This is a genomic window from Ruegeria sp. BI11 (assembly GCF_056538005.1).
In genome coordinates, this window is the sequence record NZ_JBQFSM010000009.1 from 114,033 (window position 1) to 168,672 (window position 54,640).

General features: G+C 58.4%; 59 protein-coding genes (2 of these 59 only partly in view). 25 read left to right on the forward strand and 34 right to left on the reverse strand.

Translation table 11 applies throughout. The annotated features are described in order from the left end of the window. A protein-coding gene (locus tag ACR0DT_RS18195) for an FAD-dependent monooxygenase (RefSeq protein ID WP_480712107.1) crosses the window boundary here: on the forward strand, positions 1 to 661 show its 3' portion. 602 nt of this gene lie to the left of the window's left edge; only the last 661 of its 1,263 coding nucleotides appear in the window; its start codon lies beyond the left edge, outside the window; it ends in the stop codon at positions 659 to 661. Here the strand turns inward: ACR0DT_RS18195 and ACR0DT_RS18200 are convergent. The 4 genes from ACR0DT_RS18200 to ACR0DT_RS18215 form a co-directional block, all read right to left on the reverse strand. Continuing rightward, positions 658 to 843, reverse strand: coding sequence for a Trm112 family protein (locus ACR0DT_RS18200; RefSeq protein WP_480712108.1), 186 nt, complete (start codon positions 841 to 843; stop codon positions 658 to 660). The two genes, ACR0DT_RS18195 and ACR0DT_RS18200, sit on opposite strands and share 4 nt — an antisense overlap. Continuing rightward, positions 840 to 1,481, reverse strand: a complete 642-nt coding sequence (locus ACR0DT_RS18205) for an LON peptidase substrate-binding domain-containing protein (protein ID WP_480712109.1) — start codon at positions 1,479 to 1,481, stop codon at positions 840 to 842. Before ACR0DT_RS18205 ends, ACR0DT_RS18200 begins: the two co-directional genes overlap by 4 nt. Positions 1,482 to 1,508: 27 nt before the next feature. Next, positions 1,509 to 2,426, reverse strand: a complete 918-nt coding sequence (locus ACR0DT_RS18210) for a tetratricopeptide repeat protein (protein WP_480712110.1) — start codon at positions 2,424 to 2,426, stop codon at positions 1,509 to 1,511. Between the two features lie 76 nt (positions 2,427 to 2,502). Continuing rightward, positions 2,503 to 3,291: an exodeoxyribonuclease III gene (locus ACR0DT_RS18215; protein WP_480712111.1), complete on the reverse strand. Its 789-nt coding sequence runs from the start codon at positions 3,289 to 3,291 to the stop codon at positions 2,503 to 2,505. A 217-nt stretch (positions 3,292 to 3,508) separates the two neighbouring features. Here ACR0DT_RS18215 and ACR0DT_RS18220 point away from each other — a divergent pair, with 217 nt between their 5' ends. Next, entirely contained in the window at positions 3,509 to 3,964 is a 456-nt protein-coding gene (locus ACR0DT_RS18220) for a hypothetical protein (RefSeq protein WP_480712112.1), read from the forward strand. Between the two features lie 190 nt (positions 3,965 to 4,154). Here ACR0DT_RS18220 and ACR0DT_RS18225 read toward each other — a convergent pair whose 3' ends face one another. Next, positions 4,155 to 4,841, reverse strand: a complete 687-nt coding sequence (locus ACR0DT_RS18225; protein ID WP_058283107.1) for a response regulator transcription factor — start codon at positions 4,839 to 4,841, stop codon at positions 4,155 to 4,157. Between the two features lie 161 nt (positions 4,842 to 5,002). On the opposite strand from ACR0DT_RS18225, the gene ribA reads away from it, so the two are divergent. Together ribA and ACR0DT_RS18235 are read left to right on the forward strand one after the other, a co-directional pair. Continuing rightward, positions 5,003 to 6,097 carry a GTP cyclohydrolase II gene (gene ribA / locus ACR0DT_RS18230; protein ID WP_480712113.1) on the forward strand — a complete coding sequence of 365 codons (1,095 nt, stop codon included), beginning with the start codon at positions 5,003 to 5,005 and terminating at the stop codon, positions 6,095 to 6,097. Beyond that, the gene (locus tag ACR0DT_RS18235) at positions 6,094 to 6,594 is read left to right on the forward strand and encodes a L,D-transpeptidase family protein (protein ID WP_480712114.1); all 501 of its coding nucleotides are present in this window, start codon (positions 6,094 to 6,096) and stop codon (positions 6,592 to 6,594) included. The genes ribA and ACR0DT_RS18235 overlap by 4 nt, the downstream gene beginning before the upstream one ends. On the opposite strand, the gene ACR0DT_RS18240 is transcribed toward ACR0DT_RS18235, so the two are convergent. Together ACR0DT_RS18240 and ACR0DT_RS18245 are read right to left on the reverse strand one after the other, a co-directional pair. Further along, entirely contained in the window at positions 6,578 to 7,237 is a 660-nt protein-coding gene (locus ACR0DT_RS18240; protein ID WP_480712115.1) for a YggS family pyridoxal phosphate-dependent enzyme, read from the reverse strand. The genes ACR0DT_RS18235 and ACR0DT_RS18240 overlap by 17 nt on opposite strands. A gap of 102 nt (positions 7,238 to 7,339) precedes the next feature. Continuing rightward, positions 7,340 to 8,401 (reverse strand): porin, encoded by a 1,062-nt coding sequence (locus ACR0DT_RS18245; RefSeq protein WP_480712116.1) that lies wholly within the window; start codon positions 8,399 to 8,401, stop codon positions 7,340 to 7,342. 283 nt (positions 8,402 to 8,684) lie between these two features. Here ACR0DT_RS18245 and ACR0DT_RS18250 point away from each other — a divergent pair, with 283 nt between their 5' ends. The 4 genes from ACR0DT_RS18250 to holA all read left to right on the forward strand — a co-directional run bounded on the left by ACR0DT_RS18250 (position 8,685) and on the right by holA (position 13,280). Then, positions 8,685 to 9,170, forward strand: a complete 486-nt coding sequence (locus tag ACR0DT_RS18250) for a DUF3576 domain-containing protein (protein ID WP_480712117.1) — start codon at positions 8,685 to 8,687, stop codon at positions 9,168 to 9,170. A 72-nt stretch (positions 9,171 to 9,242) separates the two neighbouring features. Next, a complete protein-coding gene (gene leuS, locus ACR0DT_RS18255; RefSeq protein ID WP_480712118.1) occupies positions 9,243 to 11,777 on the forward strand; it encodes a leucine--tRNA ligase in 2,535 nt (844 codons plus the stop codon). Continuing rightward, entirely contained in the window at positions 11,764 to 12,255 is a 492-nt protein-coding gene (lptE, locus tag ACR0DT_RS18260) for an LPS assembly lipoprotein LptE (RefSeq protein ID WP_480712119.1), read from the forward strand. The genes leuS and lptE overlap by 14 nt, the downstream gene beginning before the upstream one ends. Next, complete coding sequence (gene holA, locus ACR0DT_RS18265; protein WP_480712120.1) at positions 12,252 to 13,280, forward strand: DNA polymerase III subunit delta; 1,029 nt, start codon at positions 12,252 to 12,254, stop codon at positions 13,278 to 13,280. Before lptE ends, holA begins: the two co-directional genes overlap by 4 nt. Here holA and ACR0DT_RS18270 read toward each other — a convergent pair. Further along, positions 13,277 to 14,458, reverse strand: coding sequence for a TIGR03862 family flavoprotein (locus ACR0DT_RS18270; RefSeq protein WP_480712121.1), 1,182 nt, complete (start codon positions 14,456 to 14,458; stop codon positions 13,277 to 13,279). The genes holA and ACR0DT_RS18270 overlap by 4 nt on opposite strands. Positions 14,459 to 14,506: 48 nt before the next feature. Here ACR0DT_RS18270 and ACR0DT_RS18275 point away from each other — a divergent pair, with 48 nt between their 5' ends. Beyond that, positions 14,507 to 14,803 carry an HNH endonuclease gene (locus tag ACR0DT_RS18275; RefSeq protein ID WP_480712122.1) on the forward strand — a complete coding sequence of 99 codons (297 nt, stop codon included), beginning with the start codon at positions 14,507 to 14,509 and terminating at the stop codon, positions 14,801 to 14,803. Here the strand turns inward: ACR0DT_RS18275 and ACR0DT_RS18280 are convergent, their stop codons facing one another. Genes ACR0DT_RS18280 through ACR0DT_RS18290 form a run of 3 tightly spaced genes read right to left on the reverse strand, consistent with a single transcriptional unit; the run spans position 14,804 to position 16,886 of the window. Beyond that, positions 14,804 to 15,541, reverse strand: coding sequence for a VOC family protein (locus ACR0DT_RS18280; protein ID WP_480712123.1), 738 nt, complete (start codon positions 15,539 to 15,541; stop codon positions 14,804 to 14,806). Continuing rightward, positions 15,538 to 16,146, reverse strand: a complete 609-nt coding sequence (locus ACR0DT_RS18285; protein WP_480712124.1) for an enoyl-CoA hydratase/isomerase family protein — start codon at positions 16,144 to 16,146, stop codon at positions 15,538 to 15,540. Before ACR0DT_RS18285 ends, ACR0DT_RS18280 begins: the two co-directional genes overlap by 4 nt. After that, positions 16,143 to 16,886 carry an SDR family oxidoreductase gene (locus tag ACR0DT_RS18290; protein WP_480712125.1) on the reverse strand — a complete coding sequence of 248 codons (744 nt, stop codon included), beginning with the start codon at positions 16,884 to 16,886 and terminating at the stop codon, positions 16,143 to 16,145. Before ACR0DT_RS18290 ends, ACR0DT_RS18285 begins: the two co-directional genes overlap by 4 nt. A 139-nt stretch (positions 16,887 to 17,025) precedes the next feature. On the opposite strand from ACR0DT_RS18290, the gene ACR0DT_RS18295 reads away from it, so the two are divergent. Beyond that, a complete protein-coding gene (locus ACR0DT_RS18295) occupies positions 17,026 to 18,549 on the forward strand; it encodes a DUF2125 domain-containing protein (protein WP_480712126.1) in 1,524 nt (507 codons plus the stop codon). A gap of 50 nt (positions 18,550 to 18,599) precedes the next feature. Here ACR0DT_RS18295 and ACR0DT_RS18300 read toward each other — a convergent pair whose 3' ends face one another. Further along, entirely contained in the window at positions 18,600 to 19,526 is a 927-nt protein-coding gene (locus ACR0DT_RS18300; RefSeq protein WP_480712127.1) for a hypothetical protein, read from the reverse strand. A 241-nt stretch (positions 19,527 to 19,767) separates the two neighbouring features. On the opposite strand from ACR0DT_RS18300, the gene ACR0DT_RS18305 reads away from it, so the two are divergent. The 4 genes from ACR0DT_RS18305 to lpxK are packed head-to-tail and all read left to right on the forward strand — an operon-like array spanning position 19,768 to position 24,119. Further along, entirely contained in the window at positions 19,768 to 21,114 is a 1,347-nt protein-coding gene (locus tag ACR0DT_RS18305; protein WP_480712128.1) for a TldD/PmbA family protein, read from the forward strand. Next, complete coding sequence (locus ACR0DT_RS18310; protein WP_480712129.1) at positions 21,101 to 21,901, forward strand: inositol monophosphatase family protein; 801 nt, start codon at positions 21,101 to 21,103, stop codon at positions 21,899 to 21,901. The genes ACR0DT_RS18305 and ACR0DT_RS18310 overlap by 14 nt, the downstream gene beginning before the upstream one ends. Next, on the forward strand, positions 21,898 to 23,121 hold the full coding sequence (locus ACR0DT_RS18315; RefSeq protein WP_480712130.1) for a 3-deoxy-D-manno-octulosonic acid transferase: 1,224 nt from the start codon (positions 21,898 to 21,900) through the stop codon (positions 23,119 to 23,121). The genes ACR0DT_RS18310 and ACR0DT_RS18315 overlap by 4 nt, the downstream gene beginning before the upstream one ends. Continuing rightward, a complete protein-coding gene (gene lpxK / locus ACR0DT_RS18320; RefSeq protein ID WP_480712131.1) occupies positions 23,121 to 24,119 on the forward strand; it encodes a tetraacyldisaccharide 4'-kinase in 999 nt (332 codons plus the stop codon). Before ACR0DT_RS18315 ends, lpxK begins: the two co-directional genes overlap by 1 nt. A gap of 39 nt (positions 24,120 to 24,158) precedes the next feature. Here the strand turns inward: lpxK and ACR0DT_RS18325 are convergent, their stop codons facing one another. Together ACR0DT_RS18325 and ACR0DT_RS18330 are read right to left on the reverse strand one after the other, a co-directional pair. After that, entirely contained in the window at positions 24,159 to 24,815 is a 657-nt protein-coding gene (locus ACR0DT_RS18325; RefSeq protein ID WP_480712132.1) for a DsbA family protein, read from the reverse strand. Between the two features lie 14 nt (positions 24,816 to 24,829). After that, a complete protein-coding gene (locus ACR0DT_RS18330; RefSeq protein WP_480712133.1) occupies positions 24,830 to 25,336 on the reverse strand; it encodes a DUF721 domain-containing protein in 507 nt (168 codons plus the stop codon). Positions 25,337 to 25,417: 81 nt separating this feature from the next. Between ACR0DT_RS18330 and mutY the strand changes: the two genes are divergently transcribed. Both mutY and ACR0DT_RS18340 read left to right on the forward strand, forming a co-directional pair. After that, the gene (gene mutY / locus ACR0DT_RS18335; protein ID WP_480712134.1) at positions 25,418 to 26,473 is read left to right on the forward strand and encodes an A/G-specific adenine glycosylase; all 1,056 of its coding nucleotides are present in this window, start codon (positions 25,418 to 25,420) and stop codon (positions 26,471 to 26,473) included. Positions 26,474 to 26,532: 59 nt separating this feature from the next. Continuing rightward, positions 26,533 to 27,669: an alkane 1-monooxygenase gene (locus ACR0DT_RS18340; RefSeq protein ID WP_480712135.1), complete on the forward strand. Its 1,137-nt coding sequence runs from the start codon at positions 26,533 to 26,535 to the stop codon at positions 27,667 to 27,669. A gap of 78 nt (positions 27,670 to 27,747) precedes the next feature. Here ACR0DT_RS18340 and ACR0DT_RS18345 read toward each other — a convergent pair whose 3' ends face one another. The 4 genes from ACR0DT_RS18345 to ACR0DT_RS18360 all read right to left on the reverse strand — a co-directional run bounded on the left by ACR0DT_RS18345 (position 27,748) and on the right by ACR0DT_RS18360 (position 31,708). Further along, positions 27,748 to 29,136: an adenylate/guanylate cyclase domain-containing protein gene (locus tag ACR0DT_RS18345; RefSeq protein ID WP_480712136.1), complete on the reverse strand. Its 1,389-nt coding sequence runs from the start codon at positions 29,134 to 29,136 to the stop codon at positions 27,748 to 27,750. A 145-nt stretch (positions 29,137 to 29,281) separates the two neighbouring features. Then, positions 29,282 to 30,382 carry a site-specific DNA-methyltransferase gene (locus tag ACR0DT_RS18350; protein WP_366552691.1) on the reverse strand — a complete coding sequence of 367 codons (1,101 nt, stop codon included), beginning with the start codon at positions 30,380 to 30,382 and terminating at the stop codon, positions 29,282 to 29,284. A gap of 108 nt (positions 30,383 to 30,490) precedes the next feature. Next, entirely contained in the window at positions 30,491 to 31,108 is a 618-nt protein-coding gene (locus ACR0DT_RS18355; RefSeq protein WP_480712137.1) for a ribonuclease HII, read from the reverse strand. 111 nt (positions 31,109 to 31,219) lie between these two features. Further along, entirely contained in the window at positions 31,220 to 31,708 is a 489-nt protein-coding gene (locus ACR0DT_RS18360; RefSeq protein WP_480712138.1) for a hypothetical protein, read from the reverse strand. Positions 31,709 to 31,885: 177 nt separating this feature from the next. On the opposite strand from ACR0DT_RS18360, the gene ACR0DT_RS18365 reads away from it, so the two are divergent. The 3 genes from ACR0DT_RS18365 to ACR0DT_RS18375 all read left to right on the forward strand — a co-directional run bounded on the left by ACR0DT_RS18365 (position 31,886) and on the right by ACR0DT_RS18375 (position 34,523). Continuing rightward, entirely contained in the window at positions 31,886 to 32,173 is a 288-nt protein-coding gene (locus ACR0DT_RS18365) for a hypothetical protein (RefSeq protein WP_480712139.1), read from the forward strand. Continuing rightward, a complete protein-coding gene (locus ACR0DT_RS18370) occupies positions 32,145 to 32,846 on the forward strand; it encodes a winged helix-turn-helix domain-containing protein (RefSeq protein WP_480712140.1) in 702 nt (233 codons plus the stop codon). Before ACR0DT_RS18365 ends, ACR0DT_RS18370 begins: the two co-directional genes overlap by 29 nt. A 105-nt stretch (positions 32,847 to 32,951) precedes the next feature. Beyond that, on the forward strand, positions 32,952 to 34,523 hold the full coding sequence (locus ACR0DT_RS18375) for a DUF427 domain-containing protein (protein WP_480712141.1): 1,572 nt from the start codon (positions 32,952 to 32,954) through the stop codon (positions 34,521 to 34,523). A 19-nt stretch (positions 34,524 to 34,542) separates the two neighbouring features. On the opposite strand, the gene ACR0DT_RS18380 is transcribed toward ACR0DT_RS18375, so the two are convergent. From ACR0DT_RS18380 to ACR0DT_RS18405, 6 genes are all read right to left on the reverse strand, one after another. Continuing rightward, positions 34,543 to 35,334: a DUF1217 domain-containing protein gene (locus ACR0DT_RS18380; protein WP_480712142.1), complete on the reverse strand. Its 792-nt coding sequence runs from the start codon at positions 35,332 to 35,334 to the stop codon at positions 34,543 to 34,545. Beyond that, complete coding sequence (gene flbT / locus ACR0DT_RS18385; RefSeq protein ID WP_170362374.1) at positions 35,331 to 35,732, reverse strand: flagellar biosynthesis repressor FlbT; 402 nt, start codon at positions 35,730 to 35,732, stop codon at positions 35,331 to 35,333. The genes ACR0DT_RS18380 and flbT overlap by 4 nt, the downstream gene beginning before the upstream one ends. Next, on the reverse strand, positions 35,732 to 36,106 hold the full coding sequence (gene flaF, locus ACR0DT_RS18390) for a flagellar biosynthesis regulator FlaF (RefSeq protein ID WP_480712143.1): 375 nt from the start codon (positions 36,104 to 36,106) through the stop codon (positions 35,732 to 35,734). Before flaF ends, flbT begins: the two co-directional genes overlap by 1 nt. Before the next feature lie 77 nt (positions 36,107 to 36,183). Continuing rightward, on the reverse strand, positions 36,184 to 37,425 hold the full coding sequence (locus tag ACR0DT_RS18395; protein ID WP_480712144.1) for a flagellin N-terminal helical domain-containing protein: 1,242 nt from the start codon (positions 37,423 to 37,425) through the stop codon (positions 36,184 to 36,186). 209 nt (positions 37,426 to 37,634) lie between these two features. Next, complete coding sequence (locus ACR0DT_RS18400) at positions 37,635 to 37,994, reverse strand: flagellar biosynthesis protein FlgN (RefSeq protein WP_480712145.1); 360 nt, start codon at positions 37,992 to 37,994, stop codon at positions 37,635 to 37,637. Then, the gene (locus ACR0DT_RS18405; RefSeq protein ID WP_480712146.1) at positions 37,978 to 38,259 is read right to left on the reverse strand and encodes a rod-binding protein; all 282 of its coding nucleotides are present in this window, start codon (positions 38,257 to 38,259) and stop codon (positions 37,978 to 37,980) included. Before ACR0DT_RS18405 ends, ACR0DT_RS18400 begins: the two co-directional genes overlap by 17 nt. Positions 38,260 to 38,370: 111 nt before the next feature. Here ACR0DT_RS18405 and ACR0DT_RS18410 point away from each other — a divergent pair, with 111 nt between their 5' ends. The 3 genes from ACR0DT_RS18410 to ACR0DT_RS18420 all read left to right on the forward strand — a co-directional run bounded on the left by ACR0DT_RS18410 (position 38,371) and on the right by ACR0DT_RS18420 (position 41,199). Continuing rightward, positions 38,371 to 39,591 (forward strand): flagellar hook-length control protein FliK, encoded by a 1,221-nt coding sequence (locus tag ACR0DT_RS18410; protein ID WP_480712147.1) that lies wholly within the window; start codon positions 38,371 to 38,373, stop codon positions 39,589 to 39,591. 2 nt (positions 39,592 to 39,593) lie between these two features. After that, positions 39,594 to 40,259, forward strand: a complete 666-nt coding sequence (locus tag ACR0DT_RS18415; protein WP_480712148.1) for a flagellar hook capping FlgD N-terminal domain-containing protein — start codon at positions 39,594 to 39,596, stop codon at positions 40,257 to 40,259. A gap of 88 nt (positions 40,260 to 40,347) precedes the next feature. Continuing rightward, positions 40,348 to 41,199 carry a phosphotransferase family protein gene (locus tag ACR0DT_RS18420; RefSeq protein WP_480712149.1) on the forward strand — a complete coding sequence of 284 codons (852 nt, stop codon included), beginning with the start codon at positions 40,348 to 40,350 and terminating at the stop codon, positions 41,197 to 41,199. On the opposite strand, the gene ACR0DT_RS18425 is transcribed toward ACR0DT_RS18420, so the two are convergent. The 5 genes from ACR0DT_RS18425 to ACR0DT_RS18445 all read right to left on the reverse strand — a co-directional run bounded on the left by ACR0DT_RS18425 (position 41,185) and on the right by ACR0DT_RS18445 (position 46,471). After that, positions 41,185 to 42,486, reverse strand: a complete 1,302-nt coding sequence (locus ACR0DT_RS18425) for an NAD(P)/FAD-dependent oxidoreductase (protein ID WP_480712150.1) — start codon at positions 42,484 to 42,486, stop codon at positions 41,185 to 41,187. The genes ACR0DT_RS18420 and ACR0DT_RS18425 overlap by 15 nt on opposite strands. Beyond that, positions 42,483 to 43,301: an ABC transporter permease gene (locus ACR0DT_RS18430; RefSeq protein ID WP_480712151.1), complete on the reverse strand. Its 819-nt coding sequence runs from the start codon at positions 43,299 to 43,301 to the stop codon at positions 42,483 to 42,485. The genes ACR0DT_RS18425 and ACR0DT_RS18430 overlap by 4 nt, the downstream gene beginning before the upstream one ends. Then, a complete protein-coding gene (locus tag ACR0DT_RS18435; RefSeq protein ID WP_480712152.1) occupies positions 43,298 to 44,188 on the reverse strand; it encodes an ABC transporter permease subunit in 891 nt (296 codons plus the stop codon). Before ACR0DT_RS18435 ends, ACR0DT_RS18430 begins: the two co-directional genes overlap by 4 nt. Next, complete coding sequence (locus ACR0DT_RS18440) at positions 44,188 to 45,315, reverse strand: ABC transporter ATP-binding protein (protein ID WP_480712153.1); 1,128 nt, start codon at positions 45,313 to 45,315, stop codon at positions 44,188 to 44,190. The genes ACR0DT_RS18435 and ACR0DT_RS18440 overlap by 1 nt, the downstream gene beginning before the upstream one ends. 70 nt (positions 45,316 to 45,385) lie before the next feature. Next, entirely contained in the window at positions 45,386 to 46,471 is a 1,086-nt protein-coding gene (locus ACR0DT_RS18445) for a polyamine ABC transporter substrate-binding protein (RefSeq protein WP_480712154.1), read from the reverse strand. Positions 46,472 to 46,611: 140 nt separating this feature from the next. Between ACR0DT_RS18445 and ACR0DT_RS18450 the strand changes: the two genes are divergently transcribed. After that, the gene (locus ACR0DT_RS18450; RefSeq protein WP_480712155.1) at positions 46,612 to 47,295 is read left to right on the forward strand and encodes a GntR family transcriptional regulator; all 684 of its coding nucleotides are present in this window, start codon (positions 46,612 to 46,614) and stop codon (positions 47,293 to 47,295) included. Between the two features lie 75 nt (positions 47,296 to 47,370). Continuing rightward, on the forward strand, positions 47,371 to 48,768 hold the full coding sequence (locus ACR0DT_RS18455) for an aspartate aminotransferase family protein (protein WP_480712156.1): 1,398 nt from the start codon (positions 47,371 to 47,373) through the stop codon (positions 48,766 to 48,768). 109 nt (positions 48,769 to 48,877) lie between these two features. On the opposite strand, the gene ACR0DT_RS18460 is transcribed toward ACR0DT_RS18455, so the two are convergent. After that, complete coding sequence (locus tag ACR0DT_RS18460; RefSeq protein WP_480712157.1) at positions 48,878 to 49,141, reverse strand: hypothetical protein; 264 nt, start codon at positions 49,139 to 49,141, stop codon at positions 48,878 to 48,880. A 575-nt stretch (positions 49,142 to 49,716) separates the two neighbouring features. Then, complete coding sequence (locus ACR0DT_RS18465) at positions 49,717 to 51,015, reverse strand: lytic murein transglycosylase (RefSeq protein ID WP_480712158.1); 1,299 nt, start codon at positions 51,013 to 51,015, stop codon at positions 49,717 to 49,719. A 111-nt stretch (positions 51,016 to 51,126) separates the two neighbouring features. Between ACR0DT_RS18465 and ACR0DT_RS18470 the strand changes: the two genes are divergently transcribed. Continuing rightward, positions 51,127 to 51,513, forward strand: coding sequence for a DUF1801 domain-containing protein (locus tag ACR0DT_RS18470; RefSeq protein ID WP_480712159.1), 387 nt, complete (start codon positions 51,127 to 51,129; stop codon positions 51,511 to 51,513). Here ACR0DT_RS18470 and rnr read toward each other — a convergent pair. The 3 genes in view from rnr to dapE are tightly spaced (at most 47 nt apart) and all read right to left on the reverse strand, a layout consistent with a single transcriptional unit that may run on beyond the window. Continuing rightward, positions 51,504 to 53,762, reverse strand: a complete 2,259-nt coding sequence (gene rnr, locus ACR0DT_RS18475) for a ribonuclease R (protein WP_480712160.1) — start codon at positions 53,760 to 53,762, stop codon at positions 51,504 to 51,506. The two genes, ACR0DT_RS18470 and rnr, sit on opposite strands and share 10 nt — an antisense overlap. Positions 53,763 to 53,809: 47 nt before the next feature. Further along, positions 53,810 to 54,385 carry a TIGR04282 family arsenosugar biosynthesis glycosyltransferase gene (locus ACR0DT_RS18480; RefSeq protein ID WP_480712161.1) on the reverse strand — a complete coding sequence of 192 codons (576 nt, stop codon included), beginning with the start codon at positions 54,383 to 54,385 and terminating at the stop codon, positions 53,810 to 53,812. Positions 54,386 to 54,388: 3 nt separating this feature from the next. Continuing rightward, on the reverse strand, positions 54,389 to 54,640 hold the 3' end of the coding sequence (dapE, locus tag ACR0DT_RS18485) for a succinyl-diaminopimelate desuccinylase (protein WP_480712162.1). It continues 888 nt past the right edge of the window; only the last 252 of its 1,140 coding nucleotides appear in the window; the start codon falls outside the window, past its right edge — the gene reads right to left on this strand; it ends in the stop codon at positions 54,389 to 54,391.

Sequence of the window (54,640 nt, forward strand, 5' to 3'; positions counted from 1 at the left end):
GACCGCGCTTGTCTGCGCTATCGAGCATGATTTGCCGCACCACGGCGTTGCCCATCAGTTCTTTATGCCACCCGGCCCGCTGGCCATTCTGCCCCTGACCGGCAACCGCAGCTCCATCGTCTGGAGCGAGCGGACAGAGACGGCGCAGCACATCAACGCCCTGCCCGAAGACGAATACCTGCAGGTTCTGCGCCCCCGTTTTGGTGATTTTCTGGGCGAAATCCGCCTGCAAGGCGACCGGTTCACCTATCCGCTGAATCTGACCATCGCCAATTCCTTCATTGGCGACCGCATGGCCCTGGTCGGAGACGCCGCCCACGGCATGCACCCAATCGCCGGGCAAGGCCTGAACGCGGGTCTGCGCGATGTGGGTGCCCTGGCCGAAGTGCTGACGCTGGCTGGACGGCGCGGCGAGGATATCGGCTCCGTTCTGGTTCTGGAACGCTATCAGGAGTGGCGGCGGTTCGACACGGCGGCGCTGGCCATGGCGACCGATGTATTCAACAAGCTGTTTTCCAACGACAATCCGCTGCTGCGGATCGGGCGCGATATCGGGATGGGGATCGTCGGCTCGCTTCCCGGCCTGCGTCGCGGCTTTGTACGCGAAGCCGCCGGGCTGACCGGAGACCTGCCGAAACTGCTGCAAGGTCGCGCGATCTAGTCCAGTTCGCGCGCCTCATCGACCAACATCACCGGAATCCCATTACGGATCGGAAAGGCCAAATTGGCCGCCTTGGACACCAATTCCTGCTTTTCGGCATCGTAGTGCAAGGTCGAATGCGTCTGCGGACAGATCAACGCCTCCAGCATATGCCGGTCAAAAGGGTGTTGGGGCTCGGTCATTGCAGTTTTTCCTCATTCGTTCCGCCGCGCATGGCGAATTCTATCAGTGTCACCAGCGTCTCGCGCCGGGTGCGCAAGCAGGGGGCCTCAAGCAAAGCCTGTTTTTCTTCGGGGTCGAAATCCAACAACATCGACAGTGAATTCACCAACAACTCATCATCAGCATCTTTCAAGGTTTCCCAATCGGTCGACAACTGGCGCGAGGTGAAAAACCGCTCCAGCAACCCCATAAATGAGGCGCGATTAAAGCTGTCATCTATCTCGGCCCGGCCGAGATCGCGATCAAACCCGCCCCACGACACAGAGCAGCGCCGATACGGAGTAAAGGCGTCCAGCTCAGACTGGACGCGAAACCGGGAAATACCCGTCAGGGTGATCAGATAACGACCATCTTCGGTTTCCGAAAACTGCGTCACCCGTCCGGCGCAACCGATTTGGTGCAGCTTGTCTTCGTTGCTCTGACACGGGTTCGGTTGGACCATGCCAATCAACCGCTCCTGCGTTTTCAGGGCGTCGTCCAGCATCTGCAAATAGCGCGGCTCGAATATATGCAGCGGCAGGCGCGAGCGGGGCAACAACAGCGCCCCAGGCAATGGAAAAACGGATACCGTTTCCGGCAGGTCAGCGGGATGCATCATGTATCCGAGTGTAGCTCTGATCCCGAATTAGGCAAATATCATCGAGCTGAGCTTGCGCCGTCCATTCAGAACAATCGGATCATTGGGCTTGAGCGCGTCGAAGATGGTGAACAGCTGCGCCTTGGCGGCACCGTCATTCCATTCGCGATCGCGACGGAACAGTTCAAGCAGCTGTGCAACCGCCTCTTCCACTTCGCCATTGGCATGCAGCGCCTGTGCCAAATCGAAGCGCGCCTGATGATTGTCGGCGTCGGCGTCTACCGCAGCTTTCAGTTCTCCCACCGGACCTGCATCGGCAGCCTGTTTCGCCAATTCCAGCTGGGCATGAGCGGCCTCAACCTCAGCCGAGGTGGAAATCTCGGCAGGTGCGCCGTTCAGGATGGCTTCGGCCTGTTCCAGATCGCCTGATGCGATGTGCGCACGAACCAGCCCGCCATAAGCCGCGGCATGGTTCGGATCTTCACCCAGAATCGCAGCAAAGGTCTGGGCCGCGTCGACAGCGGCACCATCGGCCAGCATCTCTTCGGCCGCTTCAACCGCATCGTCCAGTTGGCCACCGGGGCTTTCGCCGCCTGCTGCTTCGATTACGCGGTCGATAAAGGCCTTGATCTCGGACCCAGGCAGCGCGCCCTGAAACCCATCCACGGGCTGACCTTTATAAAAGGCATAAACCGTCGGAACCGACTGAACGCGCATTTGCGAGGCAATCATCTGCGCCTCATCCACGTTGATCTTGACCATCTTCACCGCGCCTTTTGCGGCGGTCACGGCCTCTTCCAACAGGGGTATGAGGGTCTTGCAAGGGCCACACCAGGGTGCCCAGAAATCTACGATGATGGGCGTTTCCTGAGAAGCCTCGACCACATCGGCCATAAAGGTCGCCTCGGACCCGTCCTTGATCAGATCGGTGGCCTCGGGGCTGGCTGCGGCGTTCAGAAGATCCATGGTTTTCACTCTCCGGTTCGAACTTGCGCCCTATATGCAACCGCTGGCAGCGGAAACCAAGGGCAGAGTTACACAATCACAGGTCGAATGTCGCAAAAACCGGCGCATGGTCGCTGGGCTTCTCCCACCCGCGCGCATCGCGCAGGACGCGGCTGGAATGACCCGCGTTCGAGATATCGGGGGTCGCCCAGACGTGATCCAGCCGCCGGCCCTTGTCCGCCGCATCCCAATCGCGCGCTCGGTAAGACCACCAGCTATACAACTGCCCCTCGGGGATATCCTGCCGAGTGACATCGACCCAACCGCCAGCATCCTGGGTTTCAGCCAGCGCCTCAACCTCGATCGGGGTGTGCGAAACGACCTTGAGCAGTTGCTTGTGCGACCAGACGTCATCCTCACGCGGGGCGATGTTCAGATCTCCGACCAAAATGGATTTTTCCGGCTTTTCTGCATGGAACCAGTCGCGCATGTCCGAGAGGTAATCGAGCTTTTGCCCAAACTTCTCATTCTTCTCTCGATCCGGAATATCGCCACCGGCGGGGACATAGAAATTGTGGATCGTCACCCCGTTTTCCAACCGCCCGGCGATGTGACGGGCGTGGCCGAGGCCCGCGAAATCCTTGTCGCCGACCTCTTCCATCGGCAGACGAGACAGGATGGCGACGCCGTTATAGCCCTTTTGCCCTCGTGCGATCATGTGAGTGTAGCCCAGTTCGGCGAACCCTTCGGTCGGAATCTTTTCGACCGGCGACTTGCATTCCTGCAGACACAGGACATCGGGGGCTTCTTCCTGCAGCAATTTCAACACGATAGGCTCACGCAGGCGGACCGAGTTGATGTTCCAGGTGGCAAGGGTAAAGGGCATGGGGGATTCCTCTGTCGCGGTTGAGCGGAGGTTAGCGTGGCGTTTCATCCGGTGCCATGAGAAAAAGAGTTTGAGCCAGTTTTCGGTTTAGAGCAGACGCTATCTACCCTTCATGGCCCTTTATAAAGCGCAGATTAAATCCAATTTATGTTATGTTTACAACATAGAAATCGGATCATCGGTTCCCAACATTTGTGACTAGAAAACGGAGGAGACGATGACCAGATTTAAGACACTTGGCGCCGCAGCGCTGGCCAGCACCCTTGCCTTTGCAACCCATGCAGTCGCGGAAAACACCCCCGACCTGCGCGGAGTATGGAGCGGCACTCACACCGTTGCGGCCCTGCCCAACGAACACAGCGACGGAGCCCCACGCTTCAACCAATCCGAGTGGGTTCTTGAGATCAAGGAACAACAAGACAATGCGTTCTGGGGAACCAGCAAGTGGAGCCGTACCGACTCGGACCGGTGGAACGAAGCCCAGGTTACCGGAACGATCAGCCAAGATGGCTCTGGCTCAATCGCTATGGTCGAAACCCGGGTTGGGGAAGACCGGCAGGTTAACGGCTTGATCGATGCAACCTTTGAAGATGGCAAGATTTATGCTGACTTCCGCAGCTTGCGCAGTGGCATAACGTACGGCACCGTTTTGGAGAACGACGGCACCAGCTAGATTGTGATTGGAAAGCAATTCCAGCTATCGGATTTGCATCTCAGACCTTGCCTATTTGCAAAAAAAGCCGGGCCATCAGGCCCGGCAGTCCAACAGGGAGGTGCATGTCAAAACCCGGACATGCGCGGGTTGCAATCAAACTAATTGCACATCCAGAGTATCACTTTGATCCACGTCAATCCACAACGAGTTAGGAGACCAAGCGATATCCACCCGATTCTGTGACCAAAAGGCGCGCATTCGACGGATCGGGCTCGATTTTCTGACGCAGACGATAAATGTGGGTTTCCAGCGTATGGGTAGTAACACCGGCGTTATAGCCCCAGACCTCGTGCAGCAGCACGTCGCGGGCAACCACTCCATCGGTCGAACGGTACAAGAACTTGAGAATATTGGTTTCTTTCTCGGTCAGCCTGATTTTGCGATCCTCTTCGGTGATCAGCATCTTCATCGCAGGCTTGAACGTATACGGCCCCAAAACGAACACCGCGTCCTCGGATTGTTCGTGCTGGCGCAGCTGAGCACGGATACGGGCCAGCAACACCGGGAATTTGAATGGTTTCGAGACATAATCGTTCGCACCGGCATCCAGGCCCAGAATTGTATCTGCGTCGCTGTCATGGCCGGTCAGCATCAGAATCGGGCTTTTGACACCTTGCTTGCGCATCAGGCGGCACAGCTCGCGCCCGTCAGTATCCGGCAGGCCAACATCCAGAATGACCAGATCGTAAATCGCTTCGCGCGCCCGCTCCATCGCGGACTGACCGTCATGGGCTTCGAACACGTCGAAATCCTCGGTCATCACGAGTTGTTCGCTAAGCGCCTCGCGCAGGTCTTCATCGTCATCCACCAGCAGGATTTTCTTGAGCTGAGCCATGTCCGGTCCTCCTAAGCCTTTTCCACCACTTGCGTGCGGAAGATGCAATCAACAAGGTTTGCTGCAATCGTCTCACGCCCTCGTGTCCGAAGCAGAGGAAATGTTTCACATTTCCCTCCTATCAGGCTACAGGAAGGCCGGAACGTTACAGGGTAACACGGATGAGTCTGATCCCGGATATTTCAGAATTGCTGGCACGGGCCCGCGCCGATCTGCGCATGGGGGTTCCCGTTGCGCTGACCGACGACAGCGGATTCAGCGTGCTGGCCATCGCGGCAGAAACGCTGGGCGCCCAGCGGCTTGCGGATTTACGCGGGCTTGGGGGGGAGCTGGTGGTTGCCGTCACCGTACGGCGGGCGGAAACGCTAAAGGCACGGGCCTATGACGGCGATCTGGCACGGGTAATTATCCCAGCCGATGCGGATATCACCTGGGTTCAGGCAGTGGCCGATCCTTCAGATGATTTGAACGCGCCTATGAAAGGCCCCCTGATGACTGAACGTCAGGGCAACGCCAACCTTCACCGCATCGCCATCGCCTTGACCAAATCGGCGCGGTTGCTGCCTGCCGCCGTCGTCATGCCTATCGAGGACGGGCGCAGTTTTGCTGCAACACATGGCCTGACATGCATCGACCACACCCGCGCCGCGCCACATCTGGCCGATCGCAGCGAACTGCATGCCGTCGTAGCCGCCCGCCTGCCGATGGAAGTGTCCGAGGCCGGTCGGTTGCACGTATTCCGCCCGGAAGATGGCGGTGAAGAGCATTATGCCGTCGAGATCGGCCGCCCGGATCGAGATAAGCCGGTTCTGGCCCGGTTGCATTCGGCCTGTTTCACCGGAGACCTGATGGGCAGTCTGAAATGCGACTGTGGTCCGCAATTGCGGGGCGCGCTGGCGCAAATGGGCTCGGAAGGGGCTGGGGTGCTGCTGTATCTCAATCAGGAAGGACGAGGCATTGGCCTTGCCAACAAAATGCGCGCTTACTTCCTGCAGGATCAGGGGTTCGATACGGTTGAAGCCAATCACCGGCTGGGATTTGAAGATGATGAGAGGGATTTCCGGCTGGGTTCGGACATTCTGAAATCTCTGGGATTCAACTCGGTCCGGCTGCTAACGAACAACCCGGCAAAGATCGCGATGATGGAGAAAACCGGTATCGCCGTGACCGAGCGTGTGCCACTGAAGGTTGGTGAAACCGCCCATAACCGAGGGTATCTTGCGACCAAGGCGGCCAAATCCGGGCATTTGCTGTGACACCGAGTGATTTGGTTCTGACCCCGCGCGGAGTTCGGTTTGCCGGGCGTGTCTTTCCCTGCTCAATCGGCAAAGGCGGGTTGAGTACCGCAAAACGCGAAGGGGATGGGGCCACTCCCACTGGCGTGCACCACATTGTCGGAATGCTTTACCGGCCAGACCGCATTGCCAAACCGACCTCATGGGCAATTCCCATCGGCCCGCGCGATTTGTGGTCAGATGACGGGCGGGACGGCCAGTACAACAATCTGGTCAACGCGCCTTATGCCTTTAGTCACGAAAAGCTGCGCCGAGCTGATCCTCTGTATGACCTTGTGTTGATCACCGATTGGAACTGGCCCAATGCTGTTCCGGGTCACGGATCAGCAATATTTGCTCACCAATGGCGCCGTCCAGGATATCCAACCGAGGGCTGTGTTGCCTTCCGACGGGACCACTTGCACTGGATTGCAGGCCAGATTTCGCCGGGTACGCGGCTGATTATTCCTGCGGCTTGACCCGTTCGCCAAAGATGGCCGAGCCCACACGCACATGGGTCGCCCCCAGCGCGATGGCTTGCTCGAAATCGCCACTCATGCCCATCGACAGGCCGGTCAGACCATTACGCTCGGCTATTTTGGCCAGCAAGGCAAAATGCAACGAGGGTTCTTCATCAACCGGCGGGATGCACATCAAACCCTGGATTGGCAGGTCCAGCCCACGGCATTCCGCTATGAAGGCGTCAGCATCGGCGGGCAGGATACCGGCCTTTTGATCCTCGTCCCCGGTATTGACCTGAATGAACAGATCCGGACAGGTGCCAACCTCTTGCGCCAACCGTGCCAGTGTTTTGGCCAGTTTGGGTCGGTCGACCGAATGGATAGAGTTGACCAGCTCAATCGCCTGACGGGCTTTGTTGGTCTGCAGTGGACCGATCAAGTGCAGATCAATATCAGCGAACTGCTCCATAAAGCCCGGCCATTTACCTGCGGCCTCCTGAACCCTGTTTTCGCCAAAACAGCGATGACCCCGTTCCAGAACAGCCTGCACGCGTTCATTCGGCTGCACCTTTGAAACGGCGATCAATTTGACAGACCCGGCAGGCCGTCCGGCGGCAGTTTCAGCTTTGGTAATACGGGCCGTGATATCTTGCAGCGACATAAGGTTCCTCAATCTGCTTTCAGCGCAGGAAAACACCATGTCGGCCAAAAAGAAAAGGGCAGGCCCGAAGACCTGCCCTTAAACTTTACGGTTCAGATCAACTTAGAAGTTGAAGTATGCACCGAAGTCAGCTTGGGTCTGCGAGTCGCAGGTGTCGCAATCGTTGACACCAATACCACCGCGCAGCGATGCACCGCCGCCCAGGTCGTAGATTGCACCAATTGCGACCTGCTGAGTGTCAGCAGAGGCGTTACCGTCACCATAGGTGAACAGCAGGGTGGTTGCAGCGCCTAGGTTGTAGGCGGCCGACAGACCCCAAGCGGTACCATCAGTTGAAGAAACTTCGGTGGCATCGTCTGCAACAAACAGAGTACCGTTGAAGTCGCCCCATTCACCGCCCAGAGTCAGAACGGTCAGGCTCGGATCGCTGCCACCGGAACCGGCGTCAGTTTGACCATAAGCAACAGCTGCGGTGATGTTGTTGAAGGTGTAGGATGCGCTGACGTCCCAACGGTCACCATCCTGGAAGGAAATCACACCGCCGGTGCTGGTCGCTACGCGCGCCTGGTCATACGATGCGCCGAAGGCGAAGTCGCCAACTGCGTACTGGAAGAACACAGCGTTCGAGCCCGGGTTGTCACCCGAAACGTAGCTCAGGAAGCTATAGTCAACGCCCGAGTACTGACCTGCGAACAGTTCCAGACCAACTTCGTTACCGTAGTAGTTCGGCAGGTTGTCGAACGAACCGGCAACGTTGCCGGCGTCAACACGCAGACCACCGTAGATAACCGAGAAACGCGCGCCGTTCAGCCGAGCGTTGTTGGCTTCGCCGTTAGAGTTTTCGTCAGCTTGCAGACGAACACGGGCTTCAAAGCGAACACCACCGTCGGTTTCGGTGAAACCGTCAATGTTCAGACGGAAACGCGAGACCAGGATGGTGTCGTCCGGGTCAGGGTCGGTCACGTTTGCAGTGGCAGTCACGGTAACGATTGCACCGCTTGCGGTAGTCACCGTGGTCGTAGCCGTAACCGGACGGCTGGCGGAGCGATCTTCCAGATAGCCAATACCAAAACGGCCATAACCGCTGAGGTTAATGCCAGAATCGGCCGCTGCAACACCTGCGGTTGCGATCAGAGCGGTCGATGCGAAGAGAACTTTTTTCATCTTGTTTCCCTCGGTTTCAAAAGTTTTTCTACTCGACACATGCCTCAGCACATGTCTCAGCACGGGAACCGTTTCGCTCTTTTTGCCCCCAACACGCAAGCTTGGCATAAATGACTCGGCTGCATTGGACCGAAATTGGTGCAAGGATGCCACAGTCTGTTTTCGGGTCCTAACCGGCCCCACGGCCACTGATATGTGACAATAATAGGGTTGTTGCGGAACGGGACCTTGTCTAGGAGTAACAACAGACAACGTTGACCAAAGTAAACAGGACCCGTCGATAATGCGCCTGCAGACGATTTTCGGTTTGATCATAATGACTGCTGCCGTCTCGGCGTGTGGCGAGAATCGGGGCGCCACGCCAAATCCGAATTCACTGGCGACCGGCGGCGACTCTGACGAACAAGAGCTTAACGATCCGAATCGCTCGACGATCTGGGATGTGTTCAACAGGGGCAATGCGGAACAAGTCACAAATGTGAATCGGTATCTGTGGACAGCGTCTCTGGATGTATTGAATTTCCTGCCCGTTCAGGAAGTTGATCCGTTTACCGGTGTTATCGTAACCGGATACGGCACACCTCCGGGCGGGGGCCGACAGTATCGCGCGACAGTTCACATCAGCGATCCGGCGCTGGCGGCGCGGTCCCTTTCGGTCGCGCTGCAGACCAGCGGTGGTGCCCCTGTCAGTGCAGCGACAACCCGCGCAGTCGAGGATGCGATCCTGTCCCGCGCCCGTCAGTTGCGCATTGCGGACAACAAGTTCTAGCAACTCGTCGAAAATCACACTAATACCACGCCGGGTTCCTACCCGGCGTTTTCATTCACGAAGGACCGCACGATGTCTCGCTACTCGGCCAACGAAATCGAAGCAAAATGGCAAGAGGCCTGGGACAAGGCCGGAATCTTCACCGCCGACCACAAGGCGGATAAGCCGAAATACTATGTGCTTGAGATGTTCCCGTATCCGTCTGGCCGAATCCATATGGGGCATGTGCGCAACTATACGATGGGCGACGTGATCGCGCGGCACAAACTGGCCACCGGTCACAACGTATTGCACCCGATGGGCTGGGATGCGTTCGGGATGCCCGCCGAAAATGCCGCGATGGCCATTGGGGGCCACCCCAAGGATTGGACTTATGGCAACATCGCCGACATGCGCGGTCAGATGAAGCCTCTGGGCCTGTCGATCGACTGGTCGCGTGAGTTCGCTACCTGTGATCCTGAATATTACGGCCAGCAGCAGGCGTTGTTCCTGGATATGCTCGAGGCCGGGCTGGTTTACCGCAAGAATGCCGTGGTGAACTGGGACCCAGTCGACATGACCGTTCTGGCCAATGAACAGGTCGAAAACGGTCGCGGTTGGCGCTCGGGCGCGTTAGTTGAGCGCCGCGAGCTGACCCAGTGGTTCTTCAAGATCTCGGATTATTCCGAAGAACTGCTGGACGCGCTAGATACGCTAGACAACTGGCCCGCCAAGGTCCGCCTGATGCAGGAAAACTGGATCGGCAAGTCTCGCGGTCTGCAATTCGGGTTCGAACGCACCGATGGTGGAGAGCCAATCACAGTATATACGACCCGGCCCGACACGCTGCTGGGCGCGTCTTTTGTCGGCATTTCCCCGGATCACCCGATTGCCAAACAGCTTGAGACCGAAAACCCCCAAGTCGCCAAATTCGTGGCCGAATGCCGCAAGGGCGGCACCACCGAAGAGGCTATCGAGACGGCCGAAAAGCTGGGTTATGACACCGGCATCCGCGTCAAACACCCGCTGGACCCGAATTGGGAACTGCCGGTCTGGATCGCAAACTTCATCCTGATGGACTATGGCACCGGCGCGATCTTTGCCTGCCCCGCGCACGACCAACGCGATCTCGATTTCTGCCGCAAATACGGCCTGCCCGTGGTCGACACGTTCTTTGCGCTGGATGATGACACTCCGGTCGACAAGATCGCGTTCGTCCCGCCGAAAACCGAGAAGGTCCGCTGGATTAACCATTTCGCAGGTCTGACCGAAGCCACAGGCGACGAAGCGATCAATACCACCGTTGATTTCGCTGAAAAGGCTGGATGGGGCGAAGGCGTCACCAAATACCGCCTGCGCGATTGGGGCCTTTCTCGCCAGCGCTATTGGGGCTGCCCAATTCCTGTGGTGCATTGCGAATCTTGCGGTGTGGTGCCCGAGAAGAAAGAAAACCTACCCGTCCGCCTGCCCGACGATGTGACTTTTGACAAACCCGGCAACCCACTGGACCGTCACCCGACCTGGCGCGATTGCGAATGCCCGTCCTGCGGAGCCCCGGCCAAGCGCGAAACTGATACAATGGACACGTTCGTCGATTCGTCGTGGTATTTCGCACGTTTCACCGCCCCACGCGCCGAAACACCCACCGATTTGGCCGAGGCCGAATACTGGATGAATGTCGATCAGTATATCGGCGGTATCGAGCATGCGATTCTTCACCTGCTCTATTCGCGTTTCTTTGCCCGGGCGATGAACATCACCGGCCACTTGCCAAAGAAAGCCATCGAACCTTTCGATGCACTGTTCACCCAAGGCATGGTGACGCATGAAATCTACCAGACCCGCGACACAAACGGTCGTCCGGTCTATCACCTGCCCGAGGACGTAACCGACGGCAAACTGGCCGACGGCACCGAGGTCGAGATCATCCCCTCGGCCAAAATGTCCAAATCCAAGAAAAACGTGGTCGACCCGGTCAGCATCATCTCGGCTTTCGGCGCTGATACCGCACGCTGGTTTGTGCTGTCCGATTCGCCACCCGAGCGTGATGTGGAATGGACCGCATCGGGCGCGGAGGCCGCGTTTAAGCACCTCAGCCGCGTGCATCGGATCGCTACGGACATCGCCGAGTCCGACATCCCGGCCAACGCCGAAGACGAAACCCTGCTGCGTGAGATGCACAAAGCCATCCATGATGTTACCGGCGGCGTCGATTCCTTTGGTTTCAACGCCTCGATCGCCAAGCTTTATGCCTTTACCAACACGCTGGCCAAATCCAAGGCAGGCACGGCCGCCAAACGCGAAGCTGCCAAAACGCTGGCGCAGTTGATGTCACCCATGACGCCACACCTGTCCGAAGAGCTGTGGCAACTTCTGGGCGGCGAAGGATTGGTTGCCACCGCCGCCTGGCCCGTCGCGGATCAGGCGATGCTGGTCGACGACACGGTTACTTTGCCGATCCAAATCAACGGCAAGCGCCGCGCGGAAATCAGCGTGGCCAAGGATATGGCGAAGGACGAGGTTGAAAAAATCGCGCTCAGCACCGAAGCTGTGCAAAAGGCGCTGGATGGCAATGCGCCGAAGAAGGTTATCGTTGTCCCGGGCCGGATCGTAAATGTCGTTGTTTGATCGCAGAACTCTGTTGATGATGCCGCTGGCGCTGGCTGCCTGCGGCTTTGAACCAGTCTACGCACCGGGTGGTTCAGGCGCAGCTCTTGACGGCAAGGTCGCTGTATCTGCCCCAAATACGGTCAACAGTTACATGCTGGTGCAGAATCTGGAGCAGCGGTTAGGTCGCAGCGCTACTTCGGGCAACGAGTACAATCTGAATGTGAGCGTCTCGACTACTTTCCGGCGGTCCGCGATCACCTCGACAAACGAAACCAACCGCTATTCCATAGAAGGCAGATCGAACTACTCGCTGAGGTCAAACGAGACTGGCCAGGTCGTTGCGTCTGGCAGGGTCGAGAATTTCGTCAGCTATTCAGCGGCTGGATCGACGGTGTCCACACTGGCGGACGAACGCGACGCCCGCGAAAGGTTGATGGTAATTCTGTCAGATCAGATCGTAAACGAACTTTACGCCACGCCGGGCCTTGGTTCATGAAGCTCAGCCCACGCGAGGCTGAGGGGTATTTCACCCGCCCCGACACTGAAAAGGCCGGGCTTTTGATCTACGGCGCGGATGCGATGCGCGTGGCGCTAAAACGACAGCAGGTTCTGGCAGCGCTGCTGGGGGCTAATGCAGAAGAAGAAATGCGCCTGACCCGCATTCCGGGTTCGGATTTGCGCGGCGATCCCGCCCTATTGCTGGATGCGGTCAAATCTGTAGGGTTCTTCCCCGGACCTCGCGCCGTTTTTGTCGAAGACACCACCGACACCGCAGCCCCCGCAATAATCGCCGCATTCGAAGACTGGGCCCCTGGTGATGCCCAGATCATCGTCACCGCCGGGCAGTTAAAACCCAGCTCGAAAATCCGCAAAGCGTTCGAGGCGCACCCCGCTGCCTATGCGGTCGGCATTTATGACGATCCGCCCTCGCGTGCCGAGATTGAACGAATTCTGACCCAGGCCGGGTTGCAGAACATCCCTCGCGATTCGATGTCAGCCCTTGCCGAGCTGGCCACTGGGATCAGTCCCGGAGATTTCACGCAAACCATTGAAAAACTGTCGCTCTATAAACGCGGTGACAGCTCCGAACTGACCATTGAGGATATCGAGGCCTGCGCACCCCGCTCGACCGAGGCCGCCTTGGACGATGTTCTGAACGTGGTCGCCGAAGGCCGCGCCGGAGAAATCGGGCCGCTGATCCGGCGGCTGCAATCGCAAGGCACCAATGCGGTCAGCCTGTGCATCGGCGCGACCCGGCATTTTCGGACTCTGTATGCCTGCGCTTCGCACCCCGGCGGGGCCGCGCAGGGAATCGGCAAGCTGCGGCCACCGGTTTACGGCAAACGCCGCGACCGGATTTTACGACAGGCCCAAGGATGGGGAGCACCGAAGTTGCAAACAGCTTTAACGGTGCTGACTGATACCGACCTTTCACTGCGCTCGGCAGGACAGACCGCACCCGCCATGGCACTGGTTGAACGAGCGATGATCCGGCTGGCGATGCTGGCCCGATCCCGCTAACCGGAGCGCAACCAATCCGCGGCAGAACGACCGGCCCATTTCCCTGTGGCCATACACGCGGTCAGCAGGTACCCCCCGGTCGGGGCCTCCCAATCCAACATCTCTCCAGCACAAAACACTCCGGGCATCGCGTTCAGCATCAACCCTTGGTTCAACGCAGATCGCTTTACACCGCCTGCCGTGGAAATGGCTTCATCCATCGGGCGTAGGCCAGCGTGCCGGATTGGCAGGCCCTTGATCGCGCCGGGCCACTGCGCCTGTGGCAAAGCGTTGCTTTTAACCATCTCATGAAACAGCGCGACTTTCTGCGCTGGCAGGCGAAGGGACTTTTTCAGCCATTGCGACAGCGTGGTCTTGGGTTTCTTCGCAGCCAACCGCGATTGCAGCTTCGCGTGGTCCAGATCGGGCACCAGATCCACATAAAGAGGTTCTCCGGCACGTAAGGCAGGGGTCAGCGAGTACAGCCCGCCACCCTCAAGCCCGGTCGCTGATATCGTGGCTTCTCCGCGACTATCTATGTCTCCGGCCATCCAGCGCACCGATTTCAACGCCGCACCGAAATACGAAGCCATATGAAGGCTCCAGTCAACGGATATGGCAGAATTCGCCGGAGCAAAGGACGCAAGCGCGACACCTTTTTGCTGCAAAGTATCTGCCCATTGGCCATCTGAGCCCAGTCGCGCCCAACTGGCCCCACCCAACGCCAGCACGGTCACATCTGGTATCACGCTCTGCCGACCATCAAACGTATCGAAAAGCAGCGCGTCGCCGTTCCACCCCAACCAACGCCAGCGGGTTCTGATCTGAACGCCCGCACCTTCAAGCCGCCCCAGCCAGGCGCGTAACAGCGGCGAGGCTTTCATCACCGTCGGAAACACCCGCCCGGTCGACCCAGTAAACAGCTCTTGCCCTAATTCCCGCGCCCAGTCCTGCACCCCGGCGGCGTCAAATTCCGCAATCATCGGACGCAGCCAGTCCGCCGCCTCGCCATAGGATTGCAGCAAGGTTTCGAACGGTTCATCTTTGGTCAGGTTCAAACCCGACTTGCCCGCCATCAGAAATTTACGCGCGACCGAGGGTTTGGCCTCGGCCACTAACACTTCATGGCCCGCTGCGGCCAGTTCCTCTGCCGCCATAAGGCCTGCGGGTCCGGCCCCGATCACCACTGCCTGCGCCATCTCTGTCCCCTTGCCTTTCACGCCATCCAGCGCAAGTTTGTATCTGCCATGTCAGCCAGCGATCCGATTTGCCCGCTCTGTGACCGCCCCATTCCGGATGGGGGCGGCAGCCTGCACCATCTGATCCCAAAACTCAAAGGGGGCAAGGGCGGACCCACGGTTTTGCTGCATGTGATCTGTCACAAAGAGATTCACGCCACCCTGACCGAGGGCGAATTGGCGCGCACGTTCAATACGGTCGAGGCTCTGCGCGCCCACCCGCGTTTGGAGAAGTTCCTGATCTGGGTGCGCAAACGCCCGCCGGAATTTCGGTCGAAAGTTCCGGGCAAGCGGCGTAGGCGTTGATCAGTCCGGCCGCACCGGGTCACCAAAGGCATCCCGCAGAGACGTCGACAGCCCCTGAACCTCTAACCCCCGATAATCCGGGGCCGGCGCAAACTGCGCGCCTTGAAGGTGCTGGAATTCCAGCGTGGTATAGGGGCGTTTCCACAGCCATTCACGGTTTTCAACGGACCAAAGATCCGGATTGGGCGGTTGATCACCGGTGAAGGCATAGAAATGCAGGTCGAACCCGTATTGGGCGACATCCTGCACTGACAGCAGTCGCATGCCCTGCGCACGGCAGAACGCATCCTCGGCGGCTATGTCCCCTGTGCGTAAGGTGATCTGACCGATGCAGGCATTGGCGAAAGGCGCGGCAGGATCAGCTGCATTTTCTGGACGGTTGCCCTGAAAATCATGTTGCAGCAGCTCAATCACAAACCCTTCCGGGTCTTTCAGGTGGCACATATAACCGATGTCGAGGAACTGTTTCGGATCCGAGACGTCGCCCCCTTTCGCGCGCAAGTGCGACACAGCCAGATCAACATCCGGCACGGTGATGCCGATCTTCCAATATCGTTGGCCACCATCATGGGTGTATCCGCCCCCACCCGGCATCAGCAGAAGGTCCGCATCCTGCCCACCATAGCCAACGCGGCAGTTCGACCCTTGCGCGCGCGCCGTCATGCCCAGAGCATCCGTATAAAACCCGCTTAACCGCTCAGGGTCTGCAACGCGTAACAGCACGGCGGATAATCTCATCGGCACATCCTTGCGATTCCAGCGGCAATTTGAGGATCGGCGTCTAGGCTGTCCGCCACCAGTTCATGCGCCGTTGGCATCAGTTGATCGGAGTCGACAACACGGTCGACCAAACCGAATCCATACGCTTCCTCTGCCGTGATCTTTTGCCCGGCCATCAAAATCATCTTGGTGCGCGAGGGTCCGATCAGGGCGGCCATGCGCACTGGATCCGAGGGCTGCGGCAAAAACCCCAGCTTCATCACCGGATAAAAGAACTTGGCGTGCGGCACCGCAATACGGATATCACAGGCCAGCACCATCCCGTTGGCGCCCCCTGCCAGTGTTCCGTTCAAAGCAGCCACTGTCAGACACGGCAATGCCGCAATGGCACCCGACAACTTCTCCCACAGGTCCGAGGTCGCCAGACCTGCGCGGACCTCATCCAGATCGGCCCCGGCGCTGAACACTTTGCCTGCACTGGTTAGGATCAGGGCCCGCGCCTCGGTAGCGGCCTCGGCGATTTCACAAAGTTCGCTCAGCATTGCTCCGGTCAGCGCGTTGGCCTTTTGTGGGTTGTTGAGAGTGACTGTCCACAACCCATCCGCCTTGGTAAGTTCGATCAAATCAGCCCCACCCTTTGGCGAATATCTTCGCGCCGCAGTGAAATCTCAGTGCCCATAAACTCATCCGCATCCGGCGAGCACATCCACAACAACGCCCGCGCGGGCCAGTCGGCGGGGATGTGATCATCCCAATCCAGCTGGCTGACGGCATTGATGCCGCTTGCCTTGATTACCCTCTGCATGTCCGTGGCCACTGTGCCCGGCGACAGATTCATGGCGCGGATGCCGTGGATCGACTCCTCAAGATGCAGACATTCGGTCAGCATCTTCGCCCCAGCCTTTGAGGCGCAGTAATGGCTCCACGCCTCAATCGGGTTTGTTGCCGCTCCCGAAGAGACGGTGATCACCGTGCCCCCGCCCGCCGCGCGCATGATGGGCAACACGGCGCGCATTCCGTAGAAGACGCCTTTGAGGTTTATGTCGATTGCCTGGCTCCATGAGGCGACATCGGCATTGGATAAGTGAAAGATCGGATCAATAACGCCCGCGTTGCCAATCAGAACATCCAACCCACCAAAGCGGTCGACGCAATCCGCGACGGCTTGTTCGACCTGCGCGAAATCGCTGACATCGCATTGCAGCGAGATGGCGTTGTCGCCCAGCGCGGCGGCCAGCGCATCAATCTGATCACGGTTGCGTGCCACCAGCACGACATTTGCCCCGGCTGCGGCAAATACGCGCCCCGCCTCGGCCCCGATGCCACGACTGGCCCCTGTTATCAGTACGGTTTTGCCCTGCATATGGACCCTGTACCTCCGTTGTTTTTAGATTGTGTGAATCTTTACCGCGCCAATGGGGAAAGGGTCCAGCCCTTGCCCCTTGACGCCCGGGGCCTCAGGCACGACGATGCCGCCAAATTTGATCAAGAAGGGTTCTCAAATGTCCGCTTTCCTCCGCCGCAGCAGTGGCGCAGTTCTGGCCTATGCCGTAGTCACCCAGGGCGCGTTCGCCGATGTCACCGCTCAGCAGGTCTGGGACGACTGGCAGGCCTATTTGTCCCAGATGGGCTATACGGTTACGGCAGAGCAATCCATCTCGGGCGGCGTGACCACGATCACCGATATGAACGTCGCCGCCACCGTGCCGGACACCGACGGGTCGTTCAAGATGACCCTTCCGCAGATGACTCTGACCGAAAATGGCGATGGCACCGTCAGCATCGGTTTGCCCGAAAGCTTTCCCATGACCCTGTCCGGCGAGGAACAGGGTGAGGCGTTCTCGGTCGATATCGAGTATTATCACACCGGGCTCGAGATGGTCGTTTCGGGCCAGTCAGACGATATGACCTATGACTATACCGCGCCTACGCTTGGCCTGAAACTGGGCGGCGTGCAGGTCGAGGGCGAAGACCTGCCCGACGACATTCTGGGTATGGATTTCAAACTGACTGACCTGACTGGCAGCTCGCGGATGAAGATTGGCGAAACCCGCACTGTGGATCAGAAAATGACTGCCGCCGGGCTTACATACGATCTGGTATTCACCGACCCCGAAAGTCCGGACAAGGGTAGTGTCGACGGGTCAATGGACCAACTGACATTTGAGGGCACCAGCGTGATCCCGGCGGAATTTGATGGTACCGATCCGCAGACTTTCTTCGAGGGCGGCTTCTCGTTCTCTGGCCTGTTCACCTATGCTTCGGGCAAAGCCGCAATTGAAGGGACCAGTGAAGGGCAGCCGTTTTCGATGGGCACCGAATCCGAGGGTGGCCGGTTCGGTGCCAGCCTGGACGATCAACGCCTGGCCTATGATATCGAACAGAACAGCGCGAAACTGGCCGTGACCACGGCAGACCTGCCGTTCCCGATCGAAATCGCGATGGCCAAGACAGGGCTGGGATTCGAGTTCCCCGTACAGCAATCCGAAGAAGAGCAGCCCTTTGGGTTTTCGATCAACGTGACGGATTTCACTATGTCGGACGTGTTGTGGAGCATCTTCGACCCGGCAGGTGCTCTGCCGCGCGACCCCGCAACTATTGCTTTGGATACCACGGGAACCGCAAAAATCCTGACGAATTTCTTCGATCCGGCATCTATCGAAGCTCTGGAAACATCTGGTGAAGCCCCAGGTGAGCTGAACTCCTTGAAAATAAACGAATTACTGGTGTCGATGGTCGGAGCAAAACTGACGGGTGACGCAGATTTCACCTTCGACAATTCGAACACCGAAGAGTTCGATGGACTGCCGGCGCCTGCGGGCGTGGCAAACCTTCAGCTGGCAGGCGCCAACGCATTGATCGACACGCTGATCACAATGGGCGTGATCGGGGAAAGCGACGCGATGGGTGCACGCATGATGATGGGCCTGATGGCCGTTCCGGGCGACGAACCGGACACTCTAAACTCGAAAATCGAGTTTACCGAAGACGGCCAGATTCTTGCCAACGGTCAGCGCATCAAATGATACTGGCCAGGCGAAGCTCAACCTAACCAGAGCTTCGCCCGCTACCTGATTCAGGTCTGCAAATCCAACTCGCTGACCAAAGCGCGGGCGATGCGCCGCCCGGCGGTACGACCGTTAAAATACGAAGGTGTCGGCAGATCCTTGGCAATGCTCTTCATGTGGAACCGGTACATCCCCTCATAAAACTTGAAGTTAGTTTCACACAGGAAAAACCGCCCGGTTTCCGCGCACGGAAGAATGTCATGCGCATAGAGCCCCACGCCCAGAGCATTCTTGACGCCCTTCGCAATGTCGCGGATTTGGTCAACATTGGGTTTGATCAGCAGGTCGTGAAAATATGTCAGCATTTCAGCATCAACCGGCGTACCCCGGGTTCGGACATTGAGTCCTTCTCCGGCCCTTACCCATGAAAACAGGACCTGTTCACCTACGGCCATGGCACGAATGGATATATGCCAAGGCTCACCTTTGTATTCGTATCTGCAATTGATGTAATCGGTATTGTACCGTGTGGAATCCAGTTCCCTGTTTTCTCTCACGAGTTGGACCGGAACATGCGCGTTTGACACTTCGTTTGAAAAAACAGTGTCGAAACTGTCACCCTTCTCAATCAACCTGGGCATGGGAACGCCGGCGGCGGTCAGAACCTTGTTCTGGCGGACTTTGTGGCCAATGACGCGCCCATGTTCAACGGAATGCAGGACCTTATGCCCCAGAGCCGCAAGCTCTGTCTCACGCGCGCGCAGCCAGTCTACTTTTTGATGCTGAACAACGAAAAGCTCGTTGTAATGCAGCAAAACATAGCTTTTTGGATCGGTTGACGGGCCGCGCTCAAGCAGTTCCCGGAAAGACAATACTTCAGTAGGGACTTGCAGCTTGGTCAGAACCCTTGTGAAATGGTTGATGATATTGCTCGACCCTTTGCCCGCGGCAACGACATGAGGTTCATCAAAGTCGACAACAAAAAACTGAGCCAAACCAAACTCTCCCGCTTGCCTTAACCTGCCCGGGCGAACGTTTCAATCTGTTGTTATTGCAGCCCTGCAAATCGGTAACGCGCCCCAACTAATGGAAATCTATGTGGAAATGTAAACCCTTTGGCTGCCCCATTTGAATTAAGGTCAAACTAACGAGGTCTGACCTGTGATCTATCTGCCCAGAGGTCTTGCGAGACGGGCGGTCCAAGGCTAGGTCCAATGCAATACAACCGGAGGCCGCATGACCCGTACACCAGAAGACATCAGCCAATCCCTGCTGGACGCGGCCCGCAATGCCGGGGCTGACGCAGCGGATGCTATTGTAATCGACGGCTCGTCGGTCTCGGTCGAAGTGCGGGGCGGGGCGCTGGAAACTGCTGAAAGGTCCGAAGGCACCGATCTTGGCCTGCGGGTGTTTCTGGGCCAGCGACAGGCGATTGTCTCAAGTTCCGACAACCGACCGGAAACGCTGACCGCGATGGCCGAACGCGCGGTGGCCATGGCCCGTGAAGCCCCCGAGGACCCGTTCACCGGGCTAGCCGACGCGGCGCAGCTGGCTAGGGATTGGGACCTGACTGCGCTGGAATTGTTCGACCCGACCCCGGAACCTGCCGCCGAGGATTTGCTGCGTGACGCGCTGGCAGCCGAAGCCGCTGGGCAGGCGGTTCAGGGGGTCTCGCAAGTGTCTGACGCGGCGGCGGCCTATGGCACGCACCGCGTGCATCTGGCAGCGACCAACGGCTTTTCCGGTGGGTATTCCCGCAGCAGCCGCTCGACCTCATGCGTGGCAATCTCGGGCGAAGGCACCGGGATGGAGCGCGACTATGACGGCGACAGCCGCACCTTCCAAAGCGACCTGCGCAGCCCCGAGGAAATCGGACGTACCGCAGGCGAACGCGCCGTGGCGCTGGTCGGGGCTCAGAAACCCGCCACCGGTACTTTTCCGGTATTGTTTGACGAACGGATTTCATCCTCGCTGATCGGCCACCTGCTGGGCGCCAGCAACGGTGCGGCCATCGCGCGGGGGGCCTCCTGGCTGAAGGATTGTCTGGGCGAACAGGTGCTGCCCGAGCATCTGTCGCTGATCGAAGACCCGCACCGCCCGCGCATCTCGGGTTCGCGCCCGTTCGATGCCGAAGGGCTGGCAACGCAGCGGCGTGCCATTGTCGATAACGGCGTTCTGACCGGCTGGACACTGGACTTGTCCAGTGCGCGCAAGCTGGACATGACCTCAACCGGCAACGCCGCGCGCGGTGTGTCTGGGCCACCCTCGCCCAGCAACTGGAACCTGAGCCTGACACAAGGCATACAAAGCCGCGAAGACCTGTTACGCGACATGGGCACCGGGCTGTTGGTGACGTCTATGATCGGCTCGACCATCAATCCGAACACGGGCGACTATTCGCGCGGGGCCTCGGGGTTCTGGGTTGAGAACGGAGAGATCACCCATCCAGTCAACGAATGTACCATCGCGGGCAATCTGCGCGATATGCTGAAACGGATCATCCCGGCCAACGATGCGCGCCCCTACCTGTCGCGGGTGGTTCCGTCGGTGCTGATCGAAGGAATGACACTTGCCGGCAGCTGACCTGCAACTTCTGATCGACGCCGCATTAGAGGCCGGAAAGATCGCCACCCGATACTCGGGCACAACGGCGCAACGCTGGGATAAACCCGACGGCGCCGGACCGGTGACCGAGGCCGATCTGGCCGTCAATACGATGCTGGAACAGCGCTTGCGTGCCGCCCGGTCAGGCTATGGCTGGCTGAGCGAAGAGACCGAGGATTCCAGCGACCGGCTGACACGGGACCGGGTGTTTATCATCGACCCGATCGACGGCACCCGGAGCTTTGCCGAAGGGTCGCGTACCTGGGCGCATTCGCTGGCCATCGCAGACCGGGGAGAGGTGATCTCGGCGGTGATTTACCTGCCCCTGCGCGATCTGCTTTATACCGCAGCAAAAGGGCAAGGCGCGACACTGAACGGGGCCGCGATCAGGGTCTCAGACGTTACAGCGCTAGAAAGGGCCGAAATTCTGGCCGCCAAACCCAATATGAACCCACGCCATTGGCGGCGGGGACAGGTGCCTGACTTTGAACGGGTCTACCGCCCGTCGCTGGCCTATCGCATGGCTTTGGTCGGGCAAGGACGGTTCGACGGGATGCTGACATTGCGGCCCAGCTGGGAGTGGGACATCGCCGCCGGCGACCTGCTGATCCGCGAGGCCGGCGGCAGCTGCTCTGACCGTCTGGGGCACCCTTTACGGTTCAACAACGCCCATCCACGCCTGAACGGCGTGATTGCGGCAGGCACGCACATCCATGACACCCTGCACGCCCGGCTTGACCCGGACAGCACCGGTATCAGGCCATGAGCAAACCGCGATCCCTCAGCCTGGCGGCCTATCGGGTTCTGTCCTGGGGTGTGCCCAACGCGGCCAATCAGCCCGAGATTCAGCGCCCTGAGGGCGAACTGATATGGATCCATATCAACGCGCAGGACCGCCAGCGCGCCGTTGTCGATTTCTGCCACAGACTGCAACAGATCCGACCCACTTTAAATGTGTTGCTGACTGCACCCCCCGAGGCCGACCTGAGCCGCTGGGACCAGGGCGACTATCCGCTGGTGAACCTACCTTTGGAACAAACCGGAGCAGCGCGGGCGTTTTTGGACCATTGGCACCCTGATATCGGCCTTTGGGTCGGGGGTGGGCTGATGCCCAACGTGATCACCCGCGCCGAAGAGCGCAACATCCCGCTAATCCTGATCGAAGCACAGATCGACATCAAGATCGCGCGCGGCGCGCGATGGCTGCCGGACATCACCCGCTATACCCTAGATTGTTTCAAATCCATCCTGGCCACGAAATCCGAAACAACACGGACGATCCGCCGCCTTGGTATCGCGTCGGGTAAAGTCACCGACTCGCCGCCGTTGTATGTCAGTCCGAACCCAAGACCCTGGCCCGAGGACGAACTGATCGAAACCAATCACGCGCTGGCGGGCCGTCCGGTTTGGTTGGCGGCCTGTGTGCTCGACAAGGAGTTTATCTCGGTTCTCAGCGCCCATCGTCAGGCGCTGCGAATGCTGCCCCGCCTGACGCTGGTGCTGCACGTAGCGGACACAGCCGAGGCCGAACCGCTGCACCGCCGTCTTGAGACGATGGACCTGCGCTGTACCAACTGGGACACCGGAGGTCAGATCGAGGATACCACGCAAGTCATCCTGTCAGCCGAACCCGAGGATCTGGGCCTGTGGCACCGGGTTTCACCGGTCACCTTTATGGGCAGTTCACTGGAGCGCGGCGCAGGTGGGCACGATCCTCTTGTCGCTGTGGCCCTGGGATCGTCCGTCATCCACGGCCCGTTTGTGCACCGTCATCAGCAGATATACGATCAACTGGATCGGGCCGGTGCCGCCCGCATGATCAGAACCGCAATCGAACTGGGTGATGCGGTGGTCGAACTGCTGTCGCCGGACCGGGCCGCGGATATGGCGCTAGCCGGGTGGCAGATTGTGTCCGAGGGCGCACCTCAGGCAGATCAACTGATCGACATGGTGCAGGATTGTCTGGATGAGCGGAGTGCGGAGTAATGCGAGCACCTGATTTCTGGAACACCTCGCCTGACCAGCTGGATTTGCGAGCCAGATTGCTGGCACCGCTGGGTCGTGTCTATGCCGCTGCAACCGCCCGCCGGGTGGCGTCAGAACCCGGGATCAAACCGGGTGTCCCGGTCATATGCATCGGCAACTTGAACGCGGGCGGCACCGGCAAAACCCCCACCGTGATCTGGATGATCGAACAATTGCGTGACGCCTGGCACGAAACCCACGTGGTGACGCGTGGCCATGGCGGCTCGTTAGAGGGGCCGGTGCAGGTTGACCCATCCAAACACACCGCTGCGCAAGTCGGGGATGAACCCCTGTTGCTGGCCGCCTTTGCCGAGGTCTGGGTGGCCAAGGATCGCGCGGCGGGCGCACGCGCGGCCGCCGAAGCCGGGGCCACGGCGATTCTGCTGGATGACGGGTTTCAGAATCCCTCGGTTGCCAAGGATTTTTCTGTCATCGTGGTCGATGCGGCGCGTGGGTTCGGCAATGGGCTGTGCCTGCCTGCCGGTCCATTGCGTGAACCTGTCGATACCGGACTACAGCGCGCTGATCTGGTGCTGTCGCTGGGTGATGCCGACGCGCAATCCCAATTTGTCGATAGCTGGGAGGCAAAACTGACCGTGCCCCACGCAACCGGTGCTGTCGAACCGCTGCAAACCGGGATGGATTGGGCCGACACTCCGGTTCTGGCCTTTGCGGGCATTGGCCACCCCGAAAAGTTCTTTGCCACTCTGCGCCAACAAGGCGCGACGCTGCTACGGGCCGAAGCACTGGACGATCACCAACCGCTGAACCCTGCCTTGATGATTCGACTGGAAAACGAGGCCCGCCTGCTGGGGGCACAAATGGTCACGACGGAAAAAGATGCCGTGCGCCTGCCGCCAGCGTTTCGCAGCAAGGTCATCACGCTGCCCGTACGTCTGAAAGTGAATGAGGCCGAAAAGGTCCAGCAGATGCTGCTGCAAATCGCCCCGTCGCCATAAGGTGCGACCGGTCCGTACAGAACCGGTCGCAATAGGCTATCAGCTGCCCAGTTCTTCTTCGATCAGTTTCTTGAAATCAGCATAGGACTGATTTTCGACCTTCTTGCCGTTCACAACAAAGGAAGGCGTGGCCTGAACGCCGTCACGCTCGGCGTTTTCCTGATACCAGGCCACCAGCGTCTGCGCGCGGGTGCCATCCTGGAGGCAGGCCTCAAGCTTGTCATTGTCGATCCCGGCCAGACGTCCGATCTTGCGCAGCTCGTCCACGATCTCGGATGGTCCACCGGCGCGGGTCCATTCGGACTGACCTTCATAGATCAGATCGGAAATGCCGAAGAACTTGTCGGGGCCGTCACAGCGCGCGACCATCGAAGCCCACAGGCCATATTTGTCGAAATACACCTCGCGATAGATGAACTTAACCTTTCCGGTGTCGATGAAATCCTTCTTCAGCTGCTTGTACGCTCCTGTGTGGAAGTTCGCACAGTGCGGGCAGGTATAGGATGCATATTCGATGATCTCGACAGGCGCGTCCTCGGCTCCCTGCACCATCTCAACGATGGTCGAGGTGTCAATATCGGCCTCTTGCGCCTCGGCGCTGCTGATCAGCGGATACGAAGTAGAGGAATTCGACAGCCAATAGCCGCCTGCGGCGATAGCGACGGCCGCGCAGATTCCGGTTGCAATACGGCTCATTTCTCAGCCCTTTCTCAGCGTTTTTGCTTGGATAATACGTTGCGACCCAGACGTTCAAGGGCCGCGCGCAGATCGCCATCATTGACGTCGCGCGCGGTTCGGTTCGCCTCGGCCACGATTTCCGGGTCAATCTTGGGTTTCGCCGCTTTCGGTTTGTGATCGAAACTGGCCTGCCCCTCGGCAAATCCTGTCGGCGCGGTCTGGGTGATGCGCACTCGGCTGATGGCGTTATAGCCATAAACCGCATTCACTTTGTCGCGCAGCTGCTCCTTCTGCATTTCCAGCATCGGGGCCTGCGGACCTGTGGTCAGCACCGTCAGTGTCGCGCCGATCCCGCCCTTGCCATAGCCCACATTTACCGGTCGCGCGATGGCGGCCATATCCTGGCCCACAATTTCAGCCCAATGGGTTAAAAGGCGCGATACAGCAAAGCCCCGGCTTTCACCGGCGCGCCTGATCTGGCCGTTCAGCAATGTCGCGGTGCGTTTGAACCCGCGGGTCGAAGAACGTCTGCGCTGCATCTGGTTTCCAACTCCTGCGCCGCTATTGTAAAGGGCGTGACACCGGGCGCCAGCGAAACCCGACAGGGAGATAGATAAAACTTGCGTGACAGCATTCAATATGACCTGAGCGGCGCGTTATTGGCCTGGTATGACAGCCACGCCCGCAAAATGCCTTGGCGCGTGGGGCCAGCCGATCGGGCGGCTGGCGTGATACCCGATCCATACCGGGTCTGGCTGTCCGAAGTGATGTTGCAACAAACCACCGTGGCCGCAGTTCGAGACTATTTCACGCGTTTCACTGCGCGCTGGCCGACAGTTCAGGCGCTGGCGGCAGCACCAGACGATCAGGTCATGGGAGAATGGGCGGGGCTGGGCTATTACGCCCGCGCCCGCAACCTGCTGAAATGCGCGCGGGCGGTGACCAATGAACATGGTGGCGTTTTTCCCGACACATATGACGCCCTGCTGAAACTGCCAGGCATCGGCCCCTATACCGCCGCCGCCATCTCGGCCATCGCCTTCGACTGCCCCGAGACGGTGCTGGATGGCAATGTCGAACGGGTCATGGCGCGTCTGTATGACATCCACGACCCTCTGCCCGGTTCAAAACCGCTGCTGAAAGAGAAGGCCGCTGCGCTGACGCCGAATTTGCGACCCGGAGACTATGCGCAGGCAGTGATGGATCTAGGGGCCACGATCTGCACTCCGAAATCTCCGACCTGTGGCATTTGCCCTCTGCGTGATCCTTGTCAGGCGCGCGCGGTCGGAACCCAATCCGACTTACCACGCAAGACGCCGAAGAAACCAAAACCCACGCGGTATGGCCATGTTTATATCGCCCAGCGCGAAGACGGCGCGCTGCTTCTAGAACGCCGCCCCGACGAAGGGCTGCTCGGCGGTATGCTGGGTTGGCCGGGATCAGATTGGTCAGAAGCTCCGGAGGAATCAGCACCCTTTGAGTCTGACTGGCAAGCATTGTCGGGCGAGGTGCGCCACACCTTCACCCATTTCCACCTGATCCTGCGCATATGGACGGCTCAATTGCCGTCAGAAACCAACTTGGACGGCCTAATCGTGATGGAAAAGCACGCGTTCCGACCTAGCGACCTACCAACCGTGATGCGCAAAGCGCACGACCTCTGGCGCAACCGTTAAGCCATTGTGTGTCCTGCCGGACTAGGACTAGTCTGCGCTCAGTCATCCGGAGCCACCTCATGACCACATCACACACCTTGCCCCGTTGGCAATCGGCCTTGCCCTTCTGGGTCTCATTTCTGTTGATCCCGCTGATCTGGATTACCGCGATGGCCGGTGGCGGGTGGGTTCTGCTGGTGCCGCTTTCAACATGGTGGGCCTTTGCGGTGCTCGACCGTCTGACCGGGATCGAGCTAACCAATGCCGATCCAGATACCCCGGAGTCCATGCTGCGCTGGCACATCCTGCTGACCAAGGCTTGGGCTCCGGTGCAATTCCTGACCCTTTACGGGTTGATCTGGTACGCCACACAAACCGATCACTTGTCGACCCCGGCCAAGATTGGGCTGTTCTTCGGCATGGGAGTAATCTCGGGCACAATCGGTATCAACTACAGCCACGAGTTGATGCACCAGAAAGGCCGGTTCGAGCGCTGGCTGGGCGATGTTCTGCTGGCGATGGTGTTGTATTCGCATTTCCGATCCGAGCATCTGCTGGTGCATCACCGCTATGTCGGCACGCCCCGCGACCCGGTGACTGCCCGCTATAACGAAGGATTTCACCGATTTTACCCGCGCGTGCTGAAACAGTGTCTGATCTCGGCCTTCAAGGCCGAACGTGACAAACTGGCCCGCAAAGACCGACCCTGGACCGACCTTTCCAACCCATTCTGGCGCTATTGGGCGCTGCAAGGCGCGATGTTGGCCCTGGCCCTCCTGATCGGAGGTCTCTCGGGCTTCGCCCTATTCTTGCTGCAGGCGGGTGTCGCCATCTGGCAACTGGAACTGGTCAACTATGTCGAACACTATGGCCTGACGCGCAAACATCTGGGCGCGGGCAAGTACGAACACGTCCAACCCCGCCATTCCTGGAACGCGTCTCAAAAGGCGTCGAACTGGCTGCTCATCAACCTGCAGCGCCACTCGGACCATCACTACAAGCCCAACCGCCGTTTTCCACTATTGCAACACCACTCCGAAGACACCGCCCCTCAGCTGCCATACGGGTATCCGGTAATGACGATGGCCGCGATGATCCCACCGCTGTGGCTTCGCGTCATGAACCCGCGCGTTCGAGCCTGGCGCTGCCATTACTACCCCGAGGTCACAGACTGGGCACCCTACAACAAATCGCAAAATCCGCTGCCAAGGGCCTGACCGCAGCGCGCGCCAGCGCGCTACCCGGCCCAACAATCCGCTGTTCATCTATGAAGCATGACGGGTTGGCGGGAGCCCTCACCCCTCCATTACCCAAACGTCCATTGAGACTTCTACCCCGCGGACCGCACGGTTTGCGTGTTTTTCGAACCCGCTCATCAGCTCACCTATGCCGCGACCTTCTTCCTCCAATCGGCCCCGGACCGCATCGCTCAGGATGATTTTTGCCTGAAATTCACGGGTCAGCGCCTCCAGCTTGGCAGCGACATTCACTGCATCGCCGATCACTGCAAATTCCAGCCGGTTGGCACCGATATCACCCAGAACAACTGCGCCGAAGTGGACCCCAATCCCAACCCGTACCTCGGGCTCTCCAGCACGACGGCGTTCTACATTCCAACGATCAATCACCGCCACCATCCCCCGTGCACATGCCACCGCGTTGGTGGCATCCTGCGATGTCGGCACCGGGGTCCCAAATGTGGCCATCAACCCATCGCCCAGATACTTGTCCAACGTCCCATGATGGCGGAACACTTCTGCCTCCATCCGGGCGTGAAAGCCGCGCAGAGCTTCGATCACCTCATAAGGGTCGCGACCAGCGGCATATCTGGTAAACCCGACGATATCGATGAACAGAACGGCTATATCCTCTTTGCGCACCTGTTTCAGCGGCTCGTCATTCTGGCTCAGCTCTTCCACCACGTTTGGCGAGAAATATCGCGACAGGTTCGCCCTCTCGCGCTCCAGCCCCGCATTCGTGATCAGCAACCGGTTGAGCCTGCGCATCGATACACCCAACGTCACCGCCACCATCATAAAAATGATCACCTGCTGAATGCGTTGCGACGGCATAAAGCTGTTGGGGTCTAACAACTCGGCCACATCCGGATATCCGGCCAATGCCTCGGCCACGCGTTCGCTAAGACCGGGCATTGGCGTCGCGACCCACCAGGCGAGGATCCAACCGGCCGTCCAAACCCCGGCTGTCCAAGACCCGATCGCAATCACCGTGCGCCAGGAATAGGCCAGCGTGCCGGCTGCCAGAATGATGAAGAAATACTGGAAATTGTCGAACCGGTACTGCATCGCCAACGGGCGGACATCGTCGCTGAACGGGTTGGGCACGATCATCCCCAGGGTCATGATTATCAGGTCCACAAAGATCAGCAGCAGCTCGGTCCGCGATTGACCCACTCGACCTGCCCGCCGGATAAACCAGCCGTTTGCGCAAATCAGCAGCAGGATGAAGTGATACCACAGCACCTCCCACTGCGGATTGAGGTAAATCAGCAGCACGCCAGTCAGCGCCATCGCGATCCAGCGGGCGCGGACCGCAAGTTCTAGACCCTCGCGTTTGTGCCGTTCCAGCGCGGCTTCGGTGTATTTGTTATCCAGAGCGAAATTATCCGGGCGGGTCACAAAGAACCGGTCAAAGCGGGACTCGCTAACTATGGTATCCGACATTGCACAAGCTCCTTAGCTGCGCAGCAGGATACAGGAGGCTTGTTTTGAAACCAGACGTCCAGAAAAACAAAAGACCCCGCCGAGATCGGCGGGGCAAGGCATAGTGCCTTGTGTCAGGCCACAGGCACCGGCGGTGTTCGTGAAATCAGTTCATTTCGGCCCGGATCTGCTGACGCAACACGTCGATCGGCACCGTCTTGCCATCACGCTTGAAGCACCAGTAGGTCCAGCCGTTGCAGGACGGCGCGTTCTCAAGATGCGCGCCCACCTGATGGATCGAGCCCTTGACGTTGTCGCCTACCAGCGTGCCATCGGCGCGGACCTTGGCCTTGTGACGCTGGTTCATGGAGTACAGTTCCTCGCCCGGGCGCAGCATGCCGCGTTCGACCAGCTGGCCAAAAGGCACACGCGGCTCGGCGCGTTTGCTTGCGCTGACCTCGAGCGCCTCGCGGTCGAACTTGCGGACTTTAGAAATACGTTTCTCGGCGACCTTGCGATAGCTTTCCTCGCGCTCGATACCGATGAATTCGCGGCCCAGCATCTTGGCAACGGCACCGGTTGTGCCTGTGCCAAAGAACGGATCAAGGATCACATCGCCCGGATTGGTCGAGCCAATCAACACACGGTGCAACAGCGATTCCGGCTTTTGCGTCGGATGCGCCTTGTCGCCGTTTTCGTCCTTCAAGCGTTCGTGCCCAGTGCAGATCGGTAGCACCCAGTCACTGCGCATCTGTACGCCTTCGTTCAGAGCCTTTAGGGCTTCGTAGTTGAACGTATACTTCGCACCTTCGCGTTTTGACGCCCAAATCATCGTCTCATGCGCATTGGTGAACCGCTTACCGCGGAAATTCGGCATCGGGTTGGACTTGCGCCACACGACGTCGTTCAAAATCCAATAGCCCGCGTCCTGCAGGGCCGAGCCCACACGGAAGATGTTGTGGTACGAGCCGATCACCCAAATCGCACCATTGGGCTTTAGTAGACGATGCGCCGCCTTCAGCCACTCGCGGGTAAACTGGTCATAAACAGCAAAGCTGGAAAACTGATCCCAATGATCGTCAACCGCATCCACCTGGCTGTTATCGGGGCGGTGCAACTGGCCTTTCAGCTGCAGATTATAGGGCGGATCCGCGAAAATCAGGTCAACCGACGCCTCGGGAAGACTGTTCATCACGTCGATGCAGTCCCCGGATAGAATCGTGTTTAAAGGGAGCGCTTTTGCGCCCTTTTTGGTGGTTGTTGTCATTTGTACTGCCTCAAGTATCCACGGCGCTTTTGCGCTCATTTGGTTGAGACAAGGATGAGTCAAAGTCGATTCGCCGTCAATTTCTTTTTTGAATCAGCGACTTACGATTTACTCTTGATACAAGATATTGTGTACCGGCTTGAATGAACGTCTATGGTGTGGGGTCACACCAAGATTTTGCAGCGCGTCCCTGTGTTGTTTCGACGGATAACCGGCGTTTGTCTCCCACCCATAGCCCGGATGCTGTTGCGCCAAATCCACCATCAGTTGATCGCGGCAGTTCTTAGCGACGATCGAAGCAGCTGCAATCGACACGGAATGCGCATCGCCTTTGATCACCGCCTGCGCTGGGATGGTCAGGCCACGCGGAATCATGTTCCCGTCAATCAGCAAGTAATCTGGCGGCGGGTCCAGCGCAGCCACCGCGCGCTCCATCGCCAGATGCGAAGCCCGCAAGATGTTGTGTTCATCAATCTCGGCCACCGAGGCCGCGGCAATTGCGATCTCGGCCCGGTCGCGCAATGCCGTCTCCAACCCAGCACGCCGTTTTGCCGTCAGCTTTTTGGAATCGTTCAGCCCGTCGGGAATTTTGTCTGGGTTCAGAATCACAGCAGCCGCTACCACAGGCCCGGCCAGTGGCCCGCGCCCAACCTCATCCACACCGGCGATCCGCAGATATCCCTGCGCCGCTGCGGCTTTCTCAATTTCATAATCCGGAGTCGTCATGCCCTCGAAAAATCGCGTTTCGCCACCCATCGCAACAAAAAAAGGAGAGAGCAGCTTGTGCCACCCTCTCCCACGCGGTGCTTCTGTGGCTCCGCTCCTGCTCGAAAACCGTTACTTGTAACTAACGCGGTACCCTTTCTGGCGCAGACAATCGGGGTGGTAAGCCCGCTTGGTATTTTTGCCATTCCAGAACCTGACCTGGCACTGGTTGGGCAGGCTGTTACTGTATTTGTAATGCTTGCTCAGGCAGGTATGCCCCAACAGCCGTTGATCGGGCGAAAACCCTTTGAACTTGCGCAAGCATCGTTGCGGCAGGTTGTAACGCGCGACTTTCGGAGGCAGCGGGCGGACATGACGCGGCCGGTGCTTCGGCTTCGTGTGCACGTGTTTCTGGGGCGCCTTATATATGTGATTGTAGTTGTGCGTCACGGTGTTCTTTTTGCCTTCGTCGCTGAAATGCTTCACAGCGGCGCCAATCAGCGCAATGGCTGCAAGCCCACCAAGAATATCTTCGACATCTGCGGCCCGCGCCTGCGACGCTGAAATGCCGGTGATGGCAACTGCCGAGGCCACGATCAGGGCAATGAATTTCTTATGCATGGTGATTGTCCTTCAGTCGTCTTGAGATGGCCCGATGGCGGGCCGTATGCTCGATGACCCGACACTGGCCGTTCCCCGTTCAGACAGGCAATAACGGGCCGGTGTTATCCGATATCAGACACGCGAAACCCCTTGGGTTATTGAATATCGTGCCAACACATGCGCAGGATGCGGCCTATGAAACAGATCCTCTCTTCTCTGGCCTTGTTGGCCCTGATATCGCTTGGCACCGCCGCTTCGGCGGCCGATTGCTATGCCGATTACAAGGCCAAGCAGGACAATCCCCTGCGCCTGCACTACGGCGTTATGCAGGTGTCGGCCTGCGCCAAAGGGCAGGCTAAAAAAGAAGTCGCCCAGCGCCTCAAGGGGTCGGGCTGGACCCTGCTGAACGTCATGTCCGTGTTTGGGCCGGAAGGGTTGGATAAAAGGAAGGCCAATGCCGGAAAATTCTATCTCCGTTACTGAGGCCCGCCGATCCGGCGTCAGACTGGTCGGCGCGGGCATCGCGGCAATCGTGGTGATTCTGGTAACGGCGGCAATCTTCCTGTTTTGGACCTTGCCCGATGCCAACGCCTTCAACGCCCGGGTGGAACGGCTGTTCATCGAAAGTGACCTGACCTCGCAGACCGAGATTCGCCTGCTTGAGATTTTGGCGCAATCGGGCACCGCCTTTGCCGACACACTGTCCAGCTATCGTATGGTGATCTTCGTGCTGTTGGTATTTGCCACCGCCATGTTGATCACGGCGTTGGTGTTTCTGGTGATGCTGGTTCTGTTGAACCGTCGGATGGCACAGATAGAACGCACCGGTATTCAGGTCACCTCGCTGCTGATCAGCCGCGAGGAAAACACCGTCTATCTGAACAATATGGATTTCAAACTGACACCTGCGGCGATGGAGACCCTTTCGGTATTGGCCGAATCCCGGCTGGATGATGAGGTCCTGTCCGGCGTCCAGATCGAGGCGATGATCTCAGGCAAAGACGCTGCCGATTGTGACGAGGCCGCAGGCGCTACGCGGATCAAACGACTGCGCGATGCCTTGGGCAATCAGATGGTCAGTGAGTTGCTGGTCAAGAATATCGCCAAAAAAGGCTATATGCTGTCGATCGAAAAAGACGTGATTCAGATGGTCTGATCTGACCGTATCGCACAGGATATGTGTGGTAAAATGCGTGTCACCCCCCTTGGAATGCTTGTCCTAAAGGCCCATCCTATTATCAAGCCGTCAGGGAGTCTGATGATGAACGTCCACACCACACCGCCCACCAAAGGCTATGGAATATCGGTCGAGCCACTGAACGGCCGGATTGCAATCTTCCGGGATGGCACGTTGTTGGCCGAAAGCACTGACGCAAAGGTCATGTATGAAACACGGCTGCCAGCCACAATTTATGTCCCGCGCGAGGACGTCTGCGTTGACCTCGGAGCGGAAACCGAATTGCAGACGTTTTGCCCTTTCAAAGGGACGGCGACTTATCACGATGTCATTCTGGGTGAGCAGCGCCTGACCAATTCCGTCTGGGCATATGAAGAGCCACTGCCCGAAAGCGCCGCCATTCAAGGCCATGTCGGCTTCATGCCTGCGGCCTATACACGTGTCGATCTGGGAGAAAACCAGTTGCGGGACCCTGAGGATGGCAATATCAGCGGCCCTCTGATCGATTGGCTGATGCGTGGTGCATCCAACCTCAGCACGCCAGAAGCCTTCACCAAGGCCTTGGCCGAAAAGATGCTGGAACACGGCATCGCCATTCAGCGGCTCAGCATTCTGGCCTGGTCCCTGCATCCGATGATCGCAGGAAAACACTTTATCTGGGAAAAGGGCGAGGCAGAAATTTCGACCAGAGCGCCCACGTATGAGATTTACGATCACCCGGCGTATATCAACAGTCCTCTGCGTCACGTCTCGAACGGGCTGGGCGGCGTGCGCCAGCGTTTGAACGACGAAAACCCCCAAAACAGCTTTCCTATCATGGAGGACTTGCGGGCCAAGGGGGCTACCGACTATGTCGCCATGCCGCTGCCATTTTCAGACGGGCGGACTAATGTGCTGACCCTGACCTGCGATCACCCTGACGGGTTCACAACGGAAAACCTTGGGCTGGTGTTCGAGTGTTCGTCGGTCATTGCCCGCTTTTACGAGGTGTTCATGCAGCGCGAAAACGCGCAGGTATTGCTTGAAACCTATGTCGGCAAACGCTCGGGCGCACGGGTGCTGGGTGGCGAAATTCGTCGCGGCGACGGGGATGAGATCGACGCCGCGATCATGTTCTGCGACCTGCGCAATTCCACCAGCCTGGAAGAGCAACTGGGCCGTGCTGACTATATCAACGTGCTGAACGACTTTTTTGAAACCGTGTCCAGCATCGTGCATGACAATGGCGGCGAGGTACTGAAGTTCATCGGCGATGCTGTGCTGGCAGTCTTCCCCGAAGGCGAAGATTCCATCGTCGCCCGCAGAAACGCGCAGCGCTCGGCCGTAGAAATCGTCGAGAAATTGGGTGAGCTGCGCCAATCCGACTCTGACGTCCATTGTGACTGCTCGATCGGTGTTGCCTACGGGCGGGTCACATATGGCAACGTCGGATCCCGCGAACGGCTGGATTTCACAGTCATCGGACAAGCCGCGAATATCGCCGCCCGACTGGGGGAATATGGAAAATCGATCGGGCACAGGATCGTCGTCTCGGCCGATATTCAACCCGCATGTTCCAGTGCTATGCCTTTGGGCGATGTCAAACTACATAACGTGTCCCAGCCGGTAACATCCTTTGCGCTCAGAACGTCGGCAGACGCCGTGTTGAACGCCTAAGCATTCTCCCTATCGCCCGTTACGCCCCCAGCAAAAACAGCGCTGTTTGAGCCGGGGAAATCGTGCTTTGCAGCTGGGCGATCTGGCTACGTGCAAGGTATTGATCTGTCAGCCGGGCCACTGCCGCCTCATCAGTGAACTGGGCCAGATCGTCAGACCCGGTCAACCCCGACAGCCTGTCCTTGAAAACCTCTAGCTGCCTGTCGATGTCCAACTGCGCGAAACTTGACGGCAGACCCAGCGCCGTCTCCATCATACTGCGCAATGGCGGCTGCCCCATCAGATCGAACCATTTGGTGTCCGCACCACTATCCTGCGCAGCCAGATCCGCCAGTGTGTGCTGCGTGTAAAGCGAGATGCGCATCGCCTCATTACTCTCACCCACAGCGATTTCGAACCGAGATACTACATTGTCCTGTGCAATCTCTTCCATAAAGGTGGTCAAACCCGTTCTGCGCACCTCGCCTGGGCCCAGGCCGAAGGCTTCGGAAAACTCGCGATACCGCTTGTCGGCCAAGCGGTTAGACAATGCATCATCGACGCTTGTGCCATCGGACAGGATTTTCTGGATGAAAAAGCGATTGTTGATGTCATCCTCCAACCCGAATGCCCCCAACGCCACCTGCAGCAAACGCCGGTCCGAGACCAGATCTTCGGCCGTCTGTACGTTGCCGATATTGTCCAGAAAATATTTCGCCTCTCTTTCATTGACCGGTGAGCTCAAAAAGCTTTCGAGCTGCGCATCGTAGGTGCGCTGCAAAAAGCGCCAACCGGTAATGCCACCAGACGGGATGACAGGTTGGAATGTCATTGCTGGTACGCCATCAACCGTTCTTCACGTGGCAACAATGCCCGCAGGGATTTCAGGCATTTGTAATATTGTTCAGCCAACAAGGCTTCGGTGGCCTCAGACAGAACCCGGCGACTATCTGCGTCTGTGAAGACCTGGCTCAGCTCCTCAACCCGCCGCAAAAGTTGTTGCCGCGCCCGCTCGGGTTCCATGTCGCCGGACAATACCAGCTGGGCGGCATAGCACACTCGTCGCACCGGAGTGGTTACCTCATCCGGATGAATGGCATCGCGCAACCGTAGAACATTTGCGTCCGGTGTCATGATCGAGAACCGGCTACGACGGTCTCCGTTTTCAACGACTACGCCGTTGATAAGCACTCTCTCTTTCGGTGCCAGTTTCAGAACCAGCCCACCCATCAGGTTGCACTCATCTGCCGCAGGCCCCGCAGGACGGCCATGTTGATCTCAAGCAGTGGCTCAACAGTGGCCTTGTTGCTTAACACCTGACTGCTGTGCTGCTCGGTGAATTCTGCCAGATAGAAGATCCGCGCCCGCAATTCATTGGGTAGCGCGTTGTCGGAATCTGACACGCCAGTTGCCAGAACGGTCCACAAACGACGGTTTTCGTGCAGCGCCTGGACGAACCCTCCGAAATCGGTTTTGCGCCGGGCGGCCGCGGCCTTGAGCCGGTGCGTGATCTTTGAAATTGCCTCGTATTCGGAATCGCGCGGGGTACGGGTCGGGGCGGCGGTCTGCGCATAGGCACGTTGAGCAAGAGTTTGCGGTGTCACTTGAAATCCTTCCAATAGGCCGTCTTTTGGCGGTCAGGGCCGGGGCGCGTCTGGGCGCCCCGGCCAGGTTCCGAAGATTAACGGAACAGTGACAGGATCGACTGCGGCGCCTGATTGGCGATCGACAGCGACTGGGTGGCCAGCTGCTGCTGCACCTGTAGGGCCTGCAGACGGGCTGAAGTCTCTTCCATGTCGGCATCAACCATCGAGCCAATGCCGGATTTGAACGAGTCAGTCAGCTTGGACACGAAATCCTGCTGCGTTTCGATACGACCTTGGGCCGAACCAAAGGCCGCTGCGGCATCAATCGACGTGTCGATCAGTGCCTCGATAGTACCCAGTGCAGCTGTTGCTCCACCAGCGGTCGAAACGTCAATCGAGCTTAACGCGCCAAGCCCGCCAGAGCCTGCGTTGGTGAACTGCGCCGAAACTGACACGTCTCGATCTGCAGCATCAACACCTGTTCCAGTCACAAAAGACAAAGTGCCTTCTGCGCTTGGATCATAGTCGATCGACAATCCCTGAACACCCAAAGCGTCGATTTGGTTCTTCAGGCCGATGGCTACGTTGGCGTCGGTGTTTGCCGCGTCATATGTACCAGATGGGTCCAGGTCAGAATCCTGCACCGTGTAGGAAACAGACTGATCACCCACGGTGATTGAGATCTTGTCGCCGACAGCGAAGTTATCAGTCGAACTATCTATGACAATCGTCCCGGTACCACTGTCTTTGTCCATGGTGAAACCAGCCGCATCGTTGTCTGTGGCTGTGTTGTCCGAACCGGCAAGAACGCCTTTGGCGCTGTAACCACCAGTAGACAGGTTCTGGCTAGCAACAGAAATCGACGAAGAAGTCACAGCTCCCGTGTTGTCACGGTCCAGCGAGGATAGGATCGAAGCCGTACCTGCCGAGCCGTCCACAAGGTTGAGCCCATTGAACTGAGCGGCCCCAACAACAGATGCAATCTGATCGCGCAGAGCGCCCACATCGTCGTTGATCTTGCCGCGATCAACGTTGTCTTCCTGCGCGGCGACGATTTTCTCTTTCATCTGGGTCAGCAGATCGGTCACGGTTTCCGACGCGTTCCGTGCCACCGCAACGGTCGATTCACCCAGCGCCAGGCTGTCTTTGATCGCGTTGAACCCCTGAACGTCCGACTCCATTACCTTGGAGATTGCCCAGACGGCCGAATTGTCCTTGGCGGTCGCGACGTCCTTACCGGTCGAAATCGCGTTCTGGGTCATTTCCAGGTTCTTGTTGACCGATTTCAGGGTTTGCAGCGCCACCATTGCGCCATTGTTTGTCAGAATGCTGGACATAGCTTTCTTCCTTTTCCGTTCGGGCCCTTTGCGCCCATGCTTACCCCGCACCTCATGCGGGCTTTGACGTCTTTCTGATCGGTGCGATCCGCCGTCGGGCTGTTCGCGCCACCTGCTGTTTCAGGTGCCCGAGCACTTTTGCCCCTGATCTCCTAACGGAGTGCTAAAGCCTCTCACTCAGAAAATTCGGATTTGATTCAAACCCGCAGCTATGCCCGTTTTTCCAGTTTCGCATTGCGACGTACGGCGTAACCGTTGCGTTGCCCGTCCGCGCCATAGGTGCTGAATTCCTGCCGAACGCGTCGCAATTCAGCCATACGACTTGCTACTGCGCGTATCCCTTCGGCGGCACTGTTTAACAACGCCTGGTTCCGCTCGACTTTTTGCTGCAGGCGAATCAATTCGGCACTGTCAAAGACCTGAAGTTCATTGATCGCGCCGATCAGCTTCTCCTTTTCTGGTGCCATATGGTTGAGGCGATCGAGATCACCGTCGACAAGCGCGGTTCGCTCAAGATCCAGCACTTCCTCGAGGGACCTAATCAGGTCGGTTTCAGGTTTGGTCGGCATTGGTTTTCTCCATCATGGACTGGAACAGAATCTCGGACAGGCCAACGCCGCCGGACTCGGCCAGCGCGCGCGCCTGATGCTGAACAAGGAAGGACGAAAACTGGTCCTCACCCGCCCCGCCGCCAAAAGACTCGCTTGCCTTGCCCAACCCCGAAGATTTCAGCATTTCGCCCAGAAACGCGGCCTCCAACTCGACTGCGGCAGCCTGCAATTTCTCAGCCGTGGTGGGGGGCTGCGCGGCCGGAAGGGTCGTGGAAATCTTCATCACTTTCTCCGAAATTTGCATCGAACTTTCTTGATCAAAGGCGAAAGCGGTTAAAATAAATGTAACTTCCTCCAGGCAGATTTCCGGTCACACAAACGGAGTCGGAGCAAAATGCCCAACCCTCTTTCAGCACTGATGTCGTCGTCGGGCACCACCGCGAAACCGGATGCAACACCACAGGATTCCCGCGCGCCCAAAGCCGCTGCGTCCTTTCAAATGGTCATGGATCAGGAGAGTGGCCCGCGATCAGCCGAACCCTACCTAATAGTTCCGGAATCGGACGTGGTGCCAGAACTGGAGGACATCGTTCCAGACGATGAAATAGCGGATATCCCCGTTGCGCCCGAAGATCAGCCGCCCGCCGAATTGCACGTGGCAGCGCCGGAAGCCGTTGAAATTCCAGTCGCCAAAGAGGTGGCCGAGAAACCGTCGGTATCACCGCAAATCGTTAAGTCCGAAACCCCCTCAATTGCCGAGGCAAACCCAGTTATGCTGCACCCCGACGCGTCGCGACCCCCGGAAAGTTCTGCGCAGCGCGCGGTGTCTCCGGCCGTTCAAACCATGGTTACTGGCACAGTTCCGCCAAGAGGAACCCCCGAAACTGCCACCCTACCGATGAATTTTCAGATCGGACTGGCAACACCGAATGCGCACCCGAAAGAGACGTTCGATATTTCACCTTTTTACCGGTCAGAGCGGAACGTGCCAGCCAGCCCGACGACACCACCGCCGGCGCAATCGCAGCCCGTGACACCCGGTCAAGCACCAACGCTAACGCAACTGCAGCTTCTGGCTTCGGATCAGACCACTACTCAGGCCGAGATCCAGCCGAATCCCGAAGCTGAAGAGGTGCGGATCATCAGGGAAACCGCGGCCCTGCCCACTGCGCGCGAATCGACACCTATAGCGCCGGCCATGACGGCCACGGCCCGTGCAGAAACCGCACGCGCAATCGCCAATCAGATGGCAACCGTTGTTTCGGCCCATGGACAGCCCGGCACTATCGAGGTTGCGTTGAATCCCGAAGAATTGGGCCGCGTTTCGATTGTCTTGAATGGTCGTGAGGATGGGTTGCACATGACAATCTCGGCCGAACGTCCGGAAACGCTGGACATGATGCGCCGCCACCTCTCGGTGCTGGAAGCCGAATTCCAGAACTTTGGGCTGGGTGACCTATCCCTTAATCTGGGCACCTCGGCAGACGCGCAGCACGATGGTTCTGATACCAACGAAGGCCACCGGGTCGCGGATACGCCAACCGAGCCCGGCTCCGAGGTGGGCCCCGCCATTCCAAAATTAGGCCCTGACGGCCGGATCGACATGAGGCTTTGACCATGATCACCCCAACGCAATCGGCAACTCAGGTCAATACGCAGCCGCAATCGACATCCCAGTCGCAGGCAACCTCGATCGCATCGGATTTCGACACGTTCCTGTTGCTGATGACGACCCAAGCACAAAACCAGGATCCGTTAGAGCCGATGGATTCATCCGAATACGCCTCGCAACTGGCGCAGTTTTCAATGGTCGAGCAGCAGGTTCAGAGCAACGAGCTGCTGACCGAACTGGCGCTGTCTCTGGGCGGTATCAAGCTTGAAGACCTCGCCAGTTGGGTCGGCATGGATGTCCAGACCACTGCGGCATTCCACTTTAACGGTGAGCCCGTAACCTTTACCGCGCAAGCGGCAGCGACTGCAGACCGCGCAGTAATGGTGATCCGCGACAGCAACGGCACCGAGATCGAAAGGATTTCCGTACCGGTGACCCAAACCGAATTTGACTGGGCCGGAACAACAAGCGATGGCAGTCCGCTGCCGACGGGCAGCTACTCGGCCACATTGGAAAGCTATGAAGGGGAAGAGTTGTTATCGGCCCAGCCGGTCTCAACCTACAATCAGGTGGTTGAAGCGCAGGTAGGGGAAGATACGGTCTTGCTGACGTTGGAAAGCGGTCAGGTGGTCCCGGCCGGGATGGTAACCGGGGTACGAACCGGAACTTGATCTGCAGCGCGGGACAGGCCAAACCAGTGCAATCTGCGACTCGCTTTTTGTATCGGTGAACCCACTGCCTGCCCAAACGTGCCCCCCTTTGGACCTTGTTGAAGACCTGCGCCGACGGGGGCTGATTGCGGCGGAAACGCAATTTCAAACCCTGTATGGCGGAAGGACCAATCAGGTCTGGAAAGTGTTGGATAAAAAAGGCGGCAAGGTTCTGAAACTTTACGGGGCGGGGCTGCGCAATCCACTGTTCCGCAACGATGCCGAGTTAGAGGCCCAGTGCCTGACCGCATTGGAGCCCACCGGCTTTGCTCCCCGCCTGCGCGCGACGGGTCAGCACGAAAACGGTCGATGGGTGTTCTACGATCATGCACCGGGCACTCCCTGGCAAAAGGAACCGACGCAGGTTGCGATATTGCTAAGCAGATTGCATGAACTTGATTTGCCGATACAAGCGCCCAGCGGTTGCAATGGCAGCACGGATCTGGCCCAGCACGGGCAGAGCATTCTCGACGGTTGCAGCTCGGCTATGCGGCATCAATTGGAACGGCTCAAGCCGGACGATCTGGTGCAACCGACGCAAAACACCTGCCTGATACATGGCGACCCGGTGGCGGGGAACATTCTAGTCTCGCCTTCGGGACTGACCCTGATCGATTGGCAATGCCCGGCGCAGGGCGATCCGAGCGAAGACCTCGCGCTGTTTTTGTCTCCCGCTATGCAGCACCTGTATCGGGGGGCTGCTTTGACGTCAGCCGAGGAAGACCAGTTTCTGTCCGCCTATAAAAATGCAGATGTCGTGGCCAGGTATAAATCACTGCGCCGTTGGTATGCGTGGCGGATGGCGGCCTATTGCCTGTGGCGAGTGGAAAACGGGGCCCCGGATTACGCGGCTGGGCTGGATTTGGAACGCGCGCCGCTGCAACCGTCACAAATCCAATAGGGCCATCATCGCGTAAGCCGGAGGCATCAAGGCGCGCCGCCAGCGTCCAAGTGGGAATCGCGAAGGAACACGCGCAATCGGATCGGGCAACCCGGCCTCTTGCCCCAGAACCATCCGGGCCAGTGCCCGCCCGCAATAGGTGCCCATCGCCACCCCGTTGCCGTGATAGGCAAACCCGGCGAACATCCCCGGTTGATCCGCCACAGGGCCGACATAAGGCGTCAGTCTCCGCGACAGACAGACCATTCCCGACCAACTATGGGTAACGTCGACCGCTGCCCATTCCGGGAACATTTGCCTGAAATCAATCAGGGCCTTCCGACGAATGGCTGCTTCGGCTTGCGCAGAGGAACGCAGCCCGCCGCGCATCCCGAACAGAAACCGCCGATCAGGCATCAGGCGGAAATAATGCAATAAATGACGGGTATCGTATGACATCTGGTCAGAGGTCCAGCCTTGAGCCTGCAAGTCAGCCTCGGACAGAGGGCGCGTTACCAATACCGTGGACTGGACGGGCATATACCGCCCTGCCAGCCAGGGCGGCAAGTCTTCGCTGGAATATCCATTGGTGCAGATCAACACGTTTGCGGCGCTTATACGACCCGAAACTGTGTCTACGTCAAAGCCAGATTGCGTTTTCCGGATCGTTTGCACCGCACTGTTCTGGAACAGTGTCGCACCCAGCATCTGGGCCACGCGCGCCATCCCGAACAGGTATTTTCTAGGGTTGAGCGCAAATCCGACCGGGTTGGTGTAACCGCCAAAAAACCTGCCGCCAAATCCAAGCCCAGGCAGATCGTCAAGGGTGTGCAAAGTCCCCACCCCCTCGGCCCGGTTGCGCAGTTTTTCCATCGCTCGGGGCGTATGAGCCAGCTGGGTTTCACCCCTTGAATGCACATCCGCGTCGATAGCGTGGGTTTTCAGCAGATCAGCGACAAGATGAACCGCGTCTTCCTCAGCCTGCGCATAGCTGTGCGCGGCACTCTCTCCGAACTGGCGAACCATTGCGCTGTGGCTCAGCTTTGAGCCCCCCAGACAGCAAAACCCACCGTTGCGTCCCGAAGCGCCCCAACCGGGCGTCCCGGCCTCGAGCACCGCAACCGAGACACCGGCACTAGCCAAATGCAATGCGGCTGACAGCCCGGTGAATCCGCCGCCGACAATGGCAACGTCAACTTTGTACTCACCGTTGAGGACCGACCAATCGGGGCTGGTCACTGTCTCGTCCCACCAGCAGTTGGTCCGGGGGCCGGGCCCGTAAGTGTAATCCGGAAACAGCCGCTTCATTCGGTCCGCGCAGCAGCCATTTCATCCTGCTTTTGTCGCATCATAGCGCGTTTCGTGACCAGCGACGCAGTGATAACACCCACCGTTACGATCGCGATCATGATCGTGGACAACGCGTTGATCTCAGGACTGACGCCCAGTCTAACGGCTGAGAATATCCTCATCGGCAAGGTCGTCGCTGACGGTCCTGAGGTAAATGAGGCGATCACCAGATCATCCAGCGACAGGGTGAAGGCCAACAACCAACCCGAAATCACCGCAGGTGCAATAATCGGCAGGGTCACCAAACGAAACGCCTGCGCCGGTGAACAGCCCAAATCCAGCGCAGCCTCTTCCAGCGACTGATCGAAGGTCACAAGGCGCGAGGAGACCACAACCGAAACGAAGCACATCGAAAAGGTCGTATGCGCCAGAACGATAGTCAGGATGCCTCGATCCAATCCGATACCGATGAACAGCAACAACAGCGACAGGCCTGTGATGACTTCGGGCATCACCAGAGGCGCATAGATCATGCCAGAGAACAGAGTGCGGCCAAAGAAACGCCCACCCCGCACCAGGACATAGGCCGCGGCGGTGCCCAGAATGGTTGCTATTGTCGACGAGAACACAGCAACGCGCACTGTCACCCATGCAGCATCCAGAAGCTGCTGATTCTGGAAAACTTCGCCATACCATTTGGTCGAGAACCCGGCCCAGACCGTCACTAGTTTGCTTTCGTTGAAGCTGAAGATGATCAGGATGATCATCGGGATATAAAGGAACGCGAACCCCAGCGTCAGAGATACTGTGTTGAACCAGCTTAGCCTGTTCATTGCTCAGCCTCCGCCTGCTTTTGCTGGTTGCGCTGGAACAGCACAATCGGCACCACAAGGATCAGCAGTAGAACCACTGCCACGGCGCTGGCAACTGGCCAGTCGCGATTCGAGAAGAACTCCTCCCACAGCACTTTGCCGATCATCAGTGTGCCCGAGCCGCCCAGCAGAGACGGAATCACAAACTCACCAATCACCGGGATCATGACCAGGAAACACCCCGCGATGATACCGGGGCGTGACAGAGGAATGGTCACCAGCCAAAACGCCTGCAAACGGGAACAACCCAAATCCTCAGCCGCTTCTATCAGGGACCCGTCCATACGCTCCAACGACGAATAGACCGGCAGGATCATGAACGGCAGATAGGTATAGACGATGCCGATATAGACCGCCCATTGCGTGTTCAGAATGGTCAGCGGGGTCGAGATGATGCCCAGCCACAGCAGCAACTGGTTCAGATAACCTTCGTTCGACAAAATCCCCATCCACGCATAAACGCGGATCAGGAACGAAGTCCAGAATGGCAGAATCACCAGCATCATCAGCGTCGGCCGCCATTCGACCGGTGCACGGGCCATGCCATAAGCGATCGGGTAGCCCACTAACAACGTCAGAAAGGTCGAGATCACCGCGATCTTGACGCTCGACAGATAGGCTTTCCAATACAGGTCATCCTCGGTCAGCCAGACGAAGTTTTCGAAATCCAGCTGGCTGAAGAACTCTTTGATCCCGGCCCAACCCTGCGACAGGTCCAGCGTTGGCGTATAGGGCGGGATGGCCAGTTCGGTATCCGACAACGAGATCTTCAGAACGATGAAGAACGGCACCAGAAACAGCGCCAGCAGCCAGACATAGGGAACGGCAATCAGAAACGCGCGGCGCATCAGCTGGCCAGCAAAACCGCGGCGGTCGCTGTCCAGGACAGCCAGACCGGGTCTTCCCACGTGAAGGAACGGCGCGAGATACGGCGGGTATTGGCCGTCTGCGCCTTGATGATCGTACCGTTTGGCAGTTCGACGTGATAGGTGGAAAGGTTGCCCAGATAAGCGATGTCATGCACCTTGCCCTGCACGGCGTTGATCGCATCCGCAGGGCGGTCAGCAGAGATTGTCACCTTTTCGGGCCGGATTGCCAGATGACAGGTCTGACCGCTTGAAAAACCATTGGCTGAGGTTGCCGTCAGCGGTGCCTGTCCCTCGGCCCAGTCGATCTGATAGGAGTCTTCGCCGTTGGCGGACGCCCGGCCCTCGATGATGTTCACGTCCCCGATGAAGTCAGCGACATAGACCGAGTTCGGGTTCTCATAGATACGGTCCGGTGTTTCCACCTGCATCAACCTGCCCTGATCCATTACGGCGACGCGGCTGGCGACGGTCATCGCCTCTTCCTGATCATGGGTCACGATCACAAAGGTGGTGCCGGTTTTTTCCTGAATGTCCATCAGTTCAAACTGCGTATCCTGCCGCAGTTTCTTGTCCAGCGCGCCCAGCGGTTCGTCCAGCAACAACAGCTTGGGCGCCTTGGCCAGCGACCGCGCCAGCGCCACCCGCTGCCGCTGCCCGCCCGAGATCTGGTGTGGCTTGCGGCGAGCAAATTGCTCCAGCCGGGTCAGGCGTAGCATCTCTTCGACACGCTCTTCCAGATCATGCTTGGGCATGTTGTCTCGGCGCAGGCCGAAGGCGATGTTTTCCCAAATGCTGAGATGCGGGAACAGCGCGTAGGACTGGAACATCATGTTCACCGCCCGTTTGTTCGGCGGGATCGGATCGATGTCCTGACCGCCCAGCATGATGTGCCCTTCGGTCGGGGTTTCAAACCCCGCCAGCATTCGCATCATGGTGGTCTTGCCGCAGCCCGAAGGCCCAAGCAAGGCAAAGAATTCTTTCTCGAAGATATCCAGAGACAGGTTGTCGATGGCCGTGAATTCACCAAACCGTTTGGTGACATTCCGGAACTGGATCAAAGGTTTCGCCTGTGGATCATTCCACGGCTCAAAGACGTCAGAGTTCAAAACGGCCCCCGTTCGACAATCTGGAAAAAAGGAGCAAGGCGGTAGAACCGCCTTGCGCAGATGTACCGGATCAGGTGCCGGATTTGATCTTGGTCCACAGTCGGGTCACGACCCGCTGCGTTTTCGACGGGTAAGGTGAGAACGTGTAGAGGTTTTTAACCGTTTCCTCGTCCGGGTAAATCGCTGGATCGCCGATCACGTCTTCTGCCAGCAAGGCTTGCGACGCCTTGTTGCCATTGGCAAAATACACGTAATTTGACGCATCCGCCATATTCTGAGGATCCATGATGAAATTCAGGAATATGTGCGCGCCGTCCACATTCGGCGCATCCGTCGGGATTGCCATCATGTCAAACCACATCAGCGAACCTTCAGCAAAGGCGTTGTAGGCGATCTCGACGCCGTTATCGGCTTCGGCTGCGCGATCACGCGCCTGCAACACATCACCGGACCAGCCGACCGCAACGCATATATCTCCATTGGCCAGCGCGTTGATATACTCCGAGCTATGGAATTTCTTTATATACGGGCGAACAGCCATGAGAGGTTCTTCGACCTTGGCGATAATATCAGGATCCTGGCTATTCGGATCTTCCCCAAGGTATTTCAACACCATCGGGACGATTTCGGTCGGTGCGTCGAGGAAATATACGCCGCACTCCGCCAGCTTCTCCATGTTCTCGGGCTTCAACACCAGGTCCATGCTGTTCAGCGGAGCGTCTTCACCCAGCACTTCTTTTACTTTGTCGACATTCAGGCCGATGCCGGTAGTACCCCACATGTAGTTGATCGCATATTCGTTGCCCGGATCATATTGATCTGTGCGTTCCTGGATCACGTCCCACATGTTCCCGATGTTCGGAAGTTTGGATTTGTCCAGTTTCTGGAAGGCGCCCGCCTGAATCTGCCGCTGCAGAAAATCCGCTGTCGGCACAACCACATCATAGCCCGAGCCACCGGCCAGCATTTTGGTTTCCAGAACCTCGTTACTGTCGAACACGTCGTAGATCAGCGTCAGGCCGGTTTCTTCTTCGAATTTCGCAAGCAGGTCCTCATCGATATAGTCGGACCAGTTGTAAACACGCACCTCTTCGGCGAATGCCGCCGAACTCCCCAATGCGATGATCGCCGTCATCGTCAGCGTTTTGAGTGACATTTTTTTCTCCCTGAAAGTGTACGGGTATAATCCCGTTTTTTTGGATTTGATCAAGTTTTGCGTTTTCCCCCGATCCCGCGTATGGTTTCACGAGGCCTGAAACCTGGCAAGACATCATCACTGGAAACGGGGCAAACCAATTGGATTTGATCAAAAATAAGGCATCCAGCACAAAGGCGGAGACCGAAAAACGGCCCGCGCATGAGCAGGTCTATCAAACCCTCAAATCGCAGATCATGTTCGGCGAATTGGTGCCCGGACAGCCTGTCACGATACAAGGTCTGACTGATTCGCTTGGGGTGGGTATGACCCCCGTGCGAGAAGCTATCCGCCGCCTGATCTCGGACGGGGCTCTGGTGTTTCAGGGCAACCGCAGGGTCAGCGTGCCCTTGTTGTCGGCAGGTGATGTCGAACAGATGATCTTTGCCAGAATATCAATAGAATCAGAACTTTCTAAACGCGCAACCGCGAATATGAGCAACGCGGATATCGACAATCTCGAACGCATCGACCGACGGCTGGACCGTACAATCGCGGATGGGGATGTCAGCGGTTACCTGCATCTGAACCACACGTTCCACGAAACGCTCTATTCCTTCGCCGACGCCCCGATTCTGCGTGATCTGGCCGAGCGGCTGTGGCTGAGATTCGGGCCATCTCTGCGCGTGGTTTGCGGTCGTTTTGGCACGCAGAGCCTGCCGGACAGGCACAAGGACATCATCACTGCCCTACGCGCAAAAGATGCTCAAATGGCTGCAAAAGCAACCGCTCAAGACATCGAGCAGGGGATGGAGTTGATGGCGGACGCTCTTATCGAGGGTTAGGGCCCGGCGATTCGATTGACAGAAAAAAATTTGATCATATTGTAAACGTCAACCGCTTTTGCAGGAGATTCCCGGATGTCCACCATCACCAATCATATGCCCACCGCCGAATTGCAGGCGCTGGATGCCGCCCATCACATGCACCCGTTCTCGGCCAATGGTTCGCTAGGTCAGGAAGGTGCGCGCGTTATTACCCGTGCCAATGGGGTCTATCTGACCGACAGTGAAGGCGAAGAGATTCTGGACGCCATGGCCGGTCTGTGGTGCGTCAATATCGGCTATGGCCGCGATGAGCTGGCCGATGCCGCCGCCCGCCAGATGCGTGAGCTGCCGTATTACAACACGTTCTTCAAGACGACCCATGCGCCCGCCATCGCCCTGGCTGCGAAACTGGCTGAACTGGCGCCGGGCGATCTGAATCACGTGTTCTTCGCCGGTGGCGGGTCCGAGGCGAATGACACCAACATCCGTCTGGTGCGTACCTATTGGGCCGAGAAAGGCCAACCCGACAAGAACGTCATCATCAGCCGTCATAATGCCTATCACGGATCCTCCGTGGGGTCCGCGTCTTTGGGTGGTATGGCAGGGATGCACGCGCAGGGTGGCATTCCAATCCCGAACATCCATCACATCAACCAACCGAACTGGTGGGCCGAAGGCGGAACCATGACCCCCGAGGATTTCGGCCTTGCCCGTGCACGCGAGCTTGAGGAGGCCATTCTGGAGCTGGGCGAAGACCGCGTCGCCGCCTTTATCGCCGAACCCGTACAGGGTGCGGGCGGCGTGATCGTGGCACCCGATAGCTACTGGCCCGAGGTTCAGCGCATCTGTGACAAATACGATATCCTGCTGATCGCGGATGAGGTGATTTGCGGGTTCGGTCGCACTGGCAACTGGTTCGGCTCGGAAACCGTGGGCATTCGGCCGGATATCATGACCATCGCCAAGGGGCTTAGCTCGGGCTATGCGCCCATCGGCGGGTCCATCGTCAGTGATGAGATCGCCAAAGTTATCGGCGGCACCGAGTTCAACCATGGCTATACCTATTCCGGTCACCCGGTCGCGGCGGCTGTTGCGTTGGAAAATCTGCGCATCCTCGAAGAGGAAAAGATCGTCGAACACGTCCGAGACGTAGCTGCACCCTATCTGAAGGAGAAATGGGAGGCATTGGCCGATCATCCGCTGGTGGGTGAGGCCAAGATCGTGGGCATGATGGCCTCCATCGCGCTGACGCCGGACAAAGCAAGCCGCGCTAAGTTCGCCTCGGACCCTGGCACGGTCGGCTATATCTGCCGCGACCGCTGCTTTGCCAACAACCTGATCATGCGCCACGTGGGCGATCGGATGATCATCTCGCCGCCGTTGATCCTGACCCATGCGGATATCGACGAAATGTTCGTGCGGATTTACAAGTCGCTGGATGAAGCGCAAGCCGAGATCATGGCACAAGGGCTGATGAAAGCGGCGGCGTAGGTCAGCGTTCAGATTAACTTAGAAACGCAAGGGGCGGTTGGCTTAACAACCGCCCCTAGTTTTGAAGATCCGAGTCTTGCTCGGCCTCTTTAGGTTTAATGTTACAGAGCTACAAGTCGTCCGGAGAAAAGCCACTCCGGCTCCAACTATCCTCGTAGTCTCCCAACACTCTGGACAATCCTAAAAGTGACGCAAAAATTCGTGCGTAAAAATCCCGCGACATGAGTGGCTCGTTTTCGTCCAGTAACTGGACGAGTTTGGCGACGTCTGCAGCAAAGACATCATAGACCTCTTTGTCCGTGGAAGTTGGGTCCAATGTCCAGATATTGCGTTTGTCGTAGTACTGCGCTGGCTGTGGTGCATCTTCGGTCATGGTGCGGCCTCATCATTTGAAGCACACTTGGGATCGATCAGGCTACTGGCAATATACGTGGCAGGTAGTCACAATAAAATGGCGGCCGAGACCATAAGATTCAGACTAAGACACCTCAGTGACGTTAGTGTTTGAAGCCGCCCTTGCATATTCAAGCTGGTGAAACCAACTGGCATTAACTTGGGAACAGTTGGTACATTCGCACGACGCCGGTGGTGTTTGGCTCGGTTCGCCTGTGTTTATGCCTTGTGTATCAGTCCCAGCCTCTGTCAGGCGTGCTAGCAGTTTTCAGCGCTAAAAAAGCTCAGCACACGAGCACTGCAGCTGCATCGCGCGGAAATATAGAAATTGTCGCGCGATAAAAAACTTGATTTGATGCATCTTGGATTCAAATATATGAATGCGATCCAGTTTTTTATTACCTCTACTGGTGTCGCGACCCGCTAAACTGTTGGGTCCACCTCCCGTCTATCGTAGTGAGTGGCGGTAGTCGGGAGGTCACACATTCCAAAAAGCCGGAAACTGAGAGTAATGTCTGCACCGCGCCCCTAAGCAATAGCAGGGCTCGTAAAATATCACCGCAACCGCTCCAAAAGTTTCAAACTGGCATACCCATCCGGCAGCAGCCCTTGGGCCAGTTGGTATGCGCGCACGGCGTCGGTCGTATTTGGCCCGGTGCGCCCGTCGATGCCCTGCGTATCAAAGCCTGCTTCGGTCAAACGGGATTGCAGTTCCTTTTTCTCGGTGAAACTCAGCACTCGATCGCCGCGCGGCCAGTTGGCTTGAAACGGCGCGTGGCCGGCCAGACGGTCGGACAGATGGCCGATGCCAATGACATAGGCATCAGCGCCGTTATATTTCTCGATCACGCCGAAATTGTCGAAGATCATCAGCGCCACGCCTCGCCCTCCGGCGGGCAACAGGATGGCCGCCTGTCCGTGATCCGGAACCGGCTTGCCATCGTGCCCTACCACGCCGCGCGCAGCCCAGTCCGATGGCCGCAATGTGTAATCCCGCTTGGCCGTGGCGTAGTCGAACCCGTCTGGCAAGCGCACTTCAACGCCCCAGGGCTGACCCTTGGTCCAGCCATGCCGCGCCAGATAGGCGGCGGCAGAGGCCAGCGCATCGGTCGGGTCCTCGGACCAGATATCGCGCCGTCCGTCCCCATCGAAATCCACTGCATGATCCAGGTATGAGGTCGGCATGAATTGCGTATGACCCATCGCGCCCGCCCAACTGCCGACCATATTGCGAGGACTGATATCTCCCGCCTGAATGATTTGCAGTGCCGCAATCAGCTGGGTTTCAAATAACTGCGCCCGCCGCGCATCAAAAGCCAGAGTCGCCAGAGACCGGATGGTGTGATCGCTGCCCCTAAACGTCCCAAACGAGGTCTCAAGCCCCCAGATCGCCGTCACCACCTCTTTCTCGACGCCAAATTGCGCCTCAATCCGGGTCAGGGTCGCGTGATGGCGTTCGAGCCCGGCGTAGCCGTTGCTGATCCGCGTGTCTGAAACAGCGGAATCCAGATATTCCCAGATCGGTTTTGAAAACTCGGCCTGATTGCGATCCCGTTCGATGATTTTCTTGTCATAGGTCAGGCCCGCCAGCGCCCGATCCAGCGTCGAAGTGGAAATACCCTGTTGGATCGCACGCTCGCGGAACGCCCCCAGCCACGCCTGAAAACGCGCGTTTCCTTCGGTCGACACCCGGTACTCCTTGTACGAAGGCCGCACGACCGGTCGGAGAGACACGGTTATATCGGCCGAGGCCAGCTGAAAGGTCTGTGAACCATCCGCTGAGTTAAGGGATTCCGCCTGCACAATGGATGCCCATAATGCAGCGGCAATGACGCCACTTGTGCATTTACGCATTCCGAAATTCCTGATTACTGCTCAACTTCAGGATAGCGCAAATTGAGAGATTCACAAAGCGCTCAGATCAAAACGCCTGACGCGCCCGGCTAATCGGAATAAGCTCCCGGGATGACACCCTTTAACGATCCCAAAGTCGCCGCCGTGTTTGACGCACTGCCAACAGAATCCCGCTCAGGTGCGCTTGCCTTGCGTGGGTTGATCTTTGACACCGCAGCAACTTTGCCCAGCGCGCAGCCTCTGCAAGAATCGCTGCGCTGGGGTCAACCTGCCTATCTGTCCCCGAAGGGTTCGACAATCCGGATCGGCACGCATAAGGCCGCGCAGTTTGCGCTATTCGTCCATTGCCAAAGCCGGTTGATGGGCGATTTCACCTCGGCCTTTCCCGGTGAGGACCGGCTGGATGGCAACAGGGCTGTGTTGTTTGACGACCCCGCGCAGATCGACCCGACGCGCCATGGCTGGTTGATTGCGCGGGCGCTGACCTATCACCTCTGACGGCGTTTGCGTTCAACCTTGCGCTTGATCTTGTCTTTCTTGCGCTTGGAACTGACCGCTTTGCGCCGGGTTGGTCGGCCTTTCGGGCCACGACCGCGCGGCAGGGCCTGATCATCAATAGACAGCAGCTCCAGCTCCAAACCACCGGTCACAGGCGTCGCCGCAGCAAGACGCACGGTGACACGCTGGCCGATCGCGATGATCAGCCCGGTGTCTGATCCCATCAACGTCCCGGCCTCGCGGTCAAAGTGGAAAAACTCGCGCCCCAGCGACCGGACAGGCACCAACCCATCCGCACCGGTTTCGTCCATTTTCACAAAGGCCCCGAACCGGGCGATACCGCTAATCCGACCGGTGAATTCATTCCCCACCCGCTCGCTGAGATAGGCGGCCAGGTAGCGGTCGGTCGTGTCCCTTTCCGCCATCATCGAGCGGCGTTCGGTGTCCGAGATATGGGTGGCGGTTTCATCCAGCCGGGCGATTTCGTCCTCGGTCAGCCCGTCATCACCCCAGCCATGGGCCGTGATCAGCGCCCGGTGCACGATCAGGTCGGCATAGCGGCGAATGGGCGAGGTGAAATGCGCATAGTTCCGCAGCGCCAGACCGAAATGGCCAAAGTTTTCGGCGTTGTAATACGCCTGCGCCATCGACCGCAGCGTGCTGAGATTGATCAGTTCGGCATCCTCGGTTCCAGCAGCGGCGTTCAGCAAAGCATTCAAATGCCGGGTTTGCAGCACCTGCCCCTTTGCCAGGTTAAGACCGGCGGTCTGCGCCGTTTCCCGCAGACTTTCCAGTTTCTCAGGCGCGGGCTCTTCGTGCACGCGGAACAGCAACGGGCGGCGTTTGGCGATCAGGGTCTCGGCGGCGGCGACATTGGCGAGGATCATAAATTCCTCGATCAGCTTATGCGCGTCCAGCCGGTCGCGGAACGCCACGCTGGTCACCTCACCCGTGTCGCTGAGGACGATCTTGCGCTCCGGCAAGTCCAGCTCCAGCGGTTGGCGTTCAGCGCGAGCCTTTTTCAAGGCCGCATAAGCGGCATAGAGCGGTTTCAGAACAGGTTCCAACAAAGGCCCGGTGCGATCGTTAAGATTGCCGTCGATAGCCTCTTGCACCTCGGCATAGTGCAGCGAAGCAGCCGAGCGCATAAGACCCCGCACGAACCGGTGGCCGATCTTGTTGCCTTCGGCGTCGATCTGCATCCGCACGGCGATACAGGCGCGCGGGACGCCTTCGTGCAGCGAACACAGATCGCCCGACAGTCGATCCGGCAACATCGGTACAACGCGATCCGGGAAATAGCTTGAATTGCCCCGTTTGCGCGCCTCACGATCCAGCGCGGTGCCGGGCTGCACATAGGCGGCGACATCGGCGATGGCGACCCAGATAACATGGCCACCGGGGTTTTTCGGATCATCATCGGCATGCGCGTAACAGGCATCGTCATGATCCCGCGCATCTGAGGGATCGATAGTCAGCAGCGGCATGTCCCGCAGGTCTTCGCGCCCTTTCAGACCGACGGGTTTGGCCTTGTCAGCCTCGGCAATCACCTTGTCGGGGAAGTCGTCGGGGATGCCATGCTGATGGATCGCGATCAGCGAAACTGCCTTGGGGGCCGACGGGTCACCCAGCCGTTCGACGACACGCGCGCGGGGTAAACCCATGCGGTTCTTCGGGCCTGCCTGTTCGGCCTCGACCAGTTCGCCATCCTTGGCACCCAGCACCGCGCCATCATGGACCAGCCATTCTGTCGAACCGGTCTTGTCGATGGGCACGATCCGTCCACCTTCGGCCCCTTTACGGAAGATACCGACGATCCTGCGCGGGTTGGTGCCGATGCGGCGGATCAGGCGGGCTTCGTAGTTGTGGTCCTCTTCATGCACCACCGTCAGGCGCGCCAGGATGCGGTCACCCTCGCCCAGCGCCGGATCGCTGGCGCGCGCAACGATCAGAACGATGGGCTCGACCCCTTCGCCATGCCATTCCAGCGGGCGCGCGAACAGGTCGCCATCGTCGTTCGGTGCCTTCACCTGCAACACACTGACAGGCGGCAGTCGGTCCGGGTCACGATAGCTGCGCTTGCGCTTTTCCAAATGCCCTTCGGCCTCAAGCTCTTTGAGGATACGCTTCAGATCAATCCGATCCGCGCCCTTGATGCCAAAGGCCTTAGCGATATCGCGTTTCGAGGTCAGGGTGGGGTTCGCCGAGATCCAATCGAGGACCTCTTGCTTGGTAGGGATGCGAGTCATATTTCCGGCGTATCACGGGGATGCGACCGCGTCATGACCAAAAAAGATCAGGGTTTCAGATCGGCAACCGTGTCCACGTCGCGCAAATGATCCAGAAAGGCCACCCGCGTTCCAGGGATTGAGGCTAGCGTATCGGCCAGCGCATGTTCCGTAGACCATCGGACATTGCGAAACAGGGTCGTGGGCAAGGCCCTATAGCGTTGCGCGCCAACCAGCCAATACCCCCCGTCCGGTGCAGGTCCGAACACCATTTGCGTCGAGCCCAGCGCCTTGAACGCCTGCGAAATATGCGCCCGTGTGATGCCGGGAATATCCGCTCCGATCAGGCAAACAGGCCCATTCGGCATGCCTCGCAGCATCCGGCCCATGCGGTGGCCCAGATCGCCATTTCCCTGCGGCGCACGTGGCAGTTCAATCGGCCAGATACGGCTTTTCAACCCCTCACGGTCCGGCGACACCGCCAGCACAATCTGCCAACGCGGATCGCGCAGCCGCCGGATCAGCGAGCGGGTCTGATGCCGAAACCACCAGGCCGCGCCGACCATGCCGATATCGCGACCCAGACGAGTCTTCACCCGCCCCGGGTGTGGCTCTTTGACCATGATGACCAGAGTCCGCTGCATGGATCAGGCGAAATAGTCCCGCAGGATGCGTGTGTAGATCGCTTTAAGCTGGTCGATCTGCGCCACCTCGACGCATTCATCCACCTGATGCATAGTCCGGCCGACAAGGCCGAATTCAACCACCGGGCAGTGGTTTTTCACAAACCGCGCATCCGAAGTACCGCCGGTCGTGGACATCTCGGGGCGCATGCCCGTTTCCGCCTCAACCGCTTGCGCCACCAGATCCGAGAGCGGGCCGGGCGGGGTCAGGAAGCT

What these genes read in the sequence shown, in the direction of transcription:
- ACR0DT_RS18200 (WP_480712108.1), bottom strand. Translation starts at nt 843, where the DNA reads ATGACCGAGCCCCAACACCCTTTTGACCGGCATATGCTGGAGGCGTTG.
- ACR0DT_RS18205 (WP_480712109.1), bottom strand. Translation starts at nt 1,481, where the DNA reads ATGATGCATCCCGCTGACCTGCCGGAAACGGTATCCGTTTTTCCATTG.
- ACR0DT_RS18210 (WP_480712110.1), bottom strand. Translation starts at nt 2,426, where the DNA reads ATGGATCTTCTGAACGCCGCAGCCAGCCCCGAGGCCACCGATCTGATC.
- ACR0DT_RS18215 (WP_480712111.1), bottom strand. Translation starts at nt 3,291, where the DNA reads ATGCCCTTTACCCTTGCCACCTGGAACATCAACTCGGTCCGCCTGCGT.
- ACR0DT_RS18220 (WP_480712112.1), top strand. Translation starts at nt 3,509, where the DNA reads ATGACCAGATTTAAGACACTTGGCGCCGCAGCGCTGGCCAGCACCCTT.
- ACR0DT_RS18225 (WP_058283107.1), bottom strand. Translation starts at nt 4,841, where the DNA reads ATGGCTCAGCTCAAGAAAATCCTGCTGGTGGATGACGATGAAGACCTG.
- ribA (WP_480712113.1), top strand. Translation starts at nt 5,003, where the DNA reads ATGAGTCTGATCCCGGATATTTCAGAATTGCTGGCACGGGCCCGCGCC.
- ACR0DT_RS18240 (WP_480712115.1), bottom strand. Translation starts at nt 7,237, where the DNA reads ATGTCGCTGCAAGATATCACGGCCCGTATTACCAAAGCTGAAACTGCC.
- ACR0DT_RS18245 (WP_480712116.1), bottom strand. Translation starts at nt 8,401, where the DNA reads ATGAAAAAAGTTCTCTTCGCATCGACCGCTCTGATCGCAACCGCAGGT.
- ACR0DT_RS18250 (WP_480712117.1), top strand. Translation starts at nt 8,685, where the DNA reads ATGCGCCTGCAGACGATTTTCGGTTTGATCATAATGACTGCTGCCGTC.
- leuS (WP_480712118.1), top strand. Translation starts at nt 9,243, where the DNA reads ATGTCTCGCTACTCGGCCAACGAAATCGAAGCAAAATGGCAAGAGGCC.
- lptE (WP_480712119.1), top strand. Translation starts at nt 11,764, where the DNA reads ATGTCGTTGTTTGATCGCAGAACTCTGTTGATGATGCCGCTGGCGCTG.
- holA (WP_480712120.1), top strand. Translation starts at nt 12,252, where the DNA reads ATGAAGCTCAGCCCACGCGAGGCTGAGGGGTATTTCACCCGCCCCGAC.
- ACR0DT_RS18270 (WP_480712121.1), bottom strand. Translation starts at nt 14,458, where the DNA reads ATGGCGCAGGCAGTGGTGATCGGGGCCGGACCCGCAGGCCTTATGGCG.
- ACR0DT_RS18275 (WP_480712122.1), top strand. Translation starts at nt 14,507, where the DNA reads ATGTCAGCCAGCGATCCGATTTGCCCGCTCTGTGACCGCCCCATTCCG.
- ACR0DT_RS18280 (WP_480712123.1), bottom strand. Translation starts at nt 15,541, where the DNA reads ATGAGATTATCCGCCGTGCTGTTACGCGTTGCAGACCCTGAGCGGTTA.
- ACR0DT_RS18290 (WP_480712125.1), bottom strand. Translation starts at nt 16,886, where the DNA reads ATGCAGGGCAAAACCGTACTGATAACAGGGGCCAGTCGTGGCATCGGG.
- ACR0DT_RS18295 (WP_480712126.1), top strand. Translation starts at nt 17,026, where the DNA reads ATGTCCGCTTTCCTCCGCCGCAGCAGTGGCGCAGTTCTGGCCTATGCC.
- ACR0DT_RS18305 (WP_480712128.1), top strand. Translation starts at nt 19,768, where the DNA reads ATGACCCGTACACCAGAAGACATCAGCCAATCCCTGCTGGACGCGGCC.
- ACR0DT_RS18315 (WP_480712130.1), top strand. Translation starts at nt 21,898, where the DNA reads ATGAGCAAACCGCGATCCCTCAGCCTGGCGGCCTATCGGGTTCTGTCC.
- lpxK (WP_480712131.1), top strand. Translation starts at nt 23,121, where the DNA reads ATGCGAGCACCTGATTTCTGGAACACCTCGCCTGACCAGCTGGATTTG.
- ACR0DT_RS18325 (WP_480712132.1), bottom strand. Translation starts at nt 24,815, where the DNA reads ATGAGCCGTATTGCAACCGGAATCTGCGCGGCCGTCGCTATCGCCGCA.
- ACR0DT_RS18330 (WP_480712133.1), bottom strand. Translation starts at nt 25,336, where the DNA reads ATGCAGCGCAGACGTTCTTCGACCCGCGGGTTCAAACGCACCGCGACA.
- ACR0DT_RS18340 (WP_480712135.1), top strand. Translation starts at nt 26,533, where the DNA reads ATGACCACATCACACACCTTGCCCCGTTGGCAATCGGCCTTGCCCTTC.
- ACR0DT_RS18345 (WP_480712136.1), bottom strand. Translation starts at nt 29,136, where the DNA reads ATGTCGGATACCATAGTTAGCGAGTCCCGCTTTGACCGGTTCTTTGTG.
- ACR0DT_RS18350 (WP_366552691.1), bottom strand. Translation starts at nt 30,382, where the DNA reads ATGACAACAACCACCAAAAAGGGCGCAAAAGCGCTCCCTTTAAACACG.
- ACR0DT_RS18355 (WP_480712137.1), bottom strand. Translation starts at nt 31,108, where the DNA reads ATGACGACTCCGGATTATGAAATTGAGAAAGCCGCAGCGGCGCAGGGA.
- ACR0DT_RS18360 (WP_480712138.1), bottom strand. Translation starts at nt 31,708, where the DNA reads ATGCATAAGAAATTCATTGCCCTGATCGTGGCCTCGGCAGTTGCCATC.
- ACR0DT_RS18365 (WP_480712139.1), top strand. Translation starts at nt 31,886, where the DNA reads ATGAAACAGATCCTCTCTTCTCTGGCCTTGTTGGCCCTGATATCGCTT.
- ACR0DT_RS18370 (WP_480712140.1), top strand. Translation starts at nt 32,145, where the DNA reads ATGCCGGAAAATTCTATCTCCGTTACTGAGGCCCGCCGATCCGGCGTC.
- ACR0DT_RS18375 (WP_480712141.1), top strand. Translation starts at nt 32,952, where the DNA reads ATGAACGTCCACACCACACCGCCCACCAAAGGCTATGGAATATCGGTC.
- ACR0DT_RS18380 (WP_480712142.1), bottom strand. Translation starts at nt 35,334, where the DNA reads ATGACATTCCAACCTGTCATCCCGTCTGGTGGCATTACCGGTTGGCGC.
- flbT (WP_170362374.1), bottom strand. Translation starts at nt 35,732, where the DNA reads ATGGGTGGGCTGGTTCTGAAACTGGCACCGAAAGAGAGAGTGCTTATC.
- ACR0DT_RS18395 (WP_480712144.1), bottom strand. Translation starts at nt 37,425, where the DNA reads ATGTCCAGCATTCTGACAAACAATGGCGCAATGGTGGCGCTGCAAACC.
- ACR0DT_RS18400 (WP_480712145.1), bottom strand. Translation starts at nt 37,994, where the DNA reads ATGCCGACCAAACCTGAAACCGACCTGATTAGGTCCCTCGAGGAAGTG.
- ACR0DT_RS18405 (WP_480712146.1), bottom strand. Translation starts at nt 38,259, where the DNA reads ATGAAGATTTCCACGACCCTTCCGGCCGCGCAGCCCCCCACCACGGCT.
- ACR0DT_RS18410 (WP_480712147.1), top strand. Translation starts at nt 38,371, where the DNA reads ATGCCCAACCCTCTTTCAGCACTGATGTCGTCGTCGGGCACCACCGCG.
- ACR0DT_RS18415 (WP_480712148.1), top strand. Translation starts at nt 39,594, where the DNA reads ATGATCACCCCAACGCAATCGGCAACTCAGGTCAATACGCAGCCGCAA.
- ACR0DT_RS18425 (WP_480712150.1), bottom strand. Translation starts at nt 42,486, where the DNA reads ATGAAGCGGCTGTTTCCGGATTACACTTACGGGCCCGGCCCCCGGACC.
- ACR0DT_RS18430 (WP_480712151.1), bottom strand. Translation starts at nt 43,301, where the DNA reads ATGAACAGGCTAAGCTGGTTCAACACAGTATCTCTGACGCTGGGGTTC.
- ACR0DT_RS18435 (WP_480712152.1), bottom strand. Translation starts at nt 44,188, where the DNA reads ATGCGCCGCGCGTTTCTGATTGCCGTTCCCTATGTCTGGCTGCTGGCG.
- ACR0DT_RS18445 (WP_480712154.1), bottom strand. Translation starts at nt 46,471, where the DNA reads ATGTCACTCAAAACGCTGACGATGACGGCGATCATCGCATTGGGGAGT.
- ACR0DT_RS18455 (WP_480712156.1), top strand. Translation starts at nt 47,371, where the DNA reads ATGTCCACCATCACCAATCATATGCCCACCGCCGAATTGCAGGCGCTG.
- ACR0DT_RS18460 (WP_480712157.1), bottom strand. Translation starts at nt 49,141, where the DNA reads ATGACCGAAGATGCACCACAGCCAGCGCAGTACTACGACAAACGCAAT.
- ACR0DT_RS18465 (WP_480712158.1), bottom strand. Translation starts at nt 51,015, where the DNA reads ATGCGTAAATGCACAAGTGGCGTCATTGCCGCTGCATTATGGGCATCC.
- ACR0DT_RS18470 (WP_480712159.1), top strand. Translation starts at nt 51,127, where the DNA reads ATGACACCCTTTAACGATCCCAAAGTCGCCGCCGTGTTTGACGCACTG.
- rnr (WP_480712160.1), bottom strand. Translation starts at nt 53,762, where the DNA reads ATGACTCGCATCCCTACCAAGCAAGAGGTCCTCGATTGGATCTCGGCG.
- ACR0DT_RS18480 (WP_480712161.1), bottom strand. Translation starts at nt 54,385, where the DNA reads ATGCAGCGGACTCTGGTCATCATGGTCAAAGAGCCACACCCGGGGCGG.